Raw genomic sequence first — 57,671 nt, forward strand, 5'->3', positions numbered from 1 at the left:
CGGTGGCTTCACCTTCGGCCCCAAGGTCAAGGACGAGAAGACCGGACAGACCTCCGGCAAGAACACCGGCGGCGTGAGTCCCATGATCCCGCAGCACAAAAGCGGCCGCCAACGCGGCACGGCGCAGTCCGGCATCGCGGATGGCGCGATCCATATCACGGACGACGCCAACCAGAAGCAAGACGTGGCGACACTCAATCGCGATACGACCGATACCAATTCGACCGTTCGCAAAGGCCCCGACCTCAACAACTTGCTGAACAAACAGGCCGACACGATGGCTGCGGCGCAGGCGGCCGGTGAGGCGGTGGCGAAGTCGGTGGGGGATATTGCGAGCAGCAAGCTCAAGGATGCAGCGATAGCCCAGGACAAGGCGCAGAAAGCATTCGAGGCCGACCCCAGCGACGACAACCGCGCCAACCTGGAAAAGGCCACCGCCGACGTCGAAGGCTGGAAGGAAGGCGGCGAGTATCGCGCCGGTCTGCATGCAGCCGGCGGAGCCATGATCGCCGGGCTGGGCGGTGCAAATGCGATTGCTGGCGCGGTCGGTGCCGGGGCGTCATCGCTGGCGGCTGGGAAACTGGCTGAATTGGGCAGTGCCGTGTCGGGAAGCGTTGGCACCGGGAATGCCAACCTCGACGAAGCGACTGGGAATCTTGCGGCGAATATCGTGGCTGGGGGGATTGGGGCGGCTGTGGGGGGTGGATCTGGTGCGGCTACGGGGGCGAACGTGGATCGGTTTAATCGGCAGTTGCATCCGGACGAACGCAAATGGGCGAAGGACAACGCCAAGGAGTTTGCGGAGTTTTATGCGGAGAAGACGGGCGATCCAATTTCGGTTTCTGACGCTGAGAATATGTTGCTGTCAGGTGGATATCGGCTGGTTGATTCCGTAGCCAATAAGGCGCCCGGTGCAGATCGTGCTGCGACGGAGTTTATTTCGATGCATGGCGGCGACCTGTTCAACGCGACAGATGCGGAGCGAAGGAATACAACTCTCTATGGCAGTACCGACGGAAGCCCTACAGTAGAGCAGCGCGCACTAAATGTCAGTCACACCCCCGATCTTAAGCCTCAACCTTGGGCAGTAAGTGCAGGCATCTATCTTGGAGTCGGTGGAGAAATAGAGATTGGATTCACCGGTATTTCGCCGACTGCGACCAAGTTAGGGCTTGGCGTAGGGATCGGAGCCCATGGTTGGATGAGAGGTACGAGTCATGGGGCCAATGCTGATATTTTCAGGTACGACGATGATGCCAAATCTGGCGATTATCGCATTGGCTCATCGGCGGCCGGAAATGTATTTTTTGGTCCAGTTTCGGGACAAATAGGTGTTGGTGGGGGACTCTACTCCAATATCAAAAATAAACCTGAAACTGGTACATACGGGGAGGCAAGGATTGGTGCGGGAATTTCGCCGACCACTGGGGTTGGTGCGGAAGCAAAAGCAAACCTATTTGAATTCAGCTATAAAAGGAAATAATCATGAAATCCGATATTCAAACAATAAAAAAATTCAATGCAATTCGTTATGCAATAATATCTTTCATGGCAATTGGATTTCTGGGTGGATATTTTCTAAATTTTCTCCCTGAATCTCACAAGTACCTTTCGGTATTTTATATCTTAATATATGTGGCAATCTTGTTTTTGTCGATAGTAAAAATGTACCGCTGCCCATTTTGCAGTCGCATTCCATTAGGGCACCCCATGCCTTATGTCGACCTCTCCGCAAAAAGCTGCCGAGCATGTGGACATTCGTTCTTACGATCACACGACACCCCAGGGAAGGATTGACCAAACAAACATCCGTGGCGTGAAAAATATCTACAGAAGAATTAGAAATGAAAGCGCAATATCGCACATGGATTCGCATTGCATTCCCCATGACATTGCTGCATTCCTTCGGGGTCGTCGTTCTCATCGCATTTTTAGATCTCGCCATTGATCCATTATTTACCACGATATTTTACAACCATCCGTCATGGTGCGGCCTGACCTGACAATGCCAAGGCTACTCCTAACCATCGCTTTTTCAGCTTCTACTAGCTGGCGCACCTTGGCGAAACGGGGTGTCTGAATCTTTTTTGGCAGATATTGGAATAGTGGCACTGGTCGGAGCAATCTTGGGATTTTTATCTGTGGTGGCCAATATATTCAAAAGATAGAATGTTTTTGACCAAGTAATTCGGAATTATATTGAGCGGCGGCGAATTAACCGGAGAATCAAAATGAAATAGCAAGCCCCGTATGCTAGATTTCAAATCGCATCTACCATTGTGGTGGCTGCAGCGTTTGGTACTGGATTTTGGTCATTTTTGATCGCTGGAATTTTTGAAATTGTAGAGAATGAATCTTTACTATATTTCGGCGCGCCATTGTTTCTTATATTTTTTGTTATCTTCGCAAAAAATCTACGGAAACCATTAAGAAGAGCCGGGTTACTCAGTGACCCTCTCGAATCATTCGAGTCGCCAAAAAATCATTACGGGGATGGCAAATGAACTGGCGCGTCACGTATGCTCGAATACAGATATCTTTTACTATTTCTGTCGCATAAGCCTTCAGCGAGTAGGTTGCTCCGCAATAATTGCCGGACTTTGCAAAGTCATATTTGCAATAGGAGAGAATGAGCCCCTCTTATATGCTTTAAGACGCAAAAAATAAACCATTTAAATAAAGAATAAATTAATACGTACGCTCAGAACCGCCACTCGAACTCATTCACTTTTTAACCGGCCCGGACGCCCCCTCTGGCCCCTCCAACGCCGATGTTTCTAAAACTCACCAAAATTGCCACCGTTGCTTCGCTGGCCATCAGCCTCCTTGGCACTTCAAATTCCATCAACGCCCAGACCCTGCCAGTTCCCCGGCAAGCGGCGGCCCTGAATAATGCCGAGCAGGAACAACGCCATCGCCAGCAGCAGGAGGCGCGTGAGCGTAGCGCCGCGGTGAACGCACCATCAGTACTCGCCCCCGCGACCGAGCATGCCGAGCGCCCGTCGATGCCGAAGGAAGCGCCCTGCTTTCCGGTTCAGCGTTTCGTATTGGAAGTTCCCTCCGATCTCCCCGTCTATCTGCAAGCCGGCGGCGCCTCGGCCCTGCCGATGGATCCGTTTGCCTTTGCCCAGCTCTGGCTGGATCACTACCAAGGAGAATGCCTGGGCAGCCAGGGCGTCGGCATGCTGATCAAGGAGTTGTCCCGAACGATTCTCTCGCGGGGCTATGTGACCACGCGCGTGTTGGTGCCCGAGCAGGACCTGACGTCGGGCACGCTGAAACTGGCGCTGATTCCCGGTGTGATCGGCGAGATCCGTTTCAGCAAGCCGGACTTGTGGGGCACTTGGAGCGCGGCTTTCCCGACCTCGGCCGGCCAGTTGCTGAATTTGCGCGATCTTGAACAAGGGCTGGAGCAGATGAAACGCGTTGCCAGTCAGGACGTGGACATGCAGATCATGCCGACGCCCGTTCCGGGCCTCAGCGATGTGGTAATCACGGTCAAACGCGGCAAGCCGTGGACGCTGGTGGCGTCTGTCGATAATTCGGGATCGCGCTCGACGGGCAAATGGCAGGGAAATCTAAGTCTGGGCATCGACAATCCGCTGGGCCTGAGCGACATTTTCAACGTCGGTTTCAGTCAGGACGTGATGGTCGAGGACAAGGAGTTTGGTACCCCGGGGCTGGAACACTTTTTACTCGATTCCCTGGGGATACTGGACCGCCACCCTCTCAGCTTCCAGCAGCAACTACTTCCAGCAGATCGCGGGCGCCAATCAGACGTTCATATCCAGCGGCAAGTCGGAGAATATCGATCTCAAACTGCATCGGGTATTGCACCGCAGCCAAAACGACGTGCTCGGCATGCACATGCGTTTGACGCGTCGATTCGGCCGGAGCTTCATCGAGGACTCCGAAATCTCGCACCAGCGGCGGAATAATACGATCCTGGAACTTGGCCTGACGGATCGTCACTATCTCGGCCGGTCCCAACTCGATGCCACGCTGTCTTACCGCCAGGGTCTCGGGGCTTTGGGCGCGCAAGACGACCTGTTGGCCGTGAACGGCGGCCCAACATGGCGGTATCGGATGATGGTTCTAGACGCCAATTTCTCGGTGCCGTTCAAGCTTGCCAATTTGCCTTTCCGCTACATCACGACGGTACGGGGGCAATATACCGATGATCGTCTCTATTACGTCGACAACCTGACGATCGGCAGCCGCTATACGGTGCGAGGTTTCGATGGGGAAAGCATGCTGGCTGGCGAGAGGGGATTTTACTGGCGCAACGAATTGCAGGTCCCACTAGCCACGGGACAGGCGTTCTATGCCGGGCTCGATTATGGGCGGGTGGCTGGACCCACCACGCGCAACCAAGCAGGAACGCAGCTAGCCGGCGCCGTCATTGGCTTCCGCGGAGGATTCGGCACCTCAAGGCTGGGCAGCCTATCGTACGACGCGTTTGTCGGAATGCCGGTTGACAAGCCGGAGCGCCTGCATACGGCAGGAGTGACAACCGGGTTGCAGGTGGCGTATCGATACTGATATCGCGGCACTAAAGAAAAACCCGCCTTCCGGCGGGTTTTTCTCATCCAACAACCAAACTCAACGCTTGCGCGGCGGTGGCACATCGGTGCACACCCCTTCGTAAATCTCCGCAGCCATACCAATCGATTCACCCAGCGTCGGGTGCGGGTGGATGGTCTTGCCGATATCCACTGCGTCCGCGCCCATTTCGATGGCCAGGCAAACTTCGCTGATCAGGTCGCCCGCATGGGTGCCAACGATGCCGCCGCCGATGATGCGGTGGGTTTCCTCGTCGAAGATCAGCTTGGTGAAGCCTTCGTCGCGGCCGTTGGCGATGGCGCGGCCCGAGGCGGCCCACGGGAATACGCCCTTGCCATACTTGATGCCCTGCGCCTTGCACTGTTCTTCCGTCAGGCCGGCCCAGGCCACTTCCGGATCGGTGTAGGCCACCGACGGAATCTGTTTCACGTCGAAGTACGCCTTCTCGCCGTGGGCGGCTTCGGCGGCCACGTGGGCTTCATGCACGGCCTTGTGTGCCAGCATCGGTTGGCCGACGATGTCGCCGATGGCGAAGATGTGCGGCACGTTGGTGCGCAGTTGCTTGTCGACGTCGATGAAGCCACGGTCGGTCACGGCAACGCCAGCCTTTTCGGCGCCGATCTTCTTGCCGTTGGGCGTGCGGCCCACGGACACCAGCACGGCGTCGTAGCGCACCGGCTCGGCGGGCGCGCCCTCGCCTTCGAACTTCACATAGATGCCATCCGGCTTGGCTTCCACGCCAACCGTCTTGGTCTTGAGCATCACGTTGTCGAAGCGATGCTTGTTCATCTTGTCCCAGACCTTGACGAGGTCGCGGTCCGCGCCCTGCATCAGGCCGTCGAGCATTTCCACCACGTCGATGCGGGCGCCCAGCGTGCTGTACACCGTGGCCATTTCCAGGCCGATGATGCCGCCGCCGATAACCAGCATCTTGTTCGGGATGTCGCGCAGTTCCAGCGCGCCAGTCGAATCGAAAATGCGCGGATCTTCAGGGATGAACGGCAGCTTCACAGCCTGGCTACCGGCCGCGATGATCGCCTTTTCAAAGCGGATCACGGTCTTCTTGCCCGTGGTCGCCTTGGCGTCGCCCTCGGTTTCCTGCACTTCGAGGTGGTTCGGGTCCAGGAACGTGCCGATACCGCGCACAGTCTGCACCTTGCGCGCCTTGGCCATGCCGGCCAGCCCGCCCGTCAGCTTGTTGACGACGCTTTCCTTGTAGTGGCGCAGGCCGTCCAGGTCGATCTTGGCTTCGCCGAACAGGATGCCGTGCGCGGCCAGTGCCTTGGCTTCGTCGATCACGGCCGCATTGTGCAGCAGCGCCTTCGACGGGATGCAGCCCACGTTCAGGCAGACGCCGCCGAGCGTGCCGTAGCGCTCCACCAGTACCGTGTTCATGCCCAGATCGGCTGCGCGGAACGCTGCCGAGTAGCCGCCGGGGCCCGCGCCCAGCACGAGCATGTCGCACTGGATATCGGCCGAGCCGCTGTGCTTGCCAGCCACGGGTGCGGCGGCAGGAGCCGATGCCGCCGGAGCGGCAGCAGGAGCCGGTGCAGCCGCGGGTGCGGGCGCCGGTGCAGCCGCGGCGCCGCCTTCGATCGTGCAGATGACAGTGCCCTTGGCCACCTTGTCGCCCACCTTGACCTTCACGTCCACGATCCTGCCAGCCGACGACGACGGCACTTCCATGCTGGCCTTGTCGCTCTCGAGCACGAGCAGCGACTGTTCTTCCTCGACCGTATCGCCGGCCTTGACCAGCACTTCGATCACTTCCACCGCGTCGAAATCGCCGATATCCGGCACTTTGACTTCGATCACACTCATGCTTTCCTCCTGGGATGCGCGCCCTGCCCGCCTGGGGGCTCAGGCCGCGCCGTCGTTGTTGGTTGCCGAGCCGTCCTGTTGCGCCGGCTGCTGGGGCTGTTCAGTCTGCTGCAGGAGCTTCACCGTATGCACATCGATCGGACCCGCCGAACTCTTGTCGAACTCGATCCCGGCATCCACACCTATCCGCGCGATCGCGCCGGCATCCATGCCCGGCATGTCGTAGACCGCGTGCATCGCGCCCAGCGCATAGTTGCGCCCCGATCCGATGCCCCAGAAACGGTCGAACGAAAACACCTCGCGATAGGAATAAACGCCATAGATGCCGCCCGGATTGGCGATCAGGCAAACGATCTGCGATGACTCGTAGGGGTCGTCGTCGTCTTCCTTGGTGTTGATGAAATACTCGTTCTTGAGCTTTTCATGCACTTTGAGGAAGGTTCGGAACACCTCGTCGCGGCTCATCAGGCGGCATTCGTCGCCCATGCCCGTCAGCAGTGCGCGCATGACCGGAAAATGCGCGGTGGTACCCGCCAGCGCGACGAAACTCTCGCCCACGGGAATCACCTTCTGGTTGCGCTCGTAGGCACGCGACAGCCGCGTATCGCCAAACGTCACCAGCGCATCGGCCGCGATCGCCACCTCGTCACCCTTACGTACGACAACGCAGGTCGTCATGGCTCGCCCCCTACGTTACTTTGACTCTTCGCACGCCGGCATTGCCGGCGTGCGTTGCGGTTGCTTCAACATGAAGCGAAGCGGTTCTGGCTAGGCGCGCGGCCGCAGACAGTACAAGTGGTACGGCAAGGCCGCGCAACGACGCCAGAATCATGTTTAAGCGACCGCTTACAGCAAGATGCGGCGGAAATCGGCCAGCAACGCGGCGAAGTACGTATTGAAGCGTGCAGCCTCGGCGCCGTCGATCACGCGGTGATCCCACGACAGCGACAGCGGCAGCGTCAGTTGCGGCACGAACTGCTTGCCGTCCCAGACCGGCTTCATGTACGACTTGCACACGCCCATGATGGCCACTTCCGGCGCATTGATGATCGGCGTGAAGTACGTGCCGCCGATGCCGCCCAGCGACGAGATCGAGAAGCAGCCGCCCTGCATCTGATCCGGCTTCAGCTTGCCGTCGCGCGCCAGCTTGGCCAGTTCGCCCATTTCCTGGCTGATCTCCAGCACGCCCTTCTTGTCGGCGTCCTTGATGACCGGCACGACCAGGCCGTTCGGCGTATCGGCAGCGAAACCGATGTTGAAGTACTTCTTCAGCACCAGATTGTCGCCGTCGAGCGAGGCATTGAAGTTCGGGAACTTCTTCAGCGCCGCCACCGTGGCCTTGATCATGAACGCCAGCATCGTGACCTTGATGCCGGACTTCTCGTTTTCCTTGTTCAGCTTCACGCGGAACGCTTCGAGCTCAGTGATGTCCGCCTCGTCGCAGTTCGTGACGTGCGGGATCATGACCCAGTTGCGGTGCAGGTTGGCGCCCGAGATCTTCTTGATGCGCGACAGCGGCTTGGATTCCACCTCGCCGAAGCGCGTGAAATCGACCTTCGGCCACGGCAGCAGATCCAGACCCACGCCCGAACCGCCAGCAGACGCAGCAGCAGCCGGCGCAGCGGTCTGGCCGCTCATCACGCCCTTGACGAAGTTCTGCACGTCCTGCTGCGTGATGCGGCCCTTCGGACCGGAACCCGGTACGCGCGACACATCCACACCCAGTTCGCGCGCGAACTTGCGCACGGACGGGCTGGCGTGGGCGGCCTTGCCGGTCACGCCCTGAGCCGGTGCGGCTGCTGGCGCGGGGGCCGGAGCCGGTGCCGATGCAGCGGGAGCGGGAGCCGGGGACGGTGCGGCAGCAGGTGCTGCAGCCGGGGCAGGAGCCGGCGCTGCAGCGGCAGCACCCGCCGCGCCAGCGGCTTCGAGAATCAGGATCAGCGTGCCCTGGGCCACGTTATCGCCAACCTTGACCTTGACTTCCTTGACCGTGCCGCCTTGCGGGGCAGGCACATCCATCGTGGCCTTGTCGGATTCCAGCGTCACCAGCGCGTCTTCCGCGTTGATGACGTCGCCCGGCTTCACATGGACTTCGATGACGGGAACGGCGTCGTAGTCGCCGATGTCGGGCACCTTCACCTCGACGATGCCACCGCCGGCAGGCGCGGCAGCCGGGGCCGGCGCAGCAGCGGCCGGAGCGGGTGCCGGGGCAGCGGCGGCTGGCGCCGGTGCGGGTGCGGGGGCAGCCGCCGGTGCGGGCGCAGCGGCGCTCGCGCCTGCAGGTTCCAGCATGACGAGGATCGAGCCCTCGGCCACGTTGTCGCCCACCTTGATCTTGACTTCCTTGACCGTGCCGGCCTGCGGCGACGGCACATCCATCGTGGCCTTGTCTGACTCCAGCGTCACCAGCGCGTCTTCCGCGTTGATGACGTCGCCCGGCTTCACATGGACTTCGATGACGGGAACGGCGTCGTAGTCGCCGATGTCGGGCACCTTCACCTCGACGATGCCACCGCCGGCAGGCGCGGCAGCCGGGGCCGGCGCAGCAGCGGCCGGAGCGGGTGCCGGGGCAGCGGCGGCTGGCGCCGGTGCGGGTGCGGGGGCAGCCGCCGGTGCGGGCGCAGCGGCGCTCGCGCCTGCAGGTTCCAGCATGACGAGGATCGAGCCCTCGGCCACGTTGTCGCCCACCTTGATCTTGACTTCCTTGACCGTGCCGGCCTGCGGCGACGGCACATCCATCGTGGCCTTGTCTGACTCCAGCGTCACCAGCGCGTCTTCCGCGTTGATGACGTCGCCCGGCTTCACATGGACTTCGATGACGGGAACGGCGTCGTAGTCGCCGATATCCGGCACCTTGATTTCAATCGCTTGACTCATTCAGTGTCTCTCCTGGGCAGCCGGCACCCTGGTTGTTGGCGACGTAGCGACAATCGGACAAACGCAATCGGCGAGGTTACTCCGGCCTCACGCATCTGTCACGCTGCCGCGCATCACCAGCGGCCGTGGGCACCGCCGGTCCAGCCGGGGGCGCCCACGGCACGGCGGCATGCCGTGCTGCGGGGGGTTCAGTCGTGCAAGTCCGGGGTCAGACCGACATCGGGTTCGGCTTGTTCGGGTCGAGGTTGTACTTCTTGATGGCTTCCGCCACCTTTTCGCGACCGATCGCACCTTCGTCGGCCAGCGCCTTCAGCGCGGCCACCGTCACCCAGTTACGGTCCACTTCAAAGAAGTGGCGCAGCTTCTCGCGGGTATCCGAGCGGCCGAAGCCGTCGGTGCCCAGCACCACATAGCGGCGCGGCACGAACGAGCGGATCTGCTCGGCGAACGCACGGATGTAGTCGGTCGAGGCGATGACCGGGCCGCGCACGCCCTTGAGCTTCTGCGCGACGAACGATTCGCGCGGCGTCTCGGTCGGATGCAGCAGGTTGAAGCGTTCCGTGGCATGGCCTTCGCGGGCCAGTTCGGTAAAGCTCGGGCAGCTCCAGATGTCCGATTCCACGCCCCAGTCCTTCTTGAGCATCTCGGCGGCGGCAATCACCTCGCGGAAGATCGTGCCCGAACCCAGCAGCTGCACGCGCGGCGCATTGCTGTTTTCCACGCCCTTGCGGAACAGGTACATGCCCTTGACGATGTCCTTCTCCGAGCCGGCCGGCATTTCCGGGTGCTCGTAGTTCTCGTTCATCACCGTCAGGTAGTAATACACGTCTTCCTGCTCGGCATACATGCGGCGCAGGCCATCCTGCATGATCACGGCCAGTTCGTACTGGAACGTCGGGTCATACGAGATGCAGTTCGGAATCGCGGCGTGGAAGACGTGCGAATGACCGTCCTCGTGCTGCAGGCCCTCGCCGTTCAGCGTGGTCCGGCCGGCGGTGCCGCCCAGCAGGAAGCCGCGCGAGCGCATGTCGGCAGCGGCCCAGCACAGGTCGCCGATACGCTGGATGCCGAACATCGAGTAGTAGATGTAGAACGGAATCATCTGCACGCCATGCGTCGAGTACGACGTGGCGGCGGCGATCCAGTCGCACATGGCGCCGGCTTCGTTGATGCCTTCCTGCAGGACCTGACCCGTCTGCGATTCCTTGTAGAACATCAGTTGGTCGTGGTCTTCCGGCACATACTTCTGGCCCTGCTGGTTCCAGATGCCGACTTGGCGGAACAGGCCTTCCATGCCGAACGTGCGCGACTCGTCCGGGACGATAGGCACCACGTGCTTGCCAATCTGCTTGTCCTTGAGCAGCGTGTTCAGGATACGGACGAAGGCCATCGTGGTGGACACTTCGCGGCCTTCGCCGGTGGCCTTGAGCAGCGCGTCGAACGCCGTCAGTTCGGGCACCTTGAGCGCTTCGGCCTTCTGGCGGCGGGTAGGCAGGTAGCCGCCCAGGTTCATGCGCGCCTGGCGCATGTATTCCAGTTCCTTCGAGCCTTCCTCGAAGGTCAGGTACGGCACTTCCTCGAGCTTGTCGTCCGGCACCGGGATGCTGAACTGGTCGCGGAACGCGCGGATGGCGTCCACCGGCATCTTCTTCTGCTGGTGGGCCACGTTCATGGCCTGGCCCGCATCGCCCATGCCATAGCCCTTGATGGTCTTGGCCAGGATCAGCGTCGGCTGGCCCTTGTGCTCGCTGGCAGCCTTGTAGGCGGCGTAGACCTTGTGCGGATCGTGGCCGCCACGGTTCAGGCGCCAGATGTCGTCGTCGGACCAGTCGGCCACCATGGCCTTCAGTTCCGGCGTATTGAAGAAGTTCTCGCGCACGTAGGCGCCGTCCTTGGCCTTGAAGGTCTGATATTCGCCGTCCACGGCTTCCATCATCCGCTTCATCAGCAGGCCCTTGGTGTCACGCGCCAGCAGCTGGTCCCAGCGGCTGCCCCACACCACCTTGATCACGTTCCAGCCCGAACCGCGGAATTCCGATTCCAGTTCCTGGATGATCTTGCCGTTGCCGCGCACCGGACCGTCCAGGCGCTGCAGGTTGCAGTTGATCACGAAGACGAGGTTGTCCAGCTTCTCGCGGCCAGCCATGCCGATCGCGCCCAGCGATTCCGGCTCGTCGGTCTCGCCGTCGCCCAGGAACGCCCAGACCTTGCGGTCGCCAGCCTTGGCCAGGCCGCGGCTGTCCAGGTACTTCATGAAACGGGCCTGGTAGATGGCCATGATCGGGCCCAGGCCCATCGACACGGTCGGGAACTGCCAGAAGTCCGGCATCAGCCACGGGTGCGGGTACGACGAGATGCCCTTGCCGTCCACTTCCTGGCGGAAGTTGTCCAGTTGCTCGGTCGTCAGGCGGCCCAGCAGGAAGGCGCGCGAATACACGCCCGGAGCCGAGTGGCCCTGCACGAAGACGAGGTCGCCGCCGCTCTGTTCCGAGGGCGCGCGCCAGAAGTGGTTGTAGCCCACGTCATAGAGCGTCGCCGCCGAGGCGAACGAGGAAATGTGGCCGCCGACGTTGGTGTGCTTGTTGGCGCGCAGCACCATGGCCATGGCGTTCCAGCGCGTGTACGAGCGGATACGGTGCTCCACGTCCTGGTCGCCGGGAATGCGGGCCTGCAGTTCCACCGGGATCGTATTGATATACGGGGTCTCGGCGTGGAACGGCTGCGTCACGCCATTCACGCGTGCGTATTCGATCTGCTTGTCGATCAGGAAGGCCGCGCGTTCGGCGCCTTCCGCCTTCAGGACGCCCTGCAGGGCATCCAGCCATTCATGCGTTTCCTGGGGATCTGCGTCGTTGGCGCTGCTGGCGCCGAGGATCTGCTCTGGTACAGCGGACATGACTGTCTCCTGGTGAATTCCTGCCCCGGGTGTCCGCCACGGTATGGCGGGAGACCGGTTGGCTCGGTCTGACGATTCTGACGCGTGCGGCGGAACGCTATTCTTGCCCTGGCATCGGTTCTGGCCAGTGCCCGGATCCTCTCGTGGGTGCTTTCGCCCGGATCTCGGCTTCGGCAAACGCATGGCGCCCGCCCGCATTTATTCGGTCGAAGCGATTCTATGGAAGCACAGCAACGGCTGACAAGCGAAATTTTCAGATTACGAAGTCATTTTTTATAATGCGGAATATTGCGGCAGCGCACCAGAAAGCGTCGCTGCAACCGGTTTTCCGACCTCCAGGCATCGCCTTCTATCCCTTGTGGCGAATAGGCGGTTTCCCCAAGCGACGCACCGCAATAATCTCGATACACTGGCCGGTCAGCCGTTAATCCCTTATGCAGTTCCTCAACCGAATCCTCTCCGGCCTACGCACGGCTATCCTGCCTTCCGGCGCCGCCGACGCGGCAGGCGAATCCGTCACTGGCGCCTCCCCGCACCCTGCCCGTCATGCCGGCACGCACGCCGATCACGGCGCGGATGTCATCGACCATGGCGACACCACCGAGCCGCTGGCGCCAGCCCCGCGCCGGCTCTGGATCCTGCGCTGGCGCAACCTGGTGGCGACGAGCTGGTTTATGTTCATCCCGCTCGTGGCCATCGTGCTGTTCACGGTGGCGATGGGCGTCATCCTATGGTCGCTGCACGAAACCGAGCGGCAGCAGCAGCGCGACGCGCTGTACCGCGATGCCGCCTGGGCCCAGCAACGCGTGCGGCTCTCGCTGCTGAGCAACCAGGACCAGATGGCCTCGCTGGCGCGCGACATCGCTGCCGCGCAGCTGGACCAAGGTGCGTACCGGACCGCCGCGCAGGAGATTCTGCGCGAGAACCCAGAGATCGTCTTCGTCAACTGGCTGGACGCCACCCGTAAGGGGCGCTGGTCGCTGCCGTCCACGTCCGAGTTCGCCGGCCGCCTCCGGGAAACGGTGGACAAGCCACTGGAGCCGGAGGTACTCGATACCTTCGACGCCGCCCGCGAGACGCAGCGCGTGGTCTACTCCCGGCCGCTGACCAACGACCGCGGCGACAGCTTCATGCTTATGGAAGTACCCATCGTCCGCGACAACGAGTTTCTGGGCACGCTGGGCGCGCTCTACTCGATCAACGGCATCCTGACCCATCTGCTGCCGCCAGAGCTGACGGAGCGCTACCGCTTTTCTCTGATCGACAAGAACAACCAGACGCGCGCGAGTACATCCGTGCGGCCTGTGCCGGGCAACGCGCTGTCGTACGAAGTGCTTCTCGATCCGCCGGGTCATTCGCTGTCGCTGCGCGCCGACGCCTATCCGCCGCCGTCCAACCTGCCCAACAACATGCTGTTGTGGCTGGTGGTGGGGCTGTCGTGTTTCCTGCTCTGGAGCCTGTGGAGCATGTGGCGGCACACCAGCCGCCGCTCCGAGGCGCAGCGCGCGCTACTGGCCGAGACATCGTTCCGGCGAGCGATGGAGAACTCGATGCTGATCGGGCTCCGTGCGCTGGACCTCAACGGCCGTATCACCTATGTGAACCCTGCGTTCTGCCGCATGACCGGCTGGACCGAGGCCGATCTCGTGGGCCGCGTGCCGCCCTTCCCCTACTGGCCGCCCAATGACCAGCAGGAGATGCAGAAGCAGATCGACCTGACGCTCCAGGGCAAGTCGCCCGCCACCGGCTACGAGATGCGCGTGATGCGCCGGGATGGCAGCAGCTTCTTCGCCCGGATGTACGTCTCCCCACTGGTGGACAGCCGGGGTCGCCATACCGGCTGGATGAGCTCGATGACGGACATCACCGAGCCCAAGCGCGCCCGCGAGGAACTGGCCGCCGCGCACGATCGCTTCACTACCGTGCTGGAGAGCCTGGACGCCGCCGTGTCCGTGCTGGCCACCGACAAGGCCGAACTGCTGTTCGCCAACCGCTACTACCGCCAATTGTTCGGCTGGGAGGCGGAAGGACACCTGAAACTGGCCGGCGACGATTTCGACAAGGACCAGATGTCGAGCGACAACACCGACTTTGTCGATGCGTACGCCGGCCTGCCCGCCTCGGAACTGATGCCGTACGCCTCGGACGCGCGTGAAGTGTTCGTGCCGGACATGCAAAAGTGGTTCGAAGTCCGCCGCCGCTACATTCAGTGGGTGGACGGCCACCTGGCGCAGATGCAGATTGCCACCGACATCACGGTCCGCAAGGCAGCCGAGGAAATGGCGCGGCAGCACGAGGAACGCATCCAGTTCACGAGCCGCCTGACGACGATGGGCGAGATGGCATCATCGCTGGCGCACGAACTGAACCAGCCGCTGGCGGCCATCAATAACTACTGCATGGGCGCCGTGGCGCGCCTGCACTCGGGCCGCAGCACGCCCGAAGACCTGATTCCGGTGCTGGAGAAGACCTCCGCACAAGCAGTGCGCGCCGGGACGATCATCAGCCGTATCCGCGGTTTCGTGAAGCGTAGCCAGCCGCAACGGCGGGAAGCCGCGCTGCACGACATCGTGGCCGACGCCGTAGGACTGGCCGATCTGGAAGCCGCGCGCCGCCGCGTGACCATCCTGACCCGCCTGCCCGCCCCGCCGCTGATGCTCTACGTCGATCCGGTGCTGATCGAACAGGTGCTGGTCAATCTGCTCAAGAATGCCGTGGAAGCCATGGCCGGCCTGCCCGCGATGCGCGCCACCGGTGTGGTCCGCTTGCATGCCCGCATCGAAAACGTTGAGTTTGGTCAATGTTGCTGCATCGACGTCATCGACCAGGGCCCGGGCGTGGACGAAGCCACCAAGGAGCGCCTGTTCGAGCCGTTCTTCAGTACGAAGTCCGACGGCATGGGCATGGGCCTGAACATCTGCCGTTCGATCATTGAGTCGCACCAGGGACGCCTCTGGGTTGAAAACAATGTGGACGGGATCGGCTGTACGTTTAAAATCACGCTGCCACTGCAATCGGCGCTAACCGAACAGTAACGGGAGCATCCCTGGCATGCCGGACGACCCTCTGCCGCGGGGCATCGGGAGGCCGTCCGGACTTTGATCCGCCGGGGGTGTTGCGCGCCGCCGCATGCAGTTACACTTCGTTGCAAACGACTTTGCCCCAGGAGACTTCATGACCGCAACGCCCAGCCCCACGCCGCATCGTGGCGAGACCGTCTATATCGTCGATGACGATGAAGCGATGCGTGACTCGCTGACCTGGCTGCTGGAGGGCAACGGCTATCAGGTGCGCAGCTTCAACAGCGCCGAGCAGTTCCTCTCCGCCTACGACACGAATGCCGTGTCCTGCCTGATCCTCGACGTGCGCATGCCCGGCATGAGCGGCCCCGAGCTGCAGGAGCGCATGATCGCCGAGAACATCGAGATCCCGATCGTCTTCATCACCGGCCACGGCGATGTGCCGATGGCGGTCTCCACGATGAAGAAAGGCGCCATCGACTTCATCGAGAAGCCGTTCGACGAATCCGAACTGCGCGCGCTGGTGGAGCGCATGCTGCTGAAGGCCCGCTCGGACCACTCCACCGCCCGCGAACAGCGCGCCGCCAAGGACCTCCTCGGCAAGCTGACCACGCGCGAGCAACAGGTGCTGGAGCGCATCGTGGCCGGCCGCCTGAACAAGCAGATCGCCGACGATCTGGGTATTTCCATCAAGACCGTGGAGGCGCACCGCGCCAACATCATGGAAAAGCTCAACGTCAACACGGTGGCGGACCTGCTGAGACTGGCGTTGTCGCGGAACGCCTGATTCTTGTTCCCTGCTGCATGTTTGCTCCCCTCTCCCGCACAGCGGGAGAGGGGAGCCGGTTTAGAAGCGGTTTCGGCTTCGACTACCTCCCCCTCAAATACTCCCCTTCATCAAACGTCACCAGCCACTGCGGCCGGTAGACGACAAAAATCGCGACCAGCATCCCCGTCAGGAACGCCTCGCCAAACGCGATGATGACCGCGCCGGTCAGGCTGTCGGCCAGTCCGAGTCCACCCTGGGCCACGCCCATCCGCACTTGCCAGATCGCGCGCAAGCCGCCAGCCACCACGGCCGCGACCAGAGCGCTGAAATACCCGTGCCCGAGAATGAACACGAAGGGATGTCGCGGCACCCACCGCCGTAGCGCGGCCTGCAGCGCTGCCGTGAGCGCACCCGGCACCAGCGCCATCCAGAAGAAGCGCGGCCCCAGCGACACCCAGTCGATCTGCGCCCAGCCTCTCCCCGACAGGTAGGCCAGTCCCAGCAGCGACACCACATCCACGATCGCCAGCGTCACCATCGCCAACGGCAGGCCGAACATCGTGACTGCCAGCGAGGCGCCCATCAACTGGATCACCACGCCCTCACCCACGGTTGCGCGCGCAGACCACAGCAGCGTCAGGAAAACCAGCGACCCTAGCCACGCGTGCTGGAGCGCTTCCCGGCGCAAGGTCAGCCACGGACGCTGCACCAGCGCCCAGAACAGCACCCCGACGCCCAGCGTCGGGAGCGGCCAGGTTGCAAGGAACGCCAGAATTGAAGATTCTTCGATGTGCATAACCGGATGCTAGCAGCGAGGGTCCAAGCGCTGCTTGCACGTGATCAAGCCCGCCGGGAGGCCTTCGCCCCGCCATGGAACCTTTATAATCGCGGTTTCGCGCCGTCGCCCCCGGCCCGGCGCCCGCCTTTCCAGTCATTCCCGCTACGAATCCCATGTCCGCACAACTGATCGACGGTAACGCCCTCGCCAAACAAATCCGCGCCGAAGCCGCCCAGCGCGCCGCCCGCCTGACCGCCGCCGGCCACCAACCCGGCCTCGCCGTCGTGCTGGTGGGCGAAGACCCGGCCAGCCAGGTCTACGTGCGCAACAAGGTGAAGGCCTGCGAGGACAACGGTTTCCACTCGTCGCTGGACCGTTATCCGGCCGACCTGTCGGAAGCGGACCTGCTGGCGCGCATCGACGCGCTGAACAATGACCCGAAGATCCACGGCATCCTGGTGCAACTGCCGCTGCCGAAGCACATCGACAGCCACAAGGTCCTGGAAGCCATCGCCCCGGAAAAGGACGTGGACGGTTTCCACGTGGCCAATGCCGGTGCGCTGATGACCGGCGCCCCGCTGTTCCGCCCCTGCACGCCGTACGGCTGCATGAAGATGCTGGAATCGGTGCAGTTCCCGCTGCGCGGCGCCAATGCCGTGGTGGTGGGCGCGTCGAACATCGTCGGCAAGCCGATGGCGATGATGCTGCTGCAAGCTGGCGCCACGGTCACCATCTGCAACAGCAAGACGCGCGACCTCGCCGCCCATACCCGTAACGCCGATGTCATCGTGGCCGCCGTGGGCCGCCGCAACATCATCACCGCCGACATGGTCAAGCCGGGCGCCGCCGTGATCGACGTTGGCATGAATCGCGACGATGCCGGCAAGCTGTGCGGCGATGTGGACTTCGCCGGCGTGCGCGAGGTGGCTGGCTACATCACCCCAGTGCCGGGTGGCGTGGGTCCCATGACGATCACGATGCTGCTGATCAACACGCTGGAATCCGCCGAACGCGTAGCCGGACTGGCCTGAAGCACGCCCGGATGGCGCTTCAATCGCGCCGATAGCAAAGTCGTACTGGATATTTGGCCTCAAAGGCCTCATCTTGCACAGGTAACGTGCCGCGCCACCTCCCCTTCGCGCGGCACACCAAGCCGGGAATTGCCATGACTGATACCACCGACCGCGCCAACAACCCGTTACTCGATTTCTCCGATCTCCCGCGCTTTGCCGAGATCCGCCCCGAGCACATCGCCCCCGCGCTGGACGTGCTGCTGGCCCAGGCCCAGGCCGCCGTCGACCGCGCCGAAGACCCGGCCACGCCAGCCACCTGGCTCAGCGCCGTCGAAGCGCTCGAAACTGCCACCGAACCGCTGGGCCGTGCCTGGGGCGTGGTCGGCCACCTGAGCGCCGTGGCCGACACACCCGAACTGCGCAAGGCGCACACCGACAATCTGCCCCGCATGACCGAATTCTGGTCGTCGCTGGGACAAAGCCTGGCGCTGTATGAGAAGTACAAGGCCGTGGCCGCCGGCCCCGAGTTCGCCGGACTGTCGCCGGCCCGCAAGCAGTTGCTGGAAAACGAACTGCGCGGCTTCCGTCTGGGCGGTGCGGAACTGGCTGAAGACCGCAAGCCGCGCTTCGCCGAAATCCAGGACGAGCAGGCCCAACTGTCCAAGGCATTCTCGGACCATGTGCTAGACGCCACCAACGCCTACGCACTCCATATCGAGGATGGCGCACGACTGGCCGGCATTCCCGCCGATGCGCAGGAAGCCGCGAAGCTGGCCGCCGAGAAGGACGGCAAGCCGGGATACAAGTTCACGCTGCACTTCCCTTCGTACTTCCCGGTGCTGCAGTACGCCGACGACCGCGCACTGCGCCGGACGATGTACGAGGCCAGCGTCACGCGCGCGTCCGAACTCGGGCCCCAGTACAACCAGGGCCAGGCCGACTGGGACAACACCACGAACATGCGTGACCAACTGGCCCTGCGCCGGGAAGAAGCGCAGATGCTGGGCTATGCCAACTATGGCGAAGTCTCGCTCGTGCCGAAGATGGCCGAGTCTCCTGCCGACGTGCTGAAGTTCCTCGACGAACTCGCCGTCAAGGCCCGCCCGTACGCCGAAGGCGACTGGAAGGAACTGCAGCAGTTTGCAGCCTCCGAACTGGGCCTCGACAAGATCGAGCCGTGGGACGTGGCCTATGCCTCGGAAAAGCTGCGCCAGAAGCGTTATGCTTTCTCCGATGACGAGGTGAAGCAGTACTTCCAGGAGCCGAAGGTACTGGAAGGCTTGTTTGGCGTGGTCGAGAAGCTGTTCTCGGTCAGTATCCAGCCGGATACGGCCCAGACCTGGCATCCGTCGGTGCGCTTCTTCCGCGTGGTGTCGCCGCAGGGCGCCCTGCTGGCGCAGTTCTACATCGATCTTTACGCACGCGAAGGCAAGCGTGGCGGCGCGTGGATGGACGATGCGCGTGGCCGCAAGGAACGTGACAACGGCACGGTGCAAACGCCAGTGGCCTACCTGACCTGCAACTTCACGGCGCCGGTCGGTGGCAAGCCCGCACTGTTCACGCACGACGAAGTCATCACGCTGTTCCACGAGTTCGGCCACGGCCTGCATCACATGCTGACGCAGGTGGGCGACCTCGGCGTGTCAGGCATCAATGGCGTGGAATGGGATGCCGTGGAGCTGCCGTCGCAGTTCATGGAGAACTTCTGCTGGGAATACGAGGTGCTGGAAACCATGACGGCCCATGTGGAGACCGGCGCGCCGCTGCCGCGCGTGCTGTTCGACCGCATGCTGGCTGCGAAGAACTTCCAGAACGGCATGATGACGCTGCGCCAGATCGTGTACTCGTCGTTCGACATGCATCTGCACACCGATTACGATCCGCAAGGTCCGGTATCGGTGCTGGAACTGTCGCGCCAGATCAACGACAGCAAGCATGTGGTGCCGCAGTCGGCGCTGTCGCGCTGGCCGAACACGTTCAGCCACGTTTTTGCGGGCGGCTATGCGGCGGGTTACTACAGCTACAAGTGGGCCGAGGTGCTGTCCGCCGACGTCTACGCCGCGTTCGAAGAAGCCAGTAACCTGTCCGGCAGCGTGCTCGATAGCGATGTGGGCGAGCGGTATCGCCGCGAGATCCTGTCGGTGGGCGGCAGCCGCCCGGCGATGGAATCGTTCGTGGCGTTCCGCGGCCGCGCACCGCAGATCGACGCGCTGCTGCGGCACGGCGGCATGGCCGAGACGGCGGCAGCCACGGCCTGATCCCCGCCAACGGGCCCCCGGCACATGGACCTTCCTTTCCCGATTCGCAAGGAATGTCCGCCGGGCGCCTGCGTCTGCAACCGAGAGGTATTGCTGGCCGATCCTTCAGCGGATCGGCGTATCCTGCAACTGACACAGCAGGAAGAAAAGAAGCTCGTCGAACGGCTGGAAAACATCGCAACCCTCGACGAGTTGCAGCGCATGCAGGCCAGGATGCGCGACCTGCTCGGCATGGAAATCTCGATCACGCCCAGTGACAACGTGGTGCGCACCACGCGTGGCTTTCGGATCGAGATGGCCGATCAGCCAGGTCTGTGCCGCAAGACGCGGCAGGCCATTCCGGCTGCGATCCGGCGCAGCATGGACACGCATCCGGAAATCGCTTTCGCTATCCTGAACCAGCGCGACCTGCTGGGCGGTTAGCATGCTGTCCGGCCCGGACCACCCCAAAGAAAAACGACAGAGCTACACATGAGAATCGCGAGCTGGAACGTCAACTCCCTGAAAGTGCGCCTGCCCCAGGTCCTGCAATGGCTTGCCGCGCAGGACGCCGCCGGCACGCCGGTCGATGCGCTGTGCTTGCAGGAATTGAAGCTCCCCGACGACAAGTACCCGCTGGCCGAGCTTGAAGCTGCCGGCTTCCACAGCATCTACACGGGCCAGAAGACCTATAACGGCGTGGCCATTGTGGCGCGCGACGGCACCATGCCGGCGCCCACCGACGTGGTGCGCAACATTCCCGGTTACGAGGACGCACAGCAGCGCGTGGTGGCCGGCACCTACGGCGACGTGCGGCTTATCAGCGCGTACTTCCCGAACGGCCAGTCTCTCGAATCCGACAAGTTCGTCTACAAGCTCGACTGGCTCAAGGCGATGACCGACTGGCTGCGCGCCGAGATGGTCAAGTATCCGAAGCTCGCACTGCTGGGCGATTTCAACATCGCGCCCGAAGACCGCGACGTCCATGACCCCGCCAAGTGGGAAGGCCAGAATCTGGTCTCACCGCAGGAGCGCGACGCGTTCAAGGCGCTGATCGCGATGGGGTTCGTCGATTCGTTCCGCATGTTCGAGCAGCCCGAGAAAACGTTTTCGTGGTGGGATTACCGGATGATGGGTTTCCGCCGCAACGCGGGCCTGCGCATCGACCATATCCTCCTCTCCCCCGCGCTGGCGGCGCATTGCAGCACCTGCCTGATCGACAAGGAACCGCGCCGCTGGGAGCAGCCGTCCGACCATACGCCGGTGGTGGCCTCGCTCGACCTCGGCTGATCGATGATCGTTGCTGCCCGCCCCCCTGCCCTGCAGCGCTGGTTCCCGTGGACGCGGCGTATCACCCCGCTGACGCTGCGCGCCGATGTCATCGCCGGACTACTCGGCGCCGTGCTGGTGCTGCCGCAGGGCGTGGCCTTTGCCACGCTGGCGGGCCTGCCGCCGCAATACGGCATCTACACCGCCGTGGTGCCTTGCATCGTCGCAGCGCTGTTCGGATCGAGCTGGCACGTGATGTCGGGGCCGACCAACGCCAACTCGCTCGCACTGTTCGCGATGCTGAGCCCGGTGGCATTTGCGGGCAGTCCGGCCTATATCGCGCTGGCGCTGGCCGTGACGATGCTCGTCGGCATCCTGCAGCTGGCAGTGGGCGCCCTGCGGCTCGGGTCACTGGCCAATTTCATCTCGCCATCGGTGCTGCTCGGCTTCACCTGCGGCGCGGCCACGCTGATCGGACTCTACGCGCTGAAGGACCTGTTCGGCCTGGCCGTGCCCACGGGAACCAGCGCGTTCGGCGTGGTGCGTTTCCTGTTCGACAACTTCGATACGATCAATGGCAGTGCGTTGATCGTCGGTGCCGTGACGCTGGCGGTGACAGTTGGCATCAAGCGTGTGTCGCGCCGGCTTCCGTTCATGCTGCTGGGGCTGCTGGCCGGCTTCGGCACCGCGATGGTGCTCAACCATAGCGGCTGGAGCCTCGCGCAGCACGTCAACGTGGTTGGCCCCATCCCGGCCGCCATTCCGCCGTTCCACGTCCCCGATATCAATTGGCGCACCGTGCCGGACCTGCTTGGCATCGCCGCCGCACTGACCATCGTCGCGCTGGGCCAGTCGATCTCGATCGCCAAGGCGGTGGCGCTGCGCTCGGGCCAGCATATCGACGCGAACCGCGAGTTCATTGGCCAGGGCCTGTCGAATATCGCGGGCGGACTGTTCTCGGGTTATATCTCCTGCGGCTCGCTGAACCGGTCGATGCCGAACTTCGAGGCGGGCGCGCAGACACCGCTCGCCAGCGTCTTCTCGGCGTTGCTGCTGGTGGTGCTGGTGATGGTCAGCGCGCCGCTGCTCGCACAGATTCCGCTGGCGGCCATCGCGGCCATGCTGCTGCTCGTGGCATGGGGCCTCTTCGACTTCCAGCGCCTGCGCCGTATAGCGCGGTTGTCGCGTACGGAGTTCGCGATTGCAGTAGGCACGTTCTTGGCCACGCTCGTCATCCGCCTGGAAATGGCGGTGCTGCTTGGCACGATCCTGTCGCTGGTGGCGTACCTGTATCGCACTGCGCGCCCCGCCGTGCGCAGTCTCGTACCCGATGCGGATGATCCGGGCCGACGCTTCACACCGCTGGACGAGCTACGTCGTCCGCAGCCGGAATGTCCGCAGTTGAAATTGCTGCGCATGGAAGGCGCGATCTATTTCGGCGCGGTGCAATACGTGACGGACCGCCTGCATTGGCTACGCACGGTCGACTCCGAACAGAAGCATCTGCTGGCGATGACCAAGAGCATGAACTTCATCGACCTCGCTGGCGCCGAGATGTGGGAAGCGGAGTTGACCGAACGGCGCGCCGAGGGCGGCGACCTCTACTTCCATCGGCCGCGCACGCAAGTGCTCGACACGTGGAAACAGACTGGCTTTATCGACAAGCTGGGCCAGGACCATATCTTCCCGACCAAGCGGCAGGCACTCCACACGATCATCGAAACCCTTTCACCGGAAATATGCGCACAGTGCCATGTGCGCATCTTCGAAGAGTGCGCGGGGCGTCCCGGTGCCGCGAACCATCGCGCAGCAACGGACACGACTCATCCTGCCTGAGCGGCAATCGGGATCGAAACAACCGGACGGAAAGTACTACGAGAAGTACTACGAGAAGGTGTTACGAACTTCAGTAGGCTTGTAGCGCGCCGGCCGGCCTGTCGTGACAACAGGACCGGAACCGGCGGCGGAGGGTTGCTGCCGTCGGTCGGTCCTTAGACCGGCGCCACGTGCGCGCGCTTGACCACGACCGGCTGGGGCACGCCCTGCTCGATCAGCACCACGGCCGCGCGTTCGATCGTGTCACGACCGGCGCGGAACGCCTCTTCCAGCGACAACACCTGGTCGGCACTGAAGCCTTCCCAGAGCGCTTCGCGTGTTACCACGCAGGTCACGTGCTCACCATTGACCACCGCATGAAACAGCAAACCCTCATTGTTGATGTCGTAGCGGTCTTGCTCTTGGAATTTGATTTCCATCATCACAGCCCTCCATATGCAAGTGGAGAAGCATCCTAACATGGCTTTGCGGAAATCGTCTGTGATCCCCTGCACCATGCATGCCGAATGCGATTCGTCTCAATCATCGCGCGCCTGGCAGTACGTTCCGCGAACACTGCCACATCAGACCGCGATGACACGAGCATGACGGACCCATGTGTCAGCGTGATGTGCCTGTCGGATTGTCCATCGAATCGCTGATTCCACCGATCACGTCGGCATTGCCACGCGCCGCGAAAACCCGCTTTTCAGCGCGATGCACGAAACGTTTGACAAGCGTAAAAATCCTGCTAGAATCTCGGTCTTCGTCGGGGCGTTAGCTCAGTTGGTAGAGCAGCGGACTCTTAATCCGTAGGTCGAGTGTTCGAGTCACTCACGCCCCACCAGACACAAGAAAGGCCGGATGCAGCGATGCTTCCGGCCTTTTGCTTTTGCGCCGCACTCCGCTTTTGCGCCGCATTCCAGCGCGGCCTTCGCGAGGCGCGCGCTCATGCGCCCCGCTCATCAAAACCCGATCAAACCCCTGCCTGCTGCGCGCGCTCGAACAACATGCGCGCCAGACGCCGGTGATCGGCCAGTACATTCGGCAGGTCGGCGGTCAGCAGCACACCATCGCGCACCACGGGACGTCCGTTGATGATGCTCGTCGACACGTTGGCCGGCGTGCAGAATACAAGCGCCGCCACGGGGTCATGACCTGCACCGGCAAACCCCACGCCCGACATATCGAACGCAACGATGTCCGCCGACATGCCCGGCGCCAGCGCGCCGATATCGTCACGGTTCAGCACACGGGCACCGCCCAGCGTGGCAATCTCCAGCGCCTCGCGTGCGCTCATCGCAGCCGGCCCAAACCCCACGCGCTGCAGCAGCATGGCCTGACGCGCCTCGCCAAGCATGTGCGCGCCATCGTTCGATGCACTGCCATCCACGCCCAGCCCCACCGGCACCCCGGCATCGCGCATCCGACGGATAGGCGCGATGCCTGAAGCCAGCCGCATGTTCGAGCACGGGCAATGCGCCACGCCCGTGCCCGTGCGCGCGAACAGCGCCACGCCCTCCTCGTCGAGCTTCACGCAGTGCGCATGCCAGACGTCATGCCCGACCCAGCCCAGGTCTTCCGCATACTGCGCCGGCGTCATGCCGAACTTCTCGCGCGAGTAGGCGATGTCGTTGTCGTTCTCCGCCAGGTGCGTGTGCAGGGACACGCCATAGTGCCGCGCCATCACCGCCGACTCGCGCATCAGGTCACGCGACACCGAGAATGGCGAGCACGGCGCCAGCACTACGCGCAGCATGGCGTGACGCGAGGCATCGTGATATTGCTCGACGAGCCGCTGGCTGTCGCGCAGGATCGCCGGCTCGGTCTCCACCACCACGTCCGGCGGCAGGCCACCCTGACTGCGGCCCACGCTCATCGATCCGCGCGCCGCATGAAAACGCATCCCGATCTGTTGGGCGGCCTCGATCGAATCGTCGAGCCGGGAGCCGTTCGGAAAGAGATAAAGATGATCGCTCGTGGTCGTGCAGCCGGACAGCATCAGTTCGGCCATCGCGGTCTGCGTGGACACGCGGATCATCTCCGGCGTCAGGTGCGCCCAGATCATGTAGAGGTTGGTCAGCCAGCCGAACAGCTCGGCATCCTGCGCGGCAGGCACGGCACGCGTCAGGCTCTGGTACATGTGATGGTGCGTGTTGACCAGGCCCGGCGTCACCACATGGCCGCGCATGTCGATGACTTCGGCACTGCCGTCGTCGATCAGGCGACGATATTGCTCGGGCAGTTCGGCGGTTGGCCCCACCCATTCGATGGCCGGGCCGTTGGCGACGAGCGCCCCATCGGCAATCTCGCGACGCTGGGCGTCCATGGTGACCAGTACGTCGGCGTGCTGGAGGATCAGGGTCATGGCGGGTCGTCTCGCGTATCGGTTGTGAACGAGGCCAAGTCTACTTGCCGCTTGCGCAGCACCCCAAGCGCAGAATTTCGCGTGAGGTGTGCGCAAAATGTGCACACCCAAAACTTCATTCGCCTACCGGAACAGGTTGGCCAGCGTCGACGACATCGCCTCAGCCATCAACTCGGCGGCAGGCGTTAGCGGACCCTTGCCACGTGCCACGAGCCGCAGCGTCTGCCGCTGCAGGCCAGCCTCTTGCAGCGGCACGAACACCACCGCGCCACGCGCGCGGTCGTCCATCACATCGAGGGGATTGAGCAGCGCCACGCCGGCGCCCGCCGCCACAAGTCGCTGGATCAGCACGACCGACGTGGATTCCACCGCCGGTGCCACCTCGATCGATTCCCGCGCGAATGCGTCATCCACCAAAGCCCGGATCGACAGCGACGGTGCGGGCAGAATCAGCGGATAGCCGGCGCACTCGGCCAGCCGCGCGGAAGGCTGCGCCGCCAGCGGATGCCCAGGCGCCACCACGGCACCGATCGACCATTCGCGACTGGCCAGCACGCGGAAAGCCGCCATTTCGGGAAGATCGTAGCCAAGTCCGAGATCGGCATCGCCCTGCTCCACCGCTGCGACGATGCCGCCCACTGGCAGGTCCGCCACGCGCACGACGATGCCCGGATGATGCTGCCGAAAATCGTGAACCAGCGAAGGCATCAGCGCGCCGGCGAGACCCGAGGTGGTGGCCACCGTGACCATGCCGCGCCGCGCACCCTTGATTTCGGCCACGCGCGCCTGGAGGGCGTCGTGCTCGCGCAAGGTCTGCCGCACATGCGCCAGCACCATCTCGCCGAGCGGCGTCAGTTGCAGGCGTCGGTTGATGCGATCGAACAGCGGCGCACCGAGCGATGCCTCCAGATCAAGGATCTGCCGGTTGATAGCCGTGGGCGCAACATGGAGGATTTCCGCCGCGCGCCGGATCGATCCGCGCCGGACAACCTCGTCGAGATAGCGAAGCACGCGCGCATGCATGGCAGCAGGTATCGGGTCAGTTCGGGACGCGCGCATTGTAAGCCGCACGAACCTTTTTCGAGAAAAACGCAAAAGGGGCTTGCGCGATACCCTTTGCCTTGCTAGAATCTCTTTCTTCGTTGGGGCGTTAGCTCAGTTGGTAGAGCAGCGGACTCTTAATCCGTAGGTCGAGTGTTCGAGTCACTCACGCCCCACCAGCAAATTCCAGAAAGCCCGAAGCCCTCAAAAGCTTCGGGCTTTTCTCATTGCGGCGCACGCCTCTGCCGTCCTTTCCGCACCCGCTTCCACTGGTCGTCGGACCTCCACGGGTTCCCCCCAATTTCGCGGCGCCACCCTTTCGGGGTTGAATGCTCATCGACGCACATGACGGAACGAAGTTCCGTATTGCGGAACTTAGAAGAGCAACACCCTCGGAGGAGCATCTCTTGAAAGCAGTTCTGAAAGCGGGCGCCCTGGGCGCCCTCGCGGCGCTCGGCCTGATGCAGGCCAGCCTGGTCCACGCACAGTCATATCCGAACAAGCCTATCCGCCTGATCGTGCCATTTGCCGCAGGCGGCACCACCGATATCGTTGGCCGCGCCGTATCCGACGCGCTTGGCCGTGAACTGGGCCAGCCCGTCGTCGTGGAGAACCGCGGCGGTGGCGGCGGTGCGATTGGCGCGGATGCACTGGCCAAGTCCGCACCGGACGGCTACACGCTGGGCATCGCTACGGTCAGCACCATGGCCACGAACCCGGCTACCAACGCCAAGAATCCTTACGACCCATTGAAGGACTTCGCGCCGATCACGAACCTTGTGAACGTGCCGAATGTGCTGACGGTCAACCCGAAGGTACCGGCCAAGAACCTCAAGGAGTTCATCGCGCTGTTGAAGGCGAATCCGGGCAAGTACAGCTACGCCTCAGCCGGCAAGGGCAGCATTTCGCATCTGGATGGCGAACTGTTCAAGTTCATCACCAAGTCCGATATGGTCCACATCCCGTACCGCGGATCGGGTCCGGCGCTGAACGACACGCTGGCCGGCCAGGTCAACGCGCAGTTCGACAACCTGCCGTCGTCGATGCCCTTCATCCAGAGCGACAAGCTGCGCGCGCTGGCCGTGGCCGCGCCCAAGCGCGTCGAAGGCCTGCCCAACGTACCGACCTTCGCCGAGGAAGGCATGAAGGACATGAACAACATGGCCTGGTACGGCCTGGTGGCACCGGCAGGTACGCCGCCGGCTATCGTCGCCAAGGTCCACGATGCGGCCATCAAGGCGCTGCAGGACCCGGCCGTGAAGAAACGCCTGCATGACGCGGGCGCTTACCCGGACGGCAACACCTCGCAGCAGTACGCCGCCCAGATCAAGCGCGAGCTGGAACTGCGCAAGAAGATTGCAACGGACCAGAACATCACGCTGGAGTGATGTCCGCTTAACCGGTTACGTGGTGTCCGCGCCGCCTGAGTATCCCCACTACAACATTCGGTCGGCGGACCGCCACGAACCCCGGTACAGTATCGGTATCGGTTTCCCGCGTTTCTATAGGCCGGAAAACATCCCGGCCGTCACCTGTGAGGATGATGATGCTGAAGAAGACTGTACCGGCCCTGATCGTTGCGGCCCTGACTGCCGTCGGCGCCGTGCAACTGGCCCACGCGCAGAAGAACTACACCGAAGGCGGCGATCTTTACAGCGGCAGCCGTTCCAAGGACAAAGCCAATCCGAACCAGAACCCGGCCAAGTCCGGCAAGTTCGACCCGTACACCGACGGCGCCAAGAAATCGACGCGCTCGGACCTGACGCCGCGCAAGGCCGATCCGTACACCGATGGCGCCAGGGGCGGCACCCGCGACCCGTACCTCGACGGCGCGCGCACGGGCAAGCCTGATCCGTACACGGACGGTGCCAAGACCGGCAAGGCTGACCCCTATACGGACGGCGCCAAGAAGCAATAAGCACACGCCGGGCAACCGCCCGGATCGCTGCATCGATCGAATGGCCCCTGCGCTCGCGCCGGGGCCATTTCTTTTTGCATGAGATCGATGCAGCGCACCGTCAGGCACCTTTCGTCACCTCGTCCAAAAGATTGACTAGGACATACCCGATCTGTCATGCAATTGTCTCGACATTACTGCTAGTGTTGCGCCTACTGATTTTTTGTCGTTCCGCGACCGGCCCGGATGAGGCTGGCGCCCATGCCGCCCGGGCCGGCCAATGCACCGGCCCAAGAAGTGTCAGGCGGCAAACCCTAATACGGGAGACCTGAGCCAATGCAGCCAAAAGCACTCGAAATTCACGAACCTGTGGTGATGTCGCTGGTGGATGCGGTCACCGCATGGCAGACCGCGCTGGATCGCACCCTGAACGTCTCGGGGCTGAGCTATCCGAAATGGCTGCTGCTCCGCGCCATCCGCCAGAACGAATTCACGCGTGGACAGCCTTGCGCCGGCGCCATCTTCCTGGATGTGCCGCAAACCGAGCGCCTGCTGCGCGAATTGCATGCCGACGGCTGGATCGAATTTCCGATCGACGATGCCCCGCAGATCTCCCCCGCAGCCAAACCGCAGATTGAACGTGCGGCGCGTGCTGTGCGTGCGCTGCATTCCGTATCGGTCTGTGATCTGAGCGCAGCCGAGCGCGCGGCACTCAGCAGCCTGCTGCATCGCATGACCGGCACGCTGGACGATCACGCAGCCCGGCACGCGCGCCATGCGGCATGGGATCACCATCCGATGTCGATCGTCGTGCCCGACGAGCCTGCCCACGGTAGCCGCCACGCACTGGCTGCCTGACTTCACGGCTTCCTGCTGCACCGCGACGCCCCGCCACTGTGCGGGGCGTCGCCGTTTTGTCGCCCGGCGGACGTAAATCTTTCCTACAGTGTGAGAGCACCGGCACATGACCGGGCACTACCGTGGAGAAATTCATGCCCCCGGAAAACGAAGAAAAGGTTGCGCAACTGCTCGATGATCTGGTCGCCTTTGCGCGGGAGCGCCTGCCAGCGGCCACCTTCGAGATTGTCGAGCCATTGCTGCGCCATTACTACGACCTGGCCGATGCCGAGGATCTCCTCGCGCGCAACGTGGCCGATCTGTACGGTGCCGTGATGGCGCACTGGCAGACCGCGCAGAAGTTTGTGCCTGGCACGGCGCGGCTGCGCGTCTATAACCCGAATTTCGAAGAACACGGCTGGCACTCCGACCATACGATCATCGAGATCGTGAACGACGACATGCCGTTCCTCGTCGACTCGGTGGCTATGGAGATCAACCGGCACGGCATGACACTGCATTCGGCCATCCACCCCGTGTTTCGCGTCTGCCGCGATGGCCGGGGCGCCATCGAGAGCCTGGGACTCGGCGGCAGCGAGACCGCCACCGATAGCTGTCGGCTGGAGTCATTCATCCACTTCGAGGTGGATCGCACGGGCGAGAGTACGCGGCTCGACGCGCTGCGCTTCGGCATCGCCAGTGCGCTGGGCGATGTGCGCGCCGCCGTGGAGGACTGGCCGCGCATGCGCCAGATTGCCCAGGAGACCGTGGCCGGCATGGCGCAATCGCGCGACGCTGGCTCTCCCGATGCGCAGGAAGCGCGCGCCTTCCTCGAATGGATGCTGGATGACCATTTCACGTTCCTCGGTCATCGCGACTACGAACTGATCGCGCGTGACGGGCAGTTCTTCCTGCGCGGCGTGGCAGGGTCCGGCGCGGGCATCCTGCGCGAGGCGCTGCGCGATCCGGGCTCCGACGATCTCACGCCACTGCCCGCCGCCGCGCGCGCCATCATCGAAGGGGCTTCGCCGATCTTCATCACCAAGGCCAATTCGCGTGCCACGGTGCATCGGCCGGGCTATCTGGACTATGTCGGCGTGAAGCTGCTCGATGCCGATGGCAAGATCTTCGGCGAGCGCCGTTTCGTGGGGCTTTACACCTCCACGGCGTACATGGTCAGCACGAGCGAGATTCCAATTGTGCGGCGCAAGTGCGCCAACATCCTGGAACGCGCGGGCTTCCTGACCAAGGGACACCTCTACAAATCGCTGGTGACCATCCTCGAACAGTATCCGCGCGACGAGATGCTGCAGGCCGACGAGGATGAACTCTTCGACATTACGCTGGGCATCCTGCGGTTGCAGGAGCATCAGCGCACGCGCCTGTTCGTACGGCGCGACCGCTTCGACCGCTTTATCTCGTGCCTGGTCTTCGTGCCACGCGACAAGTACAACACCGACCTGCGCCAGCGCATCCAGAAGCTGCTGGTGCAGGCGTTCAACGGCACCAGTTGCGAGTTCACCCCGCAGTTGTCCGAATCTCCGCTTGCCCGCATTCACCTGACCGTGCGCGGCGAGCCCGGCACGATGCCCGAAGTGGATACGCGCGAACTGGAAGCGCGCATCGTGCAGGCCACCCGGCGCTGGCAGGACGATCTCTCGCAAGCGCTGCACGAAAACCGTGGCGAGGAACTCGGCAACCGGCTGCTGCGCCGCTACGGCGATTCGTTCCCGGCCGGGTATCGCGAGGATTACGCGGCGCGTACCGCCGTGCGCGATATCGAATTGATGGAGCACGCACGCCAGCATCCGGGCGGACTGGCGATGAACCTGTACCGGCCCATCGAGGCCGCGCCGGGCGCATTCCGCTTCAAGGTCTATCGCGCCGGCCAGCCCATCGCGCTGTCCCTGAGCCTGCCGATGCTCGAACACCTCGGCGTGCGCGTGGACGAGGAGCGTCCCTACCTGATCGAACCCGATGCCGGCGAGCCGGTGTGGATCCACGACTTCGGCCTGGAGATTGCCGCCGACCCCGACGGCAAACCGGTCGACGTGGATCTGGAGAAGATCAAGCCGCTGTTCGAAGATGCCTATGGCCGTGCCTGGCATGGCGAGATCGAGAACGACGATTTCAACCGGCTGGTGCTGCGCGCCGGGCTGGCCGCGCGCGACGTGACCATCCTGCGCGCCTATGCCAAGTACCTGCGCCAGGTGGGCTCCACCTTCAGCAACGCCTATATCGAACGCGCCCTGACCGCGAATCCCGATATCGCATCGATGCTGGTCTCGCTGTTCGTGGCGCGCTTCGATCCGGCCCTGGCCGCGCCGGACGCTACAGCCGCTGCCACCGAGGCGCGCAGCCGCAAATGGCTCGACGAGATCGACGCCGCGCTCGACAAGGTGCCCAACCTCGACGAGGACCGCATCCTGCGGCTGTTCCTCAATGTCATCAATGCGACGGTGCGCACCAATTATTTCCATCGGGGCCCGGACGGGCAACCGCGCCCCTACGTCTCGTTCAAATTCAATCCGGCGCTGGTGCAGGGCCTGCCCGAACCGCGTCCGATGTTCGAAATCTGGGTGTACTCCCCACGTGTGGAAGGGGTGCACCTGCGCGGCGGTCGCGTGGCACGCGGCGGCCTGCGCTGGTCTGACCGGCGCGAGGATTTCCGCACGGAGGTGCTGGGCCTGATGAAGGCGCAGATGGTCAAGAATACGGTTATCGTTCCCGTGGGTTCCAAGGGTGGATTCGTGGTCAAGCGGCCGCCACCCGCCACGGATCGCGATGCGTTCCTGGCCGAAGGCGTGGCGTGCTACCAGACCTTCCTGCGTGGCCTGCTCGACCTGACGGACAATCTCGTCTCCGGCACGCTGGTGCCGCCGCCCGACGTGGTTCGTCTCGACGACAACGACCCCTACCTTGTCGTGGCCGCCGACAAGGGCACGGCCACGTTCTCGGACTACGCCAACGCGATCTCCGCGGAGTACGGCTTCTGGCTTGACGATGCCTTCGCCTCGGGTGGTTCGGTCGGCTACGACCACAAGAAGATGGGGATCACGGCGCGCGGCGCCTGGGAAAGCGTCAAGCGCCATTTCCGGGAGATGGGCATCAACATCCAGACCACACCTTTCTCCGTGGTGGGCGTGGGCGACATGTCGGGCGACGTGTTCGGCAATGGCATGCTGCTGTCCCCGCATATCCGGCTGCATGCGGCGTTCGACCATCGGCATATCTTCCTCGACCCCGATCCGGATTGCGCGAAGAGCCTGGCCGAGCGCCAGCGCCTGTTCGATCTGCCCCGCTCCAGCTGGGCCGACTACAACACCACGCTGATCTCCGCAGGCGGCGGCGTATATCCGCGCACGGCCAAGACGATTCCGCTCTCGCCCGAAATACGTGCCGTGCTCGGCGTGGAGGCGGTCACGCTATCGCCCAATGAACTGATGCATGCGATCCTGACCGCGCCCGTGGACCTGCTCTACAACGGCGGCATCGGCACCTACGTGAAGGCCAGCACCGAGACGCATCTGCAGGCCGGCGACCGCTCCAACGATGCCATCCGCGTGAACGGCAACGAACTGCGCTGCAAGGTGGTGGGCGAAGGCGGCAATCTCGGCTTCACGCAACTGGGCCGCATCGAGTTCGCGCGCAACGGCGGGCGCATCAACACCGATGCCATCGACAACTCGGCCGGCGTGGATTGCTCCGACCACGAGGTCAACATCAAGATCCTGCTGGGACTGGTGGTGGCCGAAGGCGAGATGACCGAGAAACAGCGCAACAAGCTGCTGGCCGAGATGACCGACGAAGTGGGCCTGCTGGTGCTGCAGGACAACTACTACCAGACGCAGGCGCTGTCGGTGGCCGGGCGCGAGGCAGTGGCACTGGTCGACGGCGAGGGCCGGCTGATCCGCTGGCTCGAACGCGCGGGACGGCTTAACCGGCCACTGGAATTCCTGCCATCCGAGACCGAGATTGCCGAACGCAAGGCGCTGGGCCAGGGGCTGACCTCGCCCGAACGCGCCGTGCTGCTGGCGTACAGCAAGATGTGGCTCTATGAAGAACTGCTGGCGTCGGACATTCCGGAAGACGCGCTCGTCGCGAACCTGCTCGTCGACTATTTTCCCGAGCCGCTTCAGCAGCGCCACGCCGACGCCATGACGCGCCATCCGCTGCGGCGCGAGATCCTGGCCACGCACCTGACCAATCTGCTCGTGAACCGTATCGGCGCCACATTTGTGCATCGGCTCATGGAAGAAACCGATGCACGGCCTGCAGACATCGTGCGCGCCTGCCTGCACGCGCGCGACGTGTTCGGCCTCAGCGATCTCTGGGCGCGTATCGACAAGCTCGACAACCATGTGGACGATGCCGTGCAGGCGCGCATGTTCGGCGCGCTGTCACGGCTGCTGGAGCGCGGCACGCTCTGGTTCATCCGCTTCCTGCGCGGCGGTGGCACCGTGGAGCCCGGCGCCACGCGCTTTGTGGACGCCGCCCGGTGGCTGACGCCGCAACTGGCGACGCTGCTGCCCGAGGAGGCCTCGAACCAACTGGCCGAGCGCGCTGCGGCGCTGACCGAGGCTGGCGTGGACGAGGACCTGGCGTTGCGTGTGGCGGCCAGCGATATCGCCGCAGCCGCACTCGATATCGCGGAGGTGGCCGGCACGTGCCAACGCAGTCTTGGCGCCGTGGCGGCGGTGTACTTCGCGCTCGACACCGAGATGAACTTCGCATGGCTGCGGGAGCGCACGTTGTCCTTGCCATCGGATACGCACTGGGATCTGCTCGCGCGCACCACCACGCTCGAAGACCTGGGCCGGCTCAAGCGCGCGCTGACCACAAGCGTGCTGGCGCAGTCAGCGGATGGCGAAGAAGCGCCATCCATGATCGAACGCTGGCGCGGCCATCGACAGGTGGCGTTGGAACGCTATGCGCAGATGCTGACGGATCAACGCGCGTCCGGGGTATCGGGCGCGGCAGCGCTTTCGATGCTGTCGGTGGCGGTCAGGGAAATCGGACTGCTGGAGCGGGCCTGAGGTGGAAGGCGCGCCGGAACGCGCGTTTCAATCCTCGTCGATGACGTCGTCGTCATCCATATCGCGCAGCGGCGGCGGGTCGTCGCCGTCTGCCGTCAGGTCGTCGTCGCCATCGCCGCGCGCGCGGAACTCGATATCAAGACGCAGGAAAAGTTCGAAGGCATCGGCCAGGAGATGTTTCTGGCGAGGCAGCAGGCTCGCGTAGGGCATGTCGTAGATGGACTGATGCGTACCCCGCGCGCCCTTCAGCCCGCGGTCGCGCGCGATATCGGACAGCAACGCGGCAAAGCCCGAGAGATCCTGGGCCGCCAGCGCCGTGTTCAGTACGCGCGCAATCACCTGCGGGGAAGCACCCGACCATCCAATGACTTCGGCATTGGAGGCGGAATCGTGGGAAAAATCGCTGATATCCATGTCTAGCCTTAACGGTCCGGCCTCCCACCGCCTTGAGCGAACTTAGGCGACAGGGGCTGTCGTTTTTGGCGTCGCCCCTCTTGAGAGGGGGGAAATCAGGCGCGCTTGCCGCCGCGCCGCGCGCCGGCCGGCGGACGCGAGCCTTTCTTCGCGGTGTCGCCGGGGGCTTCTTCGGCGGGTGGCTTGCCGGATGCCTTGGCACGTGGCGTCGGGGCGGCTTTGTGCACCTTGGCGATCTGGCGATACGTTGGCGTGTCGCCCGATCCCGGCCTGACTTCGAGCAGGTTGCGCGCGCCACATTGCGGGCAGCGGAACAGCGGGCCCTGGCCCTCGTTCCGGATTTCTACCTCGTCATCCGCCCAACGGGCGCCGCAAGGCTGGTTCTGACAGACAAACATTCGTGGACTCCGATGAAGCGGGGCATCCTAACACGTGGACCGGGTGGATAGCACAGGCACTGGAAGGTCGCTATACTACTGTACGTTTATACAGTATCGATCAACGACCGCCCCTGCCCCATGCCCGCCTATCAAGCTGCCTCGATCCTGCTGGAAGCCCACTACTTCGGCGACGACGCCGAACTCCTGCAACTGCCCTGTGACAGCGTGACGGTGCAAGGCGGCGCCATCCTCGTCGAAGGTGTGGAAGTCCGCCACCTGCGCGGCCTGCGCTGGACGCCGGACTACCTGTCCTTCCAGGCGGGCAGCGATCATCATCGCTATCCGGTCGGCCGCCCCGCTTTGGTCGGGCCACAAGCGGCGCGGTTTGCGATGTTGTGAGGTCATCGGGTGCAACAGGAAACTACCGCGCCGCCCGTAACGCAAACGTCAGCGTCGTCCCCACCCCCTTCTCCACCAGCTTTACCTGACTCCCGTTCAACTGCAGCATCCGCTGCACGATCAGCAGGCCCAGCCCGCCGCCGCGATGCGCGCCGCCGGATGGAAACGGCCGCTGGAAGATCGACTCCCTCAACGTAGCCGGAATACCCGGCCCGGTGTCGCTGACCGTCACGGCCACCTTGCCATCCTGGCTGGCGAGGTCGATTTCCACGGTGCCGCCAGTTGGCGTGTGCCGGATCGCGTTGTCGAGCAGGTTCGTCAGCACACGTTCGATCATGCCGAGATCGGCTGACACGGTGGGCAGCGCGGGCGGCACGCCGGCTCGCAGGTGAAGCTGCTTGGCTTCGGCGGACAGTGCGAATTTTTCCAGGACGTCCTGCGTCAGGTCGACCATCGAAAACTCTTCGGGCGTCGCCTGCACCATGCCGTGTTCCAGCCGGGCCAGTTCGAACAACGACTGCGCCAACCCGCCCACCTTGGCACTCTGTGCCAGTGCGATGGCCAGATAACGCTGGCGGTCGGCGGTGCTCAGGGTATCGGCCTTGACCGACAGCGTCTCCAGATAACCGTGCAGCGAGGTCAGCGGCGTACGCAGGTCGTGCGAGATATTGGCCACCATTTCGCGGCGTTCCTGATCCTGCTGCCGCAGCGTCCGCCATTGCGATTCAATGCGCCCGGCCATCTGCCGGAAGGCCGTCTGCAGCGCGGCAATCTCGTTGCGAGGCAGCGGGTCGGCCAGCTTGTCCGAAGCGGCGGTCTGGTCCTCGCCAGAATCAAAACGGCGGATGTCATCGGTCAGACGACGCAGCGGGCGCGTGATCAACGCGAAGGCCACCAGACCCGCCACAAGACACAGCGTGGCCACCAGCGCCATCGACCACAGCGTGGTGCGCATCACGGAATCTTCCGACGCCTGCGCGGCCAGCTTGTCGTGCGCTTCGCCCATCAGCACCACGTAGATGTAGCCGCCCTGTCGCAACGGCGCCGCGCTGAAAACCTTGCGTCCCGACGCACTGCGTGGGTCGTCGCCAAGGATCGGCAGCGCCCCACCATCGAGCAGCTTCTTCACCGGCGCCAGATCCACGCGATCACGCACCAGATGCCCGCTCGGCGCATCGTGACCCCGGATGCGACCCTCGTCATCGAGCAAGTAGACCTCCACGCTGGGATTGACCACCATGAGCTGCCCGAACAATTGTCGCAGCGCCTGGGGCGCAATCGCGCTCTGGTCTTCCAGCAGCGCGTTGCGGGCGATGTAAGCAGCCAGTCCGCGCGAGATATCCTGGATGACCTCCTTCTCGTGCATCGCATTGGCGCGCACCTGAAGCCACGCGGAAGCGCCACAGCAGGCCAGCAACAGCGCGGCGAAGACGACGGAAAGCCGCTGGGTCAGCGAGAGATTCATGACAAGGCTCCCGGCTCGGAAGTATCCGACGCGCTTTCAGCCTGCGGATCGGCCACGAAGCGGTAGCCGCGGCGCCAGACCGTCAGGATGCGCTGCGGCGCGGCCGGATCGGCCTCGATCTTGGTGCGTAGCCGGTTGATGTGCGTGTTGACCGTGTGTTCGTAGCCTTCGTGCTGGTAGCCCCAGACCGCGTTGAGCAGGTCCATGCGCGAGAACACCTTGCCGGGATGGCGAGCGAAGTAGTAAAGCAGGTCGAACTCGCGCGGCGTCAGGTCCAGCCGCTTGCCATCGAGCGTCACCACGCGTGCCAGTGGGTCGATGGTCAGGCCAGCCAGGTCGAGCGTGCCGGCGTCGGAACGCACGTCGCGCGCCATCGCTTCCACGCGGCGCAGCAGCGCCTTGACGCGCGCCACAAGTTCGAGCACCGAAAACGGCTTGGCCAGGTAGTCGTCGGCACCCAGCTCCAAACCCAGGATGCGGTGCACCTCGCTGGAACGGGCGCTCGTGATGATGATCGGGGTGTAGCGCGTCATGGCGCGCGCGCGCCGGCAAATCTCCAGGCCATCGACGCCGGGGAGCATCAGGTCCAGCACCAGCGCATCCCAGCCGCCCTGCTCCAGCAGGCGCAACCCTTCGGCGCCGTCGGCGCTGTGTACCACCTCGTATCGCTCGTCGCGCAGGTGCATGGCCAGCACGTTGGCGATGCCGACATCGTCTTCGACCAGCAGGATCCGTTTGGCTTGTTCCATGTTCTCTCGCCCGGGTGGCGTCCGGTGCGCCCCGGCATGCCGCTATTGTGCAGAAATCCGCGCGACCGGGTGTTCACGAATTGTTTAAGGTTTGGCGAAGACTCCGATACCGGTCGTTGCCTAGCATTCGTTTCATCCCGCATTCGATTCGGAGTCCATCATGCGCATCACCCGACGCTTCCTGCTGTCCGGCGGCACCCTGACCGCCGCAGTGGCCGCCGTGGGCGGCTGGCGGCTGCTGACCGACAACCTCGCCAGCGCCGCCTCGGCCACGCCCGACGCACCGGCCCCACAGACGTTCGAGGTCACGATGACCGACGCCGAATGGCGCAAGAAGCTGACGCCCGCCCAGTACGACGTGCTGCGCCGGGAGGGCACCGAACGCCCCTACAGCAGCCCGCTGAACGGCGAGCACCGCAAAGGCATATTTGCCTGCGCCGGCTGCGCGCTCGACCTGTTCTCCTCGAATACCAAGTTCGAAAGCGGCACGGGCTGGCCCAGCTTCTGGGCGCCGCTGACCGGCGCTGTCGGCACAACCTCCGACCGCACCTTCGGCATGGTCCGCACCGCCGTGCATTGCCACCGCTGCGGCGGGCACCTCGGCCACGTATTCGATGACGGCCCGAAGCCCACCGGCCTGCGCTACTGCATGAACGGCGTGGCGATGACATTCCGCGCCACATCGGCCTGATCCCACGTCCTGACAAACCCTGCCGAGGCTTCGCCATGTTGCTGCTGATTCTTTCCTACCTGGGCGGCGTGCTCACGATCCTGAGCCCCTGCATCTTGCCCGTGCTGCCATTCGTCTTTGCCCGCGCTGACCAGCCGTTCGTGCGAAGCGGCCTGCCACTGCTGGCCGGCATGGCGTTGACCTTCGCAGGTGTCGCGACGTTGGCCGCCGTCGGTGGCGGCTGGGTGGCGCAGGCTAACGAGTACGGCCGCTGGCTGGCCATCGCGCTGCTGGCCGTGTTCGGTATCACGCTGCTGTTTCCCAGCGTGGCCGAGCGCCTCACCCAACCGCTCGTGCGCGCCGGCAGTCGCCTGACCAACTTCGCGCAGGCCGATGGCAAGCCCGCCAGCCCCGCCTCGTCCTTCCTGCTTGGCATCGCCACGGGGCTGCTCTGGGCGCCCTGCGCCGGGCCGATCCTGGGCCTGGTGCTGACTGGTGCCGCGCTGCAAGGCGCCAGCGTGGGGACGACATTGCTGCTGCTGGCTTATGCGCTGGGAGCAGCCACCTCGTTGGCCGTGGCACTGCTGATCGGCGGCAAGGTCTTTGCGGCGATGAAGCGTTCGCTGGGTGCAGGCGAATGGGTGCGGCGCGGCATCGGCGCGGCCATGCTGGTCGGCGTAGGCGCCATTGCGCTCGGACTCGACACCGGCATCCTGACGCGCATCTCCACGGTCGCCACGGGCGGTCTTGAGCAACGCCTTGTCGACGAGTTCGCCGGCCAGAAGAATGATGCCGGCGGCGCGATGATGATGCAGGCCAACCCCACCTCGATGGCGATGTCGGCCAAGCCCGAAGCCGGGAACTCGATGATGATGCGCGCCGCAGGCTCGGACCCTGCCGCGAACCTGCCGGTCGAGGGCAAGTTCCCCGGCCTCGACGGCGCCGTGGCCTGGATCAACTCGCCCCCGCTGACCGCCGCGGAACTGCGCGGCAAGGTCGTGCTCGTCGATTTCTGGACGTACTCGTGCATCAACTGCCTGCGCACCCTGCCCTACGTCAAGGCATGGGCCGACAAGTACCGCGACCAGGGACTCGTCGTCATCGGCGTGCATGCCCCCGAGTTCGCGTTCGAGCGCAACCTCGACAATGTGCGCAAGGCCGTCAAGGACCTCGGCATTACCTACCCCGTTGCCGTCGACAACAACTACGCGATCTGGCGCGCGTTCAACAACAACTACTGGCCCGCGCACTACTTCATCGACACACAGGGACGCATCCGCTTCCACCATTTTGGCGAGGGTGAATACGCCAAGTCCGAACAGGTCATCCGCGCATTGCTGGCCGAGGCCGGACACACCGGCGTGGACAAGGTGGCGATGACTGGCCCTGAAGTCTCGAAGGGTGTGGAAATGGCCGCCGATAGCGAAGCGCTGCGCTCGCCCGAGACCTATGTCGGCTATGGCCGCGCCGACAACTTCGCCTCGCCCGGCGGCCTGAAGCCAGACGCCACCCAGGATTACAGCGCGCCGGCAAAGCCCGTGCTGAACCAGTGGGGACTGGCCGGCGACTGGAAGGTCGGCGAGGAACACGCCACGCTGACCCAGCCCGATGGTCGCATCGTCTACCGCTTCCACGCCCGCGACCTGCACCTCGTGCTTGGCCCCGGCGCGGACGGCAAACCGGTGCGATTCCGCGTGACGATAGACGGTCAGGCCCCTGGCGATTCGCATGGCACTGACGTCGCCGCCGATGGCAGCGGCACCGTCACCGCGCAACGCCTCTATCAACTCGTTCGCCAGAAAGGTGATATCCGCGACCGCACGTTCGATATCGAATTTCTCGACCCCGGCGTACAGGCTTATGCCTTCACCTTCGGTTGATGCCGGACACGCCCACCGCCTTCTTTCTTGAATCTGCCAGACGTCAAACAGGAAACCGATCATGAAGACCGATACCGCTACCATGACCACGCTGCAACGCTGGATGCGCCCCACCACGCTCAAGATGATGGGCCTCGCAATGCTCGCCGCAGTCGCCACCACGTGGCGCATCCCCGCAATATCCGCCGAGCAGGCCGTGAAGATTCCCGCGCCCCTCGTCGATGAGAAACCCGGCACCAGCCACGCCGAAACAGCCGTGTTCGCAGGCGGATGCTTCTGGGGTGTGCAGGGCGTGTTCCAGCATGTACGTGGCGTGACACTTGTCACATCCGGTTACGCCGGCGGCGCGGCCAATACGGCGCAATACGAGAAAGTCGGCACCGGCAACACCGGCCACGCCGAAGCCGTGGAGGTCCGTTACGACCCCACACAAGTCACCTACGGCAAGCTGCTGCAGATTTTCTTCTCGGTCGCCCATAATCCGACCCAACTGAATTACCAGGGCCCCGACCACGGCACGCAATATCGCTCGGCCATTTTCCCGCGCACGCCGGACCAACGATCGATTGCGGATGCCTATATCGCCCAACTCGGCAGCGCTAAAGCATGGTCGTCACCGATCGTGACGCGCGTGGAAACCGACAAGAAGTTCTATGCCGCGGAGAACTACCATCAGGATTTCCTGGTCAAGAACCCGAATTATCCGTACATCGTCTTTAATGACTTGCCCAAGGTCGGCAACCTGAAGACGATGTTCCCCGAGGTATATCGGAAGGACCCAGTACTGGTGAATGCCAAAGGCAGCTAATCGCCCGGGATTCAACTGGAGAATCTGACCGCCATCGTCATGATCCATCCCACCAGCACGCAAGCTCCTACCCAGCCAACACCGATTACAAAAACGTCACGCCAACTCATCAGCTAACACCCGGCCGCACGACGATACCCTTCGCGTGCGGCGCCTGTCCAGTTCAATGAATGGGGTTAAGGCTAGACGATCTCCCGCACGGAACAATGTCGGAGATGTAAGGAAAGGTTGCGGTTTGACGCAGGTGATACGTAGCAATTCGCGCAAATGAAAAAACCCGCTTGGCTCACACCAAGCGGGTTTTTAATTCTGGTCGGGGCGAGAGGATTTGAACCTCCGACCACCTGCACCCCATGCAGGTACGCTACCAGGCTGCGCTACGCCCCGAAGAAGAACGAGAGTATATCAGAGCCATCGTGAATGGCTAGTGGTTTGCGCGCAATTTATTCGATGCGTGCAATCTGCTTGAGTTGCGCGAGGAGATGCTGCACATCGACGAGTTCGTTGCGCAGTGTATTGAGGTCGACCGATAGCAGTGGCGCCGGTGTCGCGTCTGTCGTTTGCACTTCGTCAATCTCTGCATGCATCGCTGCATGGTGACGCCCTTCGTCGAGGCGGTTGCGAGCACCGTTGATCGTGAAGCCTTGTTCGTAGAGCAGCTCGCGGATGCGGCGGATCAGCAAGACTTCGTGGTGCTGGTAGTAGCGACGATTCCCGCGTCGCTTGACGGGCTTGAGTTGGGTGAACTCCTGCTCCCAATACCGCAGCACATGCGGCTTGACGGCGCACAGCTCGCTCACCTCACCGATGGTGAAGTAGCGCTTTGCGGGAATCGGCGGCAACGCGATGCGCTCGCTGGCTTTGTCCGTCATGCGATGGAGGTGCTGGTATCAGGCCGTCGGCCCATGCTGTTGGCGCAACGTACGCGCGGCATTGCAGGATACAGACTGCCACCCCCTCGGGCAATCCACCCGTATGGGGCAGGTGTGGCAAGTGTGTGGCAACCGCGACGGACGTGCCGATGTCTCGCATGCATCGCCGGAATTTGCTCCGACCATGCATGCGCAGGCAACGGATCCGCTTAGCCGGGGACAGCCGCGTCCGCGCGCTCCTCGACCAGGCTCTTGAGCTTCTGGCTGGCGTGGAACGTCACCACCCGTCTTGCGGTGATGGGAATGATTTCGCCTGTCTTGGGGTTACGGCCGGGGCGTTGTGCCTTGTCGCGCAACTGGAAGTTACCGAAGCCGGACAGCTTGACGCTGTCGCCCTGCTCCAGCGCTTCGCGAATGACGTCGAAAAACGCTTCGACCATGTCTTTCGATTCGCGCTTGTTCAGGCCGACCTGATCGAACAGCATCTCTGCGAGTTCGGCCTTCGTCAGCGTGGGCACCTCGGTCGCGCGGGCTTCCGGCGATGCGTCGTCGAGGGAGGCAGCGTGCCGGTCGCTCGCCTCGCCAAGGTCTGCAGCATTCATGGAAATCGCGTCTCGATCGTTCATCCTTGATCGCTCTCTTAGTACTGTCTGGCGATCCGCCCGGAAGCTGTGTCCGGGCGCTCCTGATGCGGGCTACCGCTCAACCGCGCAGACGGGCATCAAAGCCTGCCGTCAGCGCATCGACCATGCAGCGCACCGCGTTGTCGACGGTCTCGTCCTGGAGGGTCGCCCCAGTATCTTGCAACGTCACGCGGAACGCAAGGCTTTTCTCGTCGGCCCCAATCGACGCCGAAGCGGCCTTGGGACGGAATTCGTCGAACAGCACCAGCGCTTGCACGAAGTGACCAAGACCGGCCTTGTCCAGCGCCGTACGCATCGCGTCCGCCATGTCCTGAACGCGGACGGACTGCTTGACCACGACGGCCAGATCCCGCACGGCAGCAGGGAATTTCGACACTTCGGTATAGACGGGCATGCCCACGTCACGCAGCGCGTCCAGTTCCAGTTCGAACACCACTGGCGCGTTCGTCAGTTCATACTCCTGCAGCCATCGCGGATGCAACTCACCCACCACGCCCACCGGCTTGCCATCCACGATGACGCGCGCAGCACGGCCCGGATGCAGCGCCGGATGCGCGACCGGTTCGAAGCGCGGCGTGCGCGGATGGAACAGCGCCTCGACATCGCCCTTGATGTCGAAGAAATCGACCTGGCGCGTGGCCACGCCCCACTGCTCTTCGAACGCCGGACCATAGGCAATGCCCGCCGCCATCATCGGTTGATGGTAGCCAGCCACGGTGAGGCCGCCGTCGGCCACGTTGGCGTCACGGTGGAACACGCGCCCCACCTCGAACAGACGTACGCGCGAAGCCTTGCGGTTGAGGTTGTAGCGCACCTTGTCGACCAGTCCGCCGATCAGCGTCGAACGCATCACGGCCAGTTGGCTGGCAATCGGATTCAGCAGGCGGATCGGGTTGTCGTTGGCAGCGAAATCAAGCTCCCACTTTTCTTCGACAAACGCGAAATTGATGACTTCGTTCAGGTCACGCGCGGCCAGCGCATGGCGCACCACGTGCTGCGAACGACGGGCTTCGTTGGTCGGACGCATCTCGCTCTCGGCGATCGGCGGACGTGCCTGGATACGCTCGAAGCCATAGATACGCGCCACTTCCTCGATCAGGTCTTCCTCGATCTCGATGTCGAAGCGATAGCTCGGCGGCGTGACCTCGAACACTTCGCCCTCGGCACCCTGCACGCGCGTGAACGGGAGTTTGAGACGCAGGAACACGTCGGCAATTTCCGCCGACGACAGCTCGATGCCCAACACGCGCTCGGCACGCGCCACACGCAATTGCACCGGCTTGCGCTGCGGCAGGTTGACGATCTGGTCATCCACCGGGCCAGCCTGGCCACCGCAGATATCGAGAATCAGCGATGTGATCCGCTCGATATGTTCGACGGTCGTGGCGTAATCCACACCACGCTCGAAGCGATGCGCGGCATCCGTCGAGAAGTTGTAGCGACGCGCGCGACCCTGGATGGCGTTCGGCCACCAGAACGCGGCTTCCAGATAGATGTTCGTGGTGTCGAGCGTGACAGCGGTGCTGTCGCCACCCATGATGCCGGCCAGGCTCTCGATCTCCTTGTCGTCGGCGATCACACCCACCTGTTCGTCCACTTCGACGGTATTGCCATTCAGCAGCTTGATCTGCTCGCCCTTGCGACCCCAACGCACGTCGAGGCCGCCGTGAATCTTGTCCAGATCGAACACGTGCGACGGACGGCCCAGCTCAAGCATCACGTAGTTCGAGATGTCGACCAGTGCCGAGATGCTGCGCTGGCCCGAGCGCTCCAGGCGCTGAACCATCCACGCCGGCGTGGCCGCATGTGCGTTCACACCACGGATCACGCGACCGGAGAAGCGGCCGCAGAGGTCCGGCGCCGAAATCTTGACCGGCAGCTTGTCCTGCAGGGTCACTGCAACCGGCGTCATCGACGGCAGCGTCAGTTCCGCGCCGGTCAGCGCCGACACTTCACGCGCCACGCCATGGATCGACAGGCAGTCGGCCTTGTTCGGCGTCAGCTTGATCGTGAAAACCTGATCGTCCAGATCGAGGTACTGGCGGATGTCCTGGCCGACCGGCGCATCCTCGGGCAGCACCAGAAGGCCACCAGCATCTTCCGACAGCTTCAGTTCGCGCGCCGAGCACAGCATGCCGTAGCTTTCCACGCCACGCAGCTTGCCCACCTTGATTTCGAAAGGCTTGCCGCCGGTCTCGGCCGGCGGCAGCACCGCGCCCACCAGCGCGCACGGCACCTTGATGCCGGGCTTGACGTTGGGCGCGCCGCACACGATCTGCAGCGGCTCACCCGTGCCGACGTCGACACGGCAAACGTTGAGACGATCGGCATCTGGATGGCGCTCGGTGGCCAGTACATTGGCCACAACGATCTTGTTGAACGGTGGCGCAACCGGGCCCACCTCTTCCACTTCGAGCCCGGCCATGGTCAGGGCGTGCGAAAGCGCGTCGGTGGAAATCTTTTCAGGATTGGCGAAAGTACGAAGCCAGGATTCCGAGAATTGCATGGCGCTTCTGATCCGGTAGGTATTCTGTGATGTCTTTGACGATGCGGTCGGTCTTGGGGCCTGTCTTGCAGGCTCAGGCGAACTGGCGCAGGAAGCGCACGTCGCCTTCGAAGAACAGACGCAGATCGTTGATGCCGTAGCGCAGCATCGTCAGGCGCTCCAGGCCCGAGCCGAACGCGAAGCCGATATAACGCTCCGGGTCCAGACCCATATTGCGCAGCACGTTCGGATGCACCTGACCCGAGCCCGAAATCTCGAGCCACTTGCCATTGCCGAATGCCATGTCGATTTCCGCCGACGGCTCGGTGAACGGGAAGTACGAGGGGCGGAAACGCACCTGGATATCGTCGCGCTCGAAGAACTTGCGCAGGAAATCGGTATAGACGCCCTTGAGGTCGGCGAAGCTCACGTCCTCGCTGATCCACAGCCCTTCCACCTGGTTGAACATCGGCGAGTGGGTGGCGTCGCTATCCACGCGGTACGTGCGGCCGGGGCAGATCACCTTGATCGGCGGCATCGGCTTGCCCGCGTACTTTTGCACATGCATGCGTGCGTAGCGGACCTGCATGGGGCTGGTGTGGGTGCGCAGGAGCAGCAGCTTGTCGTCGCTGTCGCGGCCGTCCACGTAGAACGTATCCTGCATCGAACGTGCCGGATGGTTGTCCGGGTTGTTCAGCGCCGTGAAGTTCATCCAGTCGGTTTCGATCTCCGGGCCGTCGGCCACATCGAAACCGATCGAGCCGAAGATCTGTTCCACACGCTCCCAGGTACGCATCACGGGGTGGACGCTTCCGCGTGCCACGGCACGGCCAGGCAGCGTCACGTCGATGGCCTCGGCGGCCAGACGTGCGTTCATCAGCGCGTCGGCCAGCGCCTGTCGGCGCGCCTGCAGCGCGGCTTCCACCTGCTGCTTGACCTGATTGATGCGGGCGCCCTCGGTCTTGCGTGCCTCGGGGTCCAGCTTGCCCAGGCCCTTGAGCAGTTCGGTCAACGCGCCCGTCTTGCCCAGGAAGCGGGCTTTTTCGTTTTCCAGCGTGGCGTTGTCGTTGGCGCCGGCGAAGGCGGCCTGTGCGTCAGCGACGATTTGTTCCAGATCCAGGGACATGACGGCAATACGTGGACAGTACGTGGAAGAGTTGCCAATCCCGTGCGGCAGATCACGCGCGGGCTGGCTTCGGCATTGCGAATGGCGTTTCGAAGATCGACACGGCATTCGCAATGGATCGCAATGGCATCTGCAATGAAAACGGGGCTCGGTAAGGAGCCCCGTTTCAGCGAACCTTGCGGTCGGTGCTTGCCCGGAAACGCCTTTCAGCGCTTCCAGCAGCCGGCATCAGGCAACGGTGGCTTTCACCTGGTTGACGATGGCAGCAAAGGCAGGCTTGTCATGGATAGCCATGTCCGACAGCACCTTGCGGTCCAGTTCGATCGAAGCGCGCTTCAGACCGTTCATGAACACGCTGTAGGTCATGCCATGCTCACGCGTCGCGGCATTGATACGTGCAATCCAGAGCGCGCGGAACACGCGCTTCTTGTTGCGACGATCGCGGTATGCGTACTGGCCAGCACGCATGACCGCCTGCTTGGCGATACGGTAGACATTATTGCGACGGCCGCGGTAACCCTTGGCAGCGTCGATGACTTTCTTGTGACGGGCCCGTGCAGTGACCCCACGTTTTACTCGAGGCATATGAAGCTCCTTTCGTTATCGTTGAGGTTATGCGTAGGGCATCATGGCGCGAACCGACTTCAGGTTCGTCTCATGGACGTCCTGGGTGCCGCGCAGCTGACGCTTGTTCTTGGTGGTCTTCTTGGTCAAGATGTGACGCTTGAAGGCCTGGCCACGCTTGAACGAACCGTTCGGGCGTGCCGTAAAGCGCTTGGAGGCGCTTTTTTTGGTCTTCATCTTAGGCATGAATAACTCCAGCTCTATGACATGCATGCAGGTGGACGGCTGACGCCATCGCTTGCAAGACCCGCATCCACTTGTTTTTGTACGCAGCCTCCCGAAGGTGGCTCCGCACGGCTTCCGCACAAGACAACGCCGGGATGCATGGCATCCCGGCCGTCGACCCCGCACAGGAATTACTTCTTCTTCTTGGGCGCGATGACCATCACCATCTGGCGACCTTCCATCTTCGGCATCTGCTCGACCTGACCCAGTTCGTCCAGGTCCGTCTTCAGACGCTCCAGCACGCGCGCGCCGATTTCCTGGTGGGCCATCTCACGGCCGCGGAACCGCAGCGTGATCTTGGTCTTATCCCCTTCTTCCAGGAAGCGCTTCAGGTTGCGCAGCTTGACGTTGTAGTCGCCATCATCCGTGCCAGGACGGAACTTCACTTCCTTGACCTGGATGATCTTCTGCTTGAGCTTGGCCTCATGGGCGCGCTTGGCTTCCTCGTACTTGAACTTGCCGTAGTCCATGATCCGGGCTACGGGCGGAGCCGCGTTAGGCGCGATCTCCACGAGATCCAAGTCCTTGTCCTCGGCCATGCGCAGTGCGTCCATGAACTTGACGATGCCGAGCTGCTCGTTATCAACCCCTACCAGGCGCAGCTCAGGCGCGCTGATCTCACGGTTGATACGGTGACCTTTGTCTGTAGCGATGTTCCGTTACCTCAAGAAGACAAAAAAACAAGCCGTGCTTCACACCCTCAGGCCTTGTCGGAAACGTCTTTCTCGAGACGTTCGACAAACGCGGAAACAGGCATGACACCCAGATCCACATTGCCACGGGCACGCACGGCCACTTGATTGGCGTCCCGCTCCTTGTCCCCCACAACCAACAGGTAAGGGATCTTCTGAAGCGAGTGCTCGCGGATTTTATACGTAATTTTCTCGTTACGCAAATCCGCCTTGGCCCTAAACCCTTGTTTTTGCAAGAGTTGCACAACGCTCTCGGCATATTCCGACTGCGATTCGGCGATGTTCATCACCACGACCTGCTCTGGAGCCAGCCAGGCAGGCAATGCACCCGCGTGATTTTCCAGCAGGATGCCCAGGAAGCGCTCGAAGGAACCCAGGATTGCGCGATGCAGCATGACCGGACGTTTCCGCGAATTGTCCTCGGAGACGTACTCGGCATCCAGGCGTTCCGGCAGCACCAGATCCAGTTGCAGCGTACCGCACTGCCAGGAGCGGCCGATCGCATCCTTGATGTGATATTCGACTTTCGGGCCGTAGAAGGCACCCTCGCCCGGCAGCTCTTCCCATTCCACGCCGCAGGCGCGCAGGGCCGTGCGCAAACCGTCTTCGGCGTGATCCCAGATCTCGTCCGAGCCGGCACGCTTTTCCGGACGCAGCGACAGCTTGACCTTCACATCCTTGAAGCCGAAATCGTCATACACCGAGAAAGCGAGTTCGTTGAACGCCTTCGCCTCGGCAACGATCTGCTCTTCCGTGCAGAAAATGTGCGCATCGTCCTGGACGAAGCCGCGCACGCGCATCAGCCCGTGCAGCGCGCCCGACGGCTCGTTGCGATGGCAGGCGCCAAATTCTGCGAGGCGCAGCGGCAGGTCGCGGTACGAACGCAGACCATGATTGAAGATCTGGACATGGCCCGGGCAGTTCATCGGCTTGATCGCGTAATCGCGCTTCTCCGACTCCGTGACGAACATGTTCTCCTTGTAGTTCTCCCAGTGGCCCGACTTTTCCCAGAGCGTACGATCCATCACCTGCGGCGTACGCACTTCCTGGTAACCGCCGTCCGTCAGGCGGCCGCGCATGTATTGCTCCACGGCTTGCCAGACGCTCCAGCCCTTCGGATGCCAGAACACCATGCCCGGCGCTTCTTCCTGCAGGTGGAACAGGTCGAGCGTCTTGCCGAGACGGCGATGGTCGCGCTTCTCGGCTTCTTCCAGCATCGTGAGGTACGCTTCCTGGTCTTCCTTCTTCGCCCAGGCCGTGCCGTAGATGCGCTGGAGCATCTCGTTGTTCGAGTCGCCGCGCCAGTAGGCGCCCGCCACCTTCATCAGCTTGAAAACCTTGAGCTTGCCCGTTGACGGCACGTGCGGGCCACGGCACAAATCGACGAAGTTACCTTCGCGATAGAGACCGATTTCCTGATCTGCGGGAATCGAGCCGATGATCTCGGCCTTGTATTTCTCGCCCATCGACTCGAACAGCGCCACAGCCTCGTCGCGACTCAACACCTCGCGCGTGACCTTTTCGTCCTTGCGGGCGAGTTCCGTCATCTTCTTCTCGATGGCGGCGAGGTCTTCCGGCGTGAAGGGGCGCTTGTAGGCGAAGTCGTAGTAGAAGCCGTTCTCGATAACCGGGCCAATCGTGACCTGGGCATCCGGGTATAGCTCCTTGACGGCGTAGGCCAGCAAGTGAGCCGTGGAGTGGCGGATCACGTCGACGCCATCGGCATCCTTGTCCGTGATGATGGCCAGCGAGGCGTCACCATCGATCTGGAAGCTCGTGTCGACCAGGCGGCCATCGACCTTGCCAGCCAGCGCGGCCTTGGCCAGGCCCGAGCCAATGCTCTGCGCCACTTCTGCCACCGTGACGGGGCCGGGGTACTCGCGACGGGAACCGTCCGGCAGCGTGATTGCGATCATCATTGCACCTTTTGTGGATTCCTCCGCGCTGGCATCTGGTGCCTTGGCGAGCGGAGCATAGCAACTTTTGTAGCGCCAGCCCGTCAGATGCGATCAGACGCACATCGGACGAAACCGGCAATGGCATTCTTCTGGCTACCGCACTCCCGCGAAAACATGGGCGGATACGGGCGACGCGGCAGCATAGCAGCACGCTGGCAAGCGACAGACGAAAAAAAACGCGGCCAAGGCCGCGTTTTTCTGTGAATCCCCCGCATCCGCTGCGGGTCGAAGGCGCACCTCGACTACTGTCGCTAACCAGCGGTAGTAGTTCGAGTTGTCATGTTCATGATGCGCTTCCGGCGTTGTACTGCATTGTGCGTTGGTAGGCTCGATTGGACTCGAACCAACGACCCCCACCATGTCAAGGTGGTGCTCTAACCAGCTGAGCTACGAGCCTAGCGAAGCGCAGAGTATAACCTTATTTTCGCCGCGCGTGCAACACCCCCTGCACTTCCTCGATCAACGATACCGCGCGCTGCAACTGTGTGGCTTCCGCGACCTCGGCCGTGAACTGCATGCGCGCCACGCCCTTGCTCGACAAGGTCTTCACGCCCGTCACGTTGATCTTCTCGCGCGAGAGTACTTCGGAAATATCGCGCAACAAGCCCTGGCGGTCGATCGCCTCGACGTGAATATCCACCGGATACACCGAGTCGCTGCGCTTGCCCCATTCGGTCTGGATCACCCGCTCTGGTGCGCGCGACGACAGTTGCTGGAACGTATTGCAGTTGCGGCGATGGATAGACACGCCACGTCCGCGCGTGACAAAGCCGACGATATCGTCGGGCGGCGCCGGCTTGCAGCAGCGCGACATCTGGGTCATCAGTGAATCGACGCCTACCACGAGCACACCGCTCTTGGCGCCGCGCGCCACACTGGTCGCGCGACTCTTCTTGGTGACGGCCTCTTCTTCGTTGATTTGCGGCTGGGCCTCACCTTCCGGATGTCGCAGCGCCTGCTCTACATGACGCAGGCTGAACTCTTCCTTGGCCACCGCGGCGTAAAGCTCGTCCGTGGACTTGAAGTTGAGCCGCGTCGCCAGATCATCGAGATTGACTGCGGTCTTGCCCTCGCGCTGCAGCGTCTTTTCGATCAGCGCACGGCCCTGCGCGATGGTTTCCTGCGAATCCAATGCATTGAACCATGCGCGCACCTTGGAACGGGCTCGGTTGCTGGCCAGGTAACCGAGATCCGCGTTGAGCCAGTCGCGCGACGGGCCGCCCTGCTTGACCGCGACGATCTCCACGGTCTGCCCGTTCTTGAGCGGCGTATTGAGCGGCACCATGGCACCGTCCACACGCGCGCCGCGGCAACGGTGGCCCAGATCGCTATGCAGGTAGTACGCAAAGTCCACCGGCGTGGCGCCCTGCGGCAGCGCCACCACGCGCGCCTGGGGCGTCAGCACGTAGATATGGTCGTCGATGGCCGCATGCTTCAATTGCTCCCACGGAGAATCTTCGTGGGCTACGGTATGGTCGGCCTCGTCCTTCCATGCCAGCAGTTGTCGCAGCCATGCGATCTTCTCGTCGTAGCTGTTATCGGCCGCGAACTGCCCGGTATAGCCCTTGCCGCCAGCCTCCTTGTAGCGCCAGTGCGCGGCCACGCCGTATTCGGCGAAGTGGTGCATCTCCTGCGTGCGGATCTGCACCTCGAACGCGCGGCCATCGTCACCGATCACCACGGTGTGCAGCGACATATAGCCGTTGGCCTTGGGCCGCGAGATGTAGTCGTCGAACTCGCGTGGAATCGGCTGCCAGATGTGATGCACGATGCCGAGCACCGTGTAGCAATCCTTGATGTCATTGACGATCACGCGGAACGCGCGCACGTCGTAGAGATCGGCAAAGTCGAGCTCCTTGCCGCGCATCTTCTTCCAGATGCTGTAGATATGCTTGGGACGCCCTGTGACTTCCGCGCGGATACCTGCCGTATCCAGTTCCGAACGCAGTCGCTCGATTGCGCCCGAGATGAAGCTCTCGCGCTCGATGCGCTTTTCGTCGAGCAATTTGGCGATGCGCTTGTAGGTCTCCGGCTGCTCGAAGCGGAAGGCCAGATCTTCGAGTTCCCACTTCACCTGCCAGATCCCGAGCCGATTGGCGAGCGGCGCATAAATATCGAGCGTTTCGCGCGCCACGCCGGGCAGCGGGAGCGACTTGGTCTGCGCCAGCCAGCGCAGCGTCTGCAGACGCGATGCCAGGCGTACCAGCACCACGCGAATATCCTGCGCGAAGGCCAGCAGCATCTTGCGCAGCGCCTCGACCTGCTCGTGCCGTGCAGCCGCCTGCGACTTCGACGATTCCGATACATCTGCCTGCGTCACGGCAATGGCGCCGATCCGCAACAACTGGCGCACGCCACGTTCGAGCCGGCACACTTCCTCGCCGAATCGTTCGGCAATACCGGCCTCGGTGCCAGGCACGAAGGCCGCTACCGCGAACAGGCAGGCAGCTGCGCGTGCGGCATCGTCCACGCGCAGGCCATCGAGGATGCGCAGCATGCCTTCGGCGTGCGACAACACGCTCTCGCCCGTAGGCAACAGTGCCGGGTTGTCTCCACCGGCCACTTCGCGCACGTAGGCGAGTGCGCGCTCGACGAGTCCGGCGTCCGGAACGCCAGCCGTCTGTCCCGTCAACTCCGTGGACGTCACCATGTCACTGCACCTGCCATCAGTTGAGCGCGGCGGTCACCACCACTTCGATCAGGTAGTCGGGATTGGCCAGGGCGGCCTCAACCGTGGCACGCGGAGGCGTGTTGCCCTGCGGCACCCATGCATCCCAGACCTCGTTCATCTCGCCGATGCGCGACACGTCGGTCAGAAAGATCTGGCACATCAGGATGCGTGTCTTGTCGCTGCCGGCCTCGGCCAGCAGACGGTCGATATGGCCCAGCACCTCGCGTGTCTGGCCGCGCAGATCGGCCTTGGGATCGACTTCGGGAACCTGGCCAGCCAGGTAGACCACGCCGTTGTAGACCGCATATTCGGACAGGCGCTTGCCCACATGGGCGCGCTTCAGGGTATTGGTGCTCATAACAATGTCTACGTTGTGAATTCAGGTTGTTCGGTGGTTCAGGTGCCCAGGAAAAAGCGCCGGGCAATATCGATCTGCTCCGCGTTGACGAACGTCGGGGCGTGCCCCACGTCGGGCACATCGATGGTCTCGACCTGCTTGCCGCGCGCCACCATCTCGGCGGCTGTCTCGCGAAGCAGCAGGTCGGATTGCGCACCGCGCACCACCAGCGTGGGGCCCGGTGCGGCTTCGAACAGGTGCCACAGGGCGGCTTCGCCAGCCTGCACGACTTCAGGTGTCGTGTTGCGGAACGGCACGGCCAGCGCCGGATCGTAGTGGAGGCCCCACTCCAGGCCCTCGTCACCCTGTACGGGCTTCAGGATCGCGCCATTCAGTTCGCGCCACTGCTCCGGCGTGTGGCGGCCAAACGATGCACTGATTGTCTGCAGGTACGCCAGTCCTTCCTCGAACGTCTTGAAGCGGACAGGCAGCCCCAGGTAGGCGCCGATACGCTCGATGGCCTGCGCCGTGATGCGCGGCCCCACATCGTTGAGCAACAGCTTGCGCACCGGCGACTTTGGCAAGCCTGCCAGTCCCATGCCGATCAGGCCGCCCATCGACGTGCCAAACCAGTCCACCTGCTCCACATTGAGCCGCGCAATCAGTGTGACCATGTCGGCCACGTACTGCGGCAGGATGTACTGCTTCGGATCAGCCAGCCATTCCGAACGACCCCGGCCCACCACATCGGGACAAACGACGCGGTACTCGTCGGACATCGTATGCGCCAGCGTGTCGAAATCACGCCCGGTTCGCGTCAGTCCATGCACGCACAACAGGACGCGCGGATTGGCCGGGTCGCCCCACTCGTGATAGGCCATGCGATGCAGGCCGGCGGGACTGATGCATTGAACAAAGCCGAGGCGCGGACTGGAGGACATCGGAACTCCTGTGCGAGGCCGCCGCATCCCCTGCGGCGTAGAGTTTTCGGAATGGCTGCGAAAATCGGAAAGCCAATGGCAGTCAAACGCCGCGCAAAAAGCAGAGCAGTTGCTGCCAAAGACCAAAGCCGGATTGTACGCCCTGCGAGTACAATGCCCCAGCACATCCTGACACTCCCGACGGAGGCTTACATGCTCAAAGGCAAGACGGCACTGGTCACGGGCTCGACCAGCGGTATCGGACTTGGCATCGCGCAGGCACTGGCCGCGCAAGGCGCCAATATCATCGTCAACGGATTCGGTGACGCCGACGGCGCAAAGGCGGAAATCGCCGCCGCCGGCAGCGGCATCCAGGTCGGCTATCACGGCGCCGACATGAGCAAGTCCGCCGAGATCGAAGACATGATGCGCTACGCCGAGAAGGACTTCGGCGGCGTGGACATCCTGATCAACAACGCCGGCATCCAGTTCGTGGCACCCATCGACGAGTTCCCGGCCGACCGCTGGGACGCGATCATCGCCATCAACCTGACCTCCGCATTCCACACCACCCGTCTCGCCCTGCCGTCGATGAAGGCGAAGAACTGGGGCCGCATCATCAATGTGGCCTCGACCCATGGCCTGGTCGCCTCGGCAAACAAATCTGCCTACGTGGCGGCGAAACACGGCATCGTCGGATTCACCAAGGTCACCGCGCTGGAAACCGCGCAGACCGGCATCACCGCCAACGCGATCTGCCCGGGCTGGGTGCTGACGCCGCTTGTGCAGAAACAGGTCGAGGCGCGTGCCCAGAAGGAAGGCATCCCGGTGGAGCAGGCCAAGCGCGAGCTGGTACTCGAGAAGCAGCCTTCGGGCCAATTCGTCACGCCTGAAGAACTCGGTGCGCTGGCCGTCTTCCTGTCGGGCGAAGCTGCGCGTCAGGTGCGCGGCGCGATCTGGAACATGGACGGCGGCTGGGTGGCCCAGTAAGGAGCGGTAATCATGAAAACGCGTCGCGATGCATTGCGAACGCTGGGCGCCGGAGCCTTGATGCTGTCGCCGCTAGTGGCGACAGCGCAGTCCGCCAAGCCGCTGGCTATCGTCGTCTACAAGACACCGACCTGCGGCTGCTGCGGGGATTGGGTCAAGCATCTGCAGGACAACGGCTTTACGGTCACCACGCATGATGTGGAAGACACGGGTCCGTATCGCCAGAAATACGGGATTCCGGAGCGCTTCGGTTCGTGCCATACCGGTGTGATCGCGGGGTATGGCATCGAAGGGCATGTGCCTGCAGCAGATATCAAGAAGCTGGTGGCGACGAAGCCGAAGGCGACGGGTCTTGCTGTGCCAGGTATGCCGGTCGGATCGCCGGGCATGGAGATGGGGCCGCGCAAGGACCCGTTTGATGTGCTGCTGGTGAAGGCGGATGGAGCGGCTTCGGTGTTTTCGAGTTACAACAAAAAGGCGTGAGGTTTGTTGTTACTCCCCTCTCCCGCCATGCGGGAGAGGGGAGAAAACCCGGCTTAAACCAGCTCCGCGCCAGTCTTGGCCTGGACTTCCTCGCGGGTGACGCCGGGCGCCGTTTCCACAAGTTTCAGGCCTTGCGGCGTGACGTCGATCACGGCCAGGTCGGTGATGATGCGATTCACCACGCCTACACCGGTCAGCGGCAGGTTGCAGTCCTTGAGGATCTTGATGTCCTCCGTGCCGTCCTTCTTCTTGGCGGTATGCTCCATCAGCACGACCACACGGCCCACGCCGGCCACGAGGTCCATCGCGCCGCCCATACCCTTGACCATCTTGCCCGGAATCATCCAGTTGGCCAGGTCGCCTCGCTGGCTGACCTGCATGGCGCCGAGGATGGCCAGGTTGATCTTGCCGCCGCGAATCATCGCGAACGAATCGGCCGACGAGAAGATCGACGAGCCACGCAGCGTGGTCACGGTCTGCTTGCCGGCATTGATCATGTCGGCGTCCACTTCTTCCTCGGTCGGGAACGGGCCGATGCCGAGCAGGCCGTTTTCCGATTGGAGCCACACTTCCATGCCTTGCGGCACGTGGTTGGCCACCAGCGTCGGCAGGCCGATGCCCAGGTTCACATAGAAACCGTCCTGCAGTTCCGCGGCCGCGCGCGCGGCCATTTCATCACGTGTCCATGCCATGATCTGTCTCCTTACTTGGCACGCACGGTGCGCTGTTCGATGCGTTTCTCGGGGGTCTTGTTCAGCACGATACGGTGAACGAAGATGCCCGGCAGGTGGACGTCGTCCGGATCGATCTCGCCGGTCTCGACGATTTCCTCGACCTCGGCCACGGTGATCTTGCCCGACATCGCGCACACCGGATTGAAGTTGCGTGCAGTACGGCGGAAGACCAGATTGCCGGCCTTGTCAGCCTTGTGTGCCTTGACCAGTGCCACGTCAGAGACCAGCGCCTGCTCCATGACGTACTTCTCGCCATTGAACTCGCGTACTTCCTTGCCTTCGGCGACGATCGTGCCGACACCGGTCTTGGTGAAGAATGCCGGGATGCCCGAGCCGCCAGCGCGCAGCTTTTCGGCCAGCGTGCCCTGCGGCGTGAAATCGAGCTGGAGTTCGCCGGCCAGGTACTGGCGCTCGAACTCCTTGTTTTCACCGACGTACGACGAGATCATCTTGCTGATCTGGCGGGTGGCCAGCAGCAGGCCCAGGCCGAAGCCATCGACGCCCGCGTTGTTCGAAATGCAGGTGAGCTGCTTGGCGCCACTGTCGCGCAGCGCGGCGATCAGTGCTTCAGGGATGCCGCACAGGCCGAAGCCGCCTACGGCGATCGTCTGGCCGTCGCGCACGACGCCCGCGAGCGCCTCGGCGGCGCTGGCGTAGACCTTGTTCATGTTTGCTCCTTCCTCGGTAGTCCCGCTACGCGGCCGGGTAGCCCCGCGCGGAAATTGTAACGGTACAATCGGCGGTCAGGCGCCGCCGTTGACGCCCCAGAGCATACGTCAAGGGATGCCGCGAGCGCCATTACGTAAAAGTACATAAGGGATAATGCCGTCCATCGACTACCAGACCGCTTTCCAGTTGGCCCCGGTTGGCCTGGTGCTATCGCGCGCCCGGGTGATCGAGGATTGCAACGACGAGGTCTGCCGGATCTTCGGCACCACCCGCGAGGCCCTGATGGGCCAATCGTTCCAGGTGCTCTATCCCACCGCCGACGAGTTCGAGCGCACGGGCGCGCGCATCGTGCCGGTGATGAACACCAAGGGCCTGTATTCGGACGAGCGAATCATGAAGCGCGCCAGCGGCGAGCTGTTCTGGTGCCACGTTACCGGACGCTCACTGGATCGCAAGGACCCGTTGGGCGCCGGCATCTGGACGTTCGAGGATCTGTCGCAGAAGCGGCCGGTCACGGCCGAACTGACCGCGCGGGAGCGCGACATCGCCGCGCAACTTGTGGAAGGCAAGACTAGCAAGCAGATCGGGAAGCTGCTGGCAATCAGTCCGCGCACCGTGGATATCTACCGGGCGCGGCTGATGAAGAAATACGGGGCCCATACGGCAGTGGACCTGGTGCAGCGGCTGGTGAACCACTGAGGTGTTGTCTTACTCCCCTCTCCCGTTGCACGGGAGAGGGGACCTGCCGGCGATAATCAGACGCTTACGCTTCGATCAGTTGCCGAATCGCCTCCGGCACCGGCACGCTCTTCTCCACCGCATAGTCGCACCACACCACCTTTGCCCCGCCTTCCGCCCAGACCACGTCAGGCAGATCGGTGCGCCGCACCTCGATGCGCGTCTCAAAGCTCGAACGCCCCAACTCTCCCGCGTACACCCGGCACTCGATGTCGCCGGGATAGCGCAGTTGCTTCAGGAACGTCATGTGGGCGTTGATCAGCACGGGGCCGTGACCATTGGCGTCTCGGCCATTGCGGCCGATCGACTCGAACCATTCGATCCGCGCCTGCTCCAGATAGCGGAAGTAAACGGTGTTGTTGACATGGCCCATGGCATCCATGTCACCCCACCGGATCGGCATCACGCAGGTGAAGACGTGCTTCATCAGCGCTTGGCGATCGAAGCTTCGGCCTTGGTCACGAGGTCGGCGCCGATTTGTTTCTTCCACTTGTCGTAGAC

General features: G+C 63.2%; 46 protein-coding genes, 4 tRNA genes and 2 pseudogenes (1 of these 52 running past the window's edge). 23 read left to right on the forward strand and 29 right to left on the reverse strand.

Annotated elements, in window-relative coordinates; all coding sequences use genetic code 11:
• The 3 genes and pseudogenes from ABDB81_RS20510 to ABDB81_RS20520 form a co-directional block, all read left to right on the forward strand.
• Positions 1 to 1,483, forward strand: a pseudogene (locus tag ABDB81_RS20510) (hemagglutinin); the annotation flags it as partial.
• A 361-nt stretch (positions 1,484 to 1,844) separates the two neighbouring features.
• A complete protein-coding gene (locus ABDB81_RS20515; RefSeq protein ID WP_171020426.1) occupies positions 1,845 to 2,003 on the forward strand; it encodes a hypothetical protein in 159 nt (52 codons plus the stop codon).
• A gap of 768 nt (positions 2,004 to 2,771) precedes the next feature.
• Positions 2,772 to 4,542 (forward strand): annotated as a pseudogene (locus ABDB81_RS20520) (ShlB/FhaC/HecB family hemolysin secretion/activation protein).
• Between the two features lie 60 nt (positions 4,543 to 4,602).
• On the opposite strand, the gene lpdA reads toward ABDB81_RS20520, so the two are convergent.
• From lpdA to aceE, 4 genes are all read right to left on the reverse strand, one after another.
• Positions 4,603 to 6,384, reverse strand: a complete 1,782-nt coding sequence (gene lpdA, locus ABDB81_RS20525) for a dihydrolipoyl dehydrogenase (RefSeq protein WP_346813281.1) — start codon at positions 6,382 to 6,384, stop codon at positions 4,603 to 4,605.
• 39 nt (positions 6,385 to 6,423) lie between these two features.
• On the reverse strand, positions 6,424 to 7,062 hold the full coding sequence (locus ABDB81_RS20530; RefSeq protein WP_346813282.1) for an MFS transporter: 639 nt from the start codon (positions 7,060 to 7,062) through the stop codon (positions 6,424 to 6,426).
• 168 nt (positions 7,063 to 7,230) lie between these two features.
• A complete protein-coding gene (gene aceF / locus ABDB81_RS20535; protein WP_346813284.1) occupies positions 7,231 to 9,261 on the reverse strand; it encodes a dihydrolipoyllysine-residue acetyltransferase in 2,031 nt (676 codons plus the stop codon).
• Between the two features lie 208 nt (positions 9,262 to 9,469).
• Positions 9,470 to 12,157: a pyruvate dehydrogenase (acetyl-transferring), homodimeric type gene (gene aceE, locus ABDB81_RS20540; RefSeq protein WP_137925812.1), complete on the reverse strand. Its 2,688-nt coding sequence runs from the start codon at positions 12,155 to 12,157 to the stop codon at positions 9,470 to 9,472.
• Between the two features lie 434 nt (positions 12,158 to 12,591).
• Between aceE and ABDB81_RS20545 the strand changes: the two genes are divergently transcribed.
• Positions 12,592 to 15,192, forward strand: coding sequence for a PAS domain S-box protein (locus ABDB81_RS20545; protein WP_346813286.1), 2,601 nt, complete (start codon positions 12,592 to 12,594; stop codon positions 15,190 to 15,192).
• 139 nt (positions 15,193 to 15,331) lie between these two features.
• Positions 15,332 to 15,964, forward strand: a complete 633-nt coding sequence (locus tag ABDB81_RS20550) for a response regulator transcription factor (RefSeq protein WP_137925810.1) — start codon at positions 15,332 to 15,334, stop codon at positions 15,962 to 15,964.
• Between the two features lie 82 nt (positions 15,965 to 16,046).
• Here the strand turns inward: ABDB81_RS20550 and ABDB81_RS20555 are convergent, their stop codons facing one another.
• The gene (locus ABDB81_RS20555; RefSeq protein ID WP_137925809.1) at positions 16,047 to 16,742 is read right to left on the reverse strand and encodes an energy-coupling factor ABC transporter permease; all 696 of its coding nucleotides are present in this window, start codon (positions 16,740 to 16,742) and stop codon (positions 16,047 to 16,049) included.
• A 155-nt stretch (positions 16,743 to 16,897) separates the two neighbouring features.
• On the opposite strand from ABDB81_RS20555, the gene folD reads away from it, so the two are divergent.
• The 5 genes from folD to ABDB81_RS20580 all read left to right on the forward strand — a co-directional run bounded on the left by folD (position 16,898) and on the right by ABDB81_RS20580 (position 23,079).
• Complete coding sequence (folD, locus tag ABDB81_RS20560) at positions 16,898 to 17,755, forward strand: bifunctional methylenetetrahydrofolate dehydrogenase/methenyltetrahydrofolate cyclohydrolase FolD (RefSeq protein WP_160472087.1); 858 nt, start codon at positions 16,898 to 16,900, stop codon at positions 17,753 to 17,755.
• Between the two features lie 134 nt (positions 17,756 to 17,889).
• Positions 17,890 to 19,995 (forward strand): M3 family metallopeptidase, encoded by a 2,106-nt coding sequence (locus ABDB81_RS20565; protein WP_160472086.1) that lies wholly within the window; start codon positions 17,890 to 17,892, stop codon positions 19,993 to 19,995.
• A gap of 24 nt (positions 19,996 to 20,019) precedes the next feature.
• Complete coding sequence (locus ABDB81_RS20570) at positions 20,020 to 20,418, forward strand: hypothetical protein (RefSeq protein WP_137925806.1); 399 nt, start codon at positions 20,020 to 20,022, stop codon at positions 20,416 to 20,418.
• 48 nt (positions 20,419 to 20,466) lie between these two features.
• Entirely contained in the window at positions 20,467 to 21,264 is a 798-nt protein-coding gene (gene xth / locus ABDB81_RS20575) for an exodeoxyribonuclease III (RefSeq protein ID WP_137925805.1), read from the forward strand.
• 3 nt (positions 21,265 to 21,267) lie between these two features.
• Positions 21,268 to 23,079: a SulP family inorganic anion transporter gene (locus tag ABDB81_RS20580; RefSeq protein WP_346813289.1), complete on the forward strand. Its 1,812-nt coding sequence runs from the start codon at positions 21,268 to 21,270 to the stop codon at positions 23,077 to 23,079.
• 155 nt (positions 23,080 to 23,234) lie between these two features.
• Here ABDB81_RS20580 and ABDB81_RS20585 read toward each other — a convergent pair whose 3' ends face one another.
• Positions 23,235 to 23,498, reverse strand: coding sequence for a DUF1488 domain-containing protein (locus tag ABDB81_RS20585; RefSeq protein ID WP_137925818.1), 264 nt, complete (start codon positions 23,496 to 23,498; stop codon positions 23,235 to 23,237).
• 331 nt (positions 23,499 to 23,829) lie between these two features.
• Between ABDB81_RS20585 and ABDB81_RS20590 the strand changes: the two genes are divergently transcribed.
• Positions 23,830 to 23,905: transfer RNA gene (locus ABDB81_RS20590), tRNA-Lys, on the forward strand.
• 129 nt (positions 23,906 to 24,034) lie between these two features.
• Here the strand turns inward: ABDB81_RS20590 and ABDB81_RS20595 are convergent.
• Positions 24,035 to 25,426, reverse strand: a complete 1,392-nt coding sequence (locus ABDB81_RS20595) for an 8-oxoguanine deaminase (RefSeq protein WP_346813292.1) — start codon at positions 25,424 to 25,426, stop codon at positions 24,035 to 24,037.
• Between the two features lie 123 nt (positions 25,427 to 25,549).
• The gene (locus ABDB81_RS20600) at positions 25,550 to 26,449 is read right to left on the reverse strand and encodes a LysR family transcriptional regulator (RefSeq protein WP_137925802.1); all 900 of its coding nucleotides are present in this window, start codon (positions 26,447 to 26,449) and stop codon (positions 25,550 to 25,552) included.
• A 121-nt stretch (positions 26,450 to 26,570) separates the two neighbouring features.
• Between ABDB81_RS20600 and ABDB81_RS20605 the strand changes: the two genes are divergently transcribed.
• The 5 genes from ABDB81_RS20605 (at position 26,571) to ABDB81_RS20625 (ending at position 34,237) form a co-directional block, all read left to right on the forward strand.
• Positions 26,571 to 26,646 (forward strand) — tRNA-Lys (locus ABDB81_RS20605).
• Positions 26,647 to 26,874: 228 nt separating this feature from the next.
• On the forward strand, positions 26,875 to 27,855 hold the full coding sequence (locus ABDB81_RS20610; protein WP_137925801.1) for a tripartite tricarboxylate transporter substrate binding protein BugE: 981 nt from the start codon (positions 26,875 to 26,877) through the stop codon (positions 27,853 to 27,855).
• A gap of 158 nt (positions 27,856 to 28,013) precedes the next feature.
• Positions 28,014 to 28,385 carry a hypothetical protein gene (locus ABDB81_RS20615; RefSeq protein WP_137925800.1) on the forward strand — a complete coding sequence of 124 codons (372 nt, stop codon included), beginning with the start codon at positions 28,014 to 28,016 and terminating at the stop codon, positions 28,383 to 28,385.
• Between the two features lie 315 nt (positions 28,386 to 28,700).
• On the forward strand, positions 28,701 to 29,222 hold the full coding sequence (locus ABDB81_RS20620) for a MarR family transcriptional regulator (RefSeq protein ID WP_137925799.1): 522 nt from the start codon (positions 28,701 to 28,703) through the stop codon (positions 29,220 to 29,222).
• Positions 29,223 to 29,356: 134 nt separating this feature from the next.
• Positions 29,357 to 34,237, forward strand: coding sequence for an NAD-glutamate dehydrogenase (locus ABDB81_RS20625; RefSeq protein WP_346813294.1), 4,881 nt, complete (start codon positions 29,357 to 29,359; stop codon positions 34,235 to 34,237).
• Between the two features lie 27 nt (positions 34,238 to 34,264).
• Here ABDB81_RS20625 and ABDB81_RS20630 read toward each other — a convergent pair whose 3' ends face one another.
• Complete coding sequence (locus tag ABDB81_RS20630; RefSeq protein WP_137925797.1) at positions 34,265 to 34,651, reverse strand: hypothetical protein; 387 nt, start codon at positions 34,649 to 34,651, stop codon at positions 34,265 to 34,267.
• Positions 34,652 to 34,746: 95 nt separating this feature from the next.
• Positions 34,747 to 35,049: a hypothetical protein gene (locus tag ABDB81_RS20635; RefSeq protein ID WP_202126814.1), complete on the reverse strand. Its 303-nt coding sequence runs from the start codon at positions 35,047 to 35,049 to the stop codon at positions 34,747 to 34,749.
• Between the two features lie 120 nt (positions 35,050 to 35,169).
• On the opposite strand from ABDB81_RS20635, the gene ABDB81_RS20640 reads away from it, so the two are divergent.
• Complete coding sequence (locus ABDB81_RS20640; protein ID WP_137925795.1) at positions 35,170 to 35,430, forward strand: hypothetical protein; 261 nt, start codon at positions 35,170 to 35,172, stop codon at positions 35,428 to 35,430.
• A gap of 22 nt (positions 35,431 to 35,452) precedes the next feature.
• On the opposite strand, the gene ABDB81_RS20645 is transcribed toward ABDB81_RS20640, so the two are convergent.
• Complete coding sequence (locus ABDB81_RS20645; protein WP_346813297.1) at positions 35,453 to 36,895, reverse strand: HAMP domain-containing sensor histidine kinase; 1,443 nt, start codon at positions 36,893 to 36,895, stop codon at positions 35,453 to 35,455.
• On the reverse strand, positions 36,892 to 37,644 hold the full coding sequence (locus ABDB81_RS20650; protein ID WP_346813299.1) for a response regulator transcription factor: 753 nt from the start codon (positions 37,642 to 37,644) through the stop codon (positions 36,892 to 36,894). Before ABDB81_RS20650 ends, ABDB81_RS20645 begins: the two co-directional genes overlap by 4 nt.
• Positions 37,645 to 37,804: 160 nt before the next feature.
• Here ABDB81_RS20650 and msrB point away from each other — a divergent pair, with 160 nt between their 5' ends.
• The 3 genes from msrB to msrA all read left to right on the forward strand — a co-directional run bounded on the left by msrB (position 37,805) and on the right by msrA (position 41,002).
• On the forward strand, positions 37,805 to 38,335 hold the full coding sequence (gene msrB / locus ABDB81_RS20655) for a peptide-methionine (R)-S-oxide reductase MsrB (RefSeq protein WP_346813301.1): 531 nt from the start codon (positions 37,805 to 37,807) through the stop codon (positions 38,333 to 38,335).
• Positions 38,336 to 38,370: 35 nt separating this feature from the next.
• Positions 38,371 to 40,194 carry a cytochrome c biogenesis protein DipZ gene (locus ABDB81_RS20660; RefSeq protein ID WP_346813304.1) on the forward strand — a complete coding sequence of 608 codons (1,824 nt, stop codon included), beginning with the start codon at positions 38,371 to 38,373 and terminating at the stop codon, positions 40,192 to 40,194.
• 61 nt (positions 40,195 to 40,255) lie between these two features.
• A complete protein-coding gene (gene msrA, locus ABDB81_RS20665; protein WP_202126665.1) occupies positions 40,256 to 41,002 on the forward strand; it encodes a peptide-methionine (S)-S-oxide reductase MsrA in 747 nt (248 codons plus the stop codon).
• 310 nt (positions 41,003 to 41,312) lie between these two features.
• On the opposite strand, the gene ABDB81_RS20670 is transcribed toward msrA, so the two are convergent.
• The 13 genes from ABDB81_RS20670 to ABDB81_RS20730 all read right to left on the reverse strand — a co-directional run bounded on the left by ABDB81_RS20670 (position 41,313) and on the right by ABDB81_RS20730 (position 53,577).
• A tRNA-Pro gene (locus ABDB81_RS20670) sits at positions 41,313 to 41,389 on the reverse strand.
• A gap of 56 nt (positions 41,390 to 41,445) precedes the next feature.
• Positions 41,446 to 41,874, reverse strand: coding sequence for a MerR family transcriptional regulator (locus tag ABDB81_RS20675; RefSeq protein ID WP_137925789.1), 429 nt, complete (start codon positions 41,872 to 41,874; stop codon positions 41,446 to 41,448).
• Positions 41,875 to 42,083: 209 nt separating this feature from the next.
• Positions 42,084 to 42,500: an integration host factor subunit alpha gene (locus ABDB81_RS20680; protein ID WP_137925788.1), complete on the reverse strand. Its 417-nt coding sequence runs from the start codon at positions 42,498 to 42,500 to the stop codon at positions 42,084 to 42,086.
• A 76-nt stretch (positions 42,501 to 42,576) separates the two neighbouring features.
• A complete protein-coding gene (pheT, locus tag ABDB81_RS20685) occupies positions 42,577 to 45,024 on the reverse strand; it encodes a phenylalanine--tRNA ligase subunit beta (protein WP_346813307.1) in 2,448 nt (815 codons plus the stop codon).
• A gap of 73 nt (positions 45,025 to 45,097) precedes the next feature.
• Positions 45,098 to 46,123 carry a phenylalanine--tRNA ligase subunit alpha gene (gene pheS / locus ABDB81_RS20690; protein ID WP_171020427.1) on the reverse strand — a complete coding sequence of 342 codons (1,026 nt, stop codon included), beginning with the start codon at positions 46,121 to 46,123 and terminating at the stop codon, positions 45,098 to 45,100.
• A 234-nt stretch (positions 46,124 to 46,357) separates the two neighbouring features.
• Positions 46,358 to 46,714 carry a 50S ribosomal protein L20 gene (gene rplT / locus ABDB81_RS20695; protein WP_071070014.1) on the reverse strand — a complete coding sequence of 119 codons (357 nt, stop codon included), beginning with the start codon at positions 46,712 to 46,714 and terminating at the stop codon, positions 46,358 to 46,360.
• 27 nt (positions 46,715 to 46,741) lie between these two features.
• Positions 46,742 to 46,939, reverse strand: a complete 198-nt coding sequence (gene rpmI, locus ABDB81_RS20700; protein ID WP_006575466.1) for a 50S ribosomal protein L35 — start codon at positions 46,937 to 46,939, stop codon at positions 46,742 to 46,744.
• Positions 46,940 to 47,109: 170 nt separating this feature from the next.
• Complete coding sequence (gene infC / locus ABDB81_RS20705) at positions 47,110 to 47,631, reverse strand: translation initiation factor IF-3 (RefSeq protein WP_130390413.1); 522 nt, start codon at positions 47,629 to 47,631, stop codon at positions 47,110 to 47,112.
• 47 nt (positions 47,632 to 47,678) lie between these two features.
• The gene (gene thrS, locus ABDB81_RS20710; RefSeq protein ID WP_160473233.1) at positions 47,679 to 49,586 is read right to left on the reverse strand and encodes a threonine--tRNA ligase; all 1,908 of its coding nucleotides are present in this window, start codon (positions 49,584 to 49,586) and stop codon (positions 47,679 to 47,681) included.
• 362 nt (positions 49,587 to 49,948) lie between these two features.
• Positions 49,949 to 50,025: transfer RNA gene (locus tag ABDB81_RS20715), tRNA-Val, on the reverse strand.
• Positions 50,026 to 50,046: 21 nt separating this feature from the next.
• Positions 50,047 to 52,278: a bifunctional (p)ppGpp synthetase/guanosine-3',5'-bis(diphosphate) 3'-pyrophosphohydrolase gene (locus tag ABDB81_RS20720; RefSeq protein ID WP_160472071.1), complete on the reverse strand. Its 2,232-nt coding sequence runs from the start codon at positions 52,276 to 52,278 to the stop codon at positions 50,047 to 50,049.
• Positions 52,279 to 52,294: 16 nt separating this feature from the next.
• The gene (locus tag ABDB81_RS20725; RefSeq protein WP_137925784.1) at positions 52,295 to 52,657 is read right to left on the reverse strand and encodes a RidA family protein; all 363 of its coding nucleotides are present in this window, start codon (positions 52,655 to 52,657) and stop codon (positions 52,295 to 52,297) included.
• Positions 52,658 to 52,695: 38 nt separating this feature from the next.
• Entirely contained in the window at positions 52,696 to 53,577 is an 882-nt protein-coding gene (locus tag ABDB81_RS20730; protein ID WP_346813310.1) for an alpha/beta hydrolase, read from the reverse strand.
• Positions 53,578 to 53,769: 192 nt separating this feature from the next.
• On the opposite strand from ABDB81_RS20730, the gene ABDB81_RS20735 reads away from it, so the two are divergent.
• Both ABDB81_RS20735 and ABDB81_RS20740 read left to right on the forward strand, forming a co-directional pair.
• Entirely contained in the window at positions 53,770 to 54,546 is a 777-nt protein-coding gene (locus tag ABDB81_RS20735) for a 3-hydroxybutyrate dehydrogenase (RefSeq protein WP_346813312.1), read from the forward strand.
• A 12-nt stretch (positions 54,547 to 54,558) separates the two neighbouring features.
• Positions 54,559 to 55,029: a DUF411 domain-containing protein gene (locus ABDB81_RS20740; RefSeq protein WP_137925781.1), complete on the forward strand. Its 471-nt coding sequence runs from the start codon at positions 54,559 to 54,561 to the stop codon at positions 55,027 to 55,029.
• Between the two features lie 53 nt (positions 55,030 to 55,082).
• Here the strand turns inward: ABDB81_RS20740 and ABDB81_RS20745 are convergent, their stop codons facing one another.
• Both ABDB81_RS20745 and ABDB81_RS20750 read right to left on the reverse strand, forming a co-directional pair.
• A complete protein-coding gene (locus ABDB81_RS20745; RefSeq protein WP_137925780.1) occupies positions 55,083 to 55,721 on the reverse strand; it encodes a CoA transferase subunit B in 639 nt (212 codons plus the stop codon).
• An 11-nt stretch (positions 55,722 to 55,732) separates the two neighbouring features.
• Entirely contained in the window at positions 55,733 to 56,431 is a 699-nt protein-coding gene (locus ABDB81_RS20750; protein ID WP_137925779.1) for a CoA transferase subunit A, read from the reverse strand.
• Positions 56,432 to 56,585: 154 nt separating this feature from the next.
• Between ABDB81_RS20750 and ABDB81_RS20755 the strand changes: the two genes are divergently transcribed.
• Entirely contained in the window at positions 56,586 to 57,131 is a 546-nt protein-coding gene (locus tag ABDB81_RS20755) for a PAS and helix-turn-helix domain-containing protein (protein ID WP_137925778.1), read from the forward strand.
• A gap of 64 nt (positions 57,132 to 57,195) precedes the next feature.
• Here ABDB81_RS20755 and ABDB81_RS20760 read toward each other — a convergent pair whose 3' ends face one another.
• Together ABDB81_RS20760 and ABDB81_RS20765 are read right to left on the reverse strand one after the other, a co-directional pair.
• A complete protein-coding gene (locus tag ABDB81_RS20760) occupies positions 57,196 to 57,597 on the reverse strand; it encodes a thioesterase family protein (RefSeq protein ID WP_137925777.1) in 402 nt (133 codons plus the stop codon).
• On the reverse strand, positions 57,597 to 57,671 hold the 3' end of the coding sequence (locus ABDB81_RS20765; RefSeq protein ID WP_160472067.1) for a DctP family TRAP transporter solute-binding subunit. The gene runs 954 nt beyond the window's last position; the window shows 75 of its 1,029 coding nt (coding positions 955-1,029); the start codon falls outside the window, past its right edge — the gene reads right to left on this strand; it ends in the stop codon at positions 57,597 to 57,599. The genes ABDB81_RS20760 and ABDB81_RS20765 overlap by 1 nt, the downstream gene beginning before the upstream one ends.

The organism is Cupriavidus sp. DL-D2, from assembly GCF_039710735.1.
In the GTDB taxonomy this organism is placed as follows: Bacteria; Pseudomonadota; Gammaproteobacteria; order Burkholderiales; family Burkholderiaceae; genus Cupriavidus.

Coding starts and splice junctions, on each gene's coding strand:
- ABDB81_RS20515 (WP_171020426.1), top strand. CDS start 1,845: ATGAAAGCGCAATATCGCACATGGATTCGCATTGCATTCCCCATGACA.
- lpdA (WP_346813281.1), bottom strand. CDS start 6,384: ATGAGTGTGATCGAAGTCAAAGTGCCGGATATCGGCGATTTCGACGCG.
- ABDB81_RS20530 (WP_346813282.1), bottom strand. CDS start 7,062: ATGACGACCTGCGTTGTCGTACGTAAGGGTGACGAGGTGGCGATCGCG.
- aceF (WP_346813284.1), bottom strand. CDS start 9,261: ATGAGTCAAGCGATTGAAATCAAGGTGCCGGATATCGGCGACTACGAC.
- aceE (WP_137925812.1), bottom strand. CDS start 12,157: ATGTCCGCTGTACCAGAGCAGATCCTCGGCGCCAGCAGCGCCAACGAC.
- ABDB81_RS20545 (WP_346813286.1), top strand. CDS start 12,592: ATGCAGTTCCTCAACCGAATCCTCTCCGGCCTACGCACGGCTATCCTG.
- ABDB81_RS20550 (WP_137925810.1), top strand. CDS start 15,332: ATGACCGCAACGCCCAGCCCCACGCCGCATCGTGGCGAGACCGTCTAT.
- ABDB81_RS20555 (WP_137925809.1), bottom strand. CDS start 16,742: ATGCACATCGAAGAATCTTCAATTCTGGCGTTCCTTGCAACCTGGCCG.
- folD (WP_160472087.1), top strand. CDS start 16,898: ATGTCCGCACAACTGATCGACGGTAACGCCCTCGCCAAACAAATCCGC.
- ABDB81_RS20565 (WP_160472086.1), top strand. CDS start 17,890: ATGACTGATACCACCGACCGCGCCAACAACCCGTTACTCGATTTCTCC.
- ABDB81_RS20570 (WP_137925806.1), top strand. CDS start 20,020: ATGGACCTTCCTTTCCCGATTCGCAAGGAATGTCCGCCGGGCGCCTGC.
- xth (WP_137925805.1), top strand. CDS start 20,467: ATGAGAATCGCGAGCTGGAACGTCAACTCCCTGAAAGTGCGCCTGCCC.
- ABDB81_RS20580 (WP_346813289.1), top strand. CDS start 21,268: ATGATCGTTGCTGCCCGCCCCCCTGCCCTGCAGCGCTGGTTCCCGTGG.
- ABDB81_RS20585 (WP_137925818.1), bottom strand. CDS start 23,498: ATGGAAATCAAATTCCAAGAGCAAGACCGCTACGACATCAACAATGAG.
- ABDB81_RS20595 (WP_346813292.1), bottom strand. CDS start 25,426: ATGACCCTGATCCTCCAGCACGCCGACGTACTGGTCACCATGGACGCC.
- ABDB81_RS20600 (WP_137925802.1), bottom strand. CDS start 26,449: ATGCATGCGCGCGTGCTTCGCTATCTCGACGAGGTTGTCCGGCGCGGA.
- ABDB81_RS20615 (WP_137925800.1), top strand. CDS start 28,014: ATGCTGAAGAAGACTGTACCGGCCCTGATCGTTGCGGCCCTGACTGCC.
- ABDB81_RS20620 (WP_137925799.1), top strand. CDS start 28,701: ATGCAGCCAAAAGCACTCGAAATTCACGAACCTGTGGTGATGTCGCTG.
- ABDB81_RS20625 (WP_346813294.1), top strand. CDS start 29,357: ATGCCCCCGGAAAACGAAGAAAAGGTTGCGCAACTGCTCGATGATCTG.
- ABDB81_RS20630 (WP_137925797.1), bottom strand. CDS start 34,651: ATGGATATCAGCGATTTTTCCCACGATTCCGCCTCCAATGCCGAAGTC.
- ABDB81_RS20635 (WP_202126814.1), bottom strand. CDS start 35,049: ATGTTTGTCTGTCAGAACCAGCCTTGCGGCGCCCGTTGGGCGGATGAC.
- ABDB81_RS20640 (WP_137925795.1), top strand. CDS start 35,170: ATGCCCGCCTATCAAGCTGCCTCGATCCTGCTGGAAGCCCACTACTTC.
- ABDB81_RS20645 (WP_346813297.1), bottom strand. CDS start 36,895: ATGAATCTCTCGCTGACCCAGCGGCTTTCCGTCGTCTTCGCCGCGCTG.
- ABDB81_RS20650 (WP_346813299.1), bottom strand. CDS start 37,644: ATGGAACAAGCCAAACGGATCCTGCTGGTCGAAGACGATGTCGGCATC.
- msrB (WP_346813301.1), top strand. CDS start 37,805: ATGCGCATCACCCGACGCTTCCTGCTGTCCGGCGGCACCCTGACCGCC.
- ABDB81_RS20660 (WP_346813304.1), top strand. CDS start 38,371: ATGTTGCTGCTGATTCTTTCCTACCTGGGCGGCGTGCTCACGATCCTG.
- msrA (WP_202126665.1), top strand. CDS start 40,256: ATGAAGACCGATACCGCTACCATGACCACGCTGCAACGCTGGATGCGC.
- ABDB81_RS20675 (WP_137925789.1), bottom strand. CDS start 41,874: ATGACGGACAAAGCCAGCGAGCGCATCGCGTTGCCGCCGATTCCCGCA.
- ABDB81_RS20680 (WP_137925788.1), bottom strand. CDS start 42,500: ATGAACGATCGAGACGCGATTTCCATGAATGCTGCAGACCTTGGCGAG.
- pheT (WP_346813307.1), bottom strand. CDS start 45,024: ATGCAATTCTCGGAATCCTGGCTTCGTACTTTCGCCAATCCTGAAAAG.
- rplT (WP_071070014.1), bottom strand. CDS start 46,714: ATGCCTCGAGTAAAACGTGGGGTCACTGCACGGGCCCGTCACAAGAAA.
- rpmI (WP_006575466.1), bottom strand. CDS start 46,939: ATGCCTAAGATGAAGACCAAAAAAAGCGCCTCCAAGCGCTTTACGGCA.
- thrS (WP_160473233.1), bottom strand. CDS start 49,586: ATGATCGCAATCACGCTGCCGGACGGTTCCCGTCGCGAGTACCCCGGC.
- ABDB81_RS20720 (WP_160472071.1), bottom strand. CDS start 52,278: ATGGTGACGTCCACGGAGTTGACGGGACAGACGGCTGGCGTTCCGGAC.
- ABDB81_RS20725 (WP_137925784.1), bottom strand. CDS start 52,657: ATGAGCACCAATACCCTGAAGCGCGCCCATGTGGGCAAGCGCCTGTCC.
- ABDB81_RS20730 (WP_346813310.1), bottom strand. CDS start 53,577: ATGTCCTCCAGTCCGCGCCTCGGCTTTGTTCAATGCATCAGTCCCGCC.
- ABDB81_RS20735 (WP_346813312.1), top strand. CDS start 53,770: ATGCTCAAAGGCAAGACGGCACTGGTCACGGGCTCGACCAGCGGTATC.
- ABDB81_RS20740 (WP_137925781.1), top strand. CDS start 54,559: ATGAAAACGCGTCGCGATGCATTGCGAACGCTGGGCGCCGGAGCCTTG.
- ABDB81_RS20745 (WP_137925780.1), bottom strand. CDS start 55,721: ATGGCATGGACACGTGATGAAATGGCCGCGCGCGCGGCCGCGGAACTG.
- ABDB81_RS20750 (WP_137925779.1), bottom strand. CDS start 56,431: ATGAACAAGGTCTACGCCAGCGCCGCCGAGGCGCTCGCGGGCGTCGTG.
- ABDB81_RS20755 (WP_137925778.1), top strand. CDS start 56,586: ATGCCGTCCATCGACTACCAGACCGCTTTCCAGTTGGCCCCGGTTGGC.
- ABDB81_RS20760 (WP_137925777.1), bottom strand. CDS start 57,597: ATGAAGCACGTCTTCACCTGCGTGATGCCGATCCGGTGGGGTGACATG.